The following is a 57131-nucleotide window of genomic DNA, read 5'->3' on the forward strand; positions in this document are numbered from 1 at the left end:
AACTTCGAAGACATACTTCGCCAGATCTAGACCTATCCGAACGACCTGCATGATATCCTCCTTCACTGCACTTGACGCTCGAGATTCCACCGCGGCAAGGGCTGGGTCCATACCATTGGCCCCCGACTTGCAAGAACGGCTCTGGCAGCATGCTCGGATCGCTTGCGCTCATATGTCCGACCTGTTTTCGGGTCTTGCGACCACCGGCCAAGATGGGCTTCGCGGACAGTGAGATCCAAACACGAGAGCGGCATTTTCTGCCGGTAAACCGAGCGGAGCATTTCACTGACCGGCTTGCGCCGAACGTACCACCTCTTCCTGTCCTGCAAGTTCCGCCCTCAGCGTCAAACCTGCCGGTCTGGCGCCAAGCTCTGCATTTCGTTCAAGTCTATGTCGGCATCTGCGCGACGTTGCTTGCGGGCCGATACCGCTCGCCGCTGACCATCAGTTTCCAGGCAATCCGCGCCAGCTTGTTTGCCAAGGCTATGGCCACGAGCTTCGGCGGCTTGCGTGCGATGATGTCTTTCAGCCAGGGCCAGGAGCGTGTCTCCCGTCGGCGCATATCTGCGATCACAGCCGTCGCGCCAGCCACCAAAACGGTTCGCAACATGCCGTCGCCGGCGCGTGTAATCACGCCCAGCCTGTTCTTTCCGGCCGTCGAGTGATTCTTTGGTGTCAGGCCGAGCCAGGCGGCGAAGTTTCTTGCCGACTTGAACCCGCGTGTATCCACGACCTTGATCGAAAGCAGCGTCGCACCGATCGGACCGACGCCCGGGATAGCCGCCAGCCGTCGGCTCATCTCGTTACTTCGGTGGAGTTGCATGAGCTTCTTGTCGAGCTTGGCGATCTGGTCGTCGACGCGCGCCAGTTCTGCTGCCAAGGCGTCCACCAACTCCTTCGCCAAGTCGGGGACTGTTGCATCGGCCTTGATATCGATCAGCAATTGTTGAAGCCGCGAAAGCCCCTTGGGCGCGGTAAAGCCGAATTCCGCGGCGTAGCCGCGGATTGAGTTGGCGAGTTGGGTCCGCCTGCCGATGAACTGGTTGCGCACACGCGCCAACATTTGTCGCCCTGTTGCTCAGGACTTTTGATAGGTACAAAGTTCTTGCGCAGTTTCGGCCGGCTTGCCGCCTCGCAAATCGCTTCCGCGTCCGCAGCGTCGGATTTCCCGCGCTGCACATAGGGTTTGACATATTGCGGTGGGATCATCGCCACTTCATGCCCGAGCGATTGCAGCTCCCGCGCCCAATAGTGCGATGCCCCGCAGGCCTCCAGAGCCACAAGCGCAGGCGGCAAACGCCTGAAGAACTCCAAAACCTGCCCGCGCCTCAATTTACGCCGCAAAACCGGCTGCTCGGTGCCATCAACGCCATGCAGCTGAAATACACTCTTTGACGTATCCAAACCGATGCGAACAATCGTTTCCACGGGAGGCTCCTTCGTGCGAGGTCAGCGACGACCTCATCTTGCCACGCAGTATGGCGGAAGGGGGCCGTCCACCCCAACACGAGAGCCTCCCGGTGCGGCCCCGCCGCACGCGCCCTAAAAGCAGCGAGTTGACCGTTGGCCTGAAAGCGAAGACAAAATTGATAACTGAAGAGGAGGTCCTGATTCCAGGATAGGTCCATGCCGAAGATCGAAAGCGCAAAGCCTCTGCACTGTGTCGAGCTTGTTACCGGCGAGAGGCTCACCGGAACGGTCCTCGTTTCAGACGACGAGCTCCGCGCCCATATCTATAGCTATACCGATCACTTCCATATCGAAGGTGAAGAGCCTGTCTTCTTGCAAACCGCGACGAACGAAATCGTCTCGCTGCATTCGAACGTCACAACCATCGCCGGAACGTCTACGCGGAACATGCCGCCGCAGCGGCGCACCTACCACCAAGAGATCCTCTCCAATGTCGCGGTTGTCGGCCACGACGCGTGGACGGCGGAAGACGGGGTCAGGCAGGCCTCATTCAACGTGAAGCACACGAACCAGTTGATGCGCCACAACGGCAAGGTCAAGACGATTGGCCGCACGCGGTTTCCCGGGGAAGATGAGCTAACGATCTTCAACGATGCGGCACAAGGCATGACGGTGCGGGCTTGGTATGGCGCGACCTACGGCATGGAGCTGGAGGGGCCGAAGGAGATTTGGCCGACCTTCGGGCTCGAATTCGAGCAACCGCAGAACATCCGGGACTACATAGGGTTCGTGTCGGATTACGTGAATTTCCTGTCGTTCTGCTTCGGCGTGCAGCTCACGCCATCGGCGATCCGGATCGACCGCCTTTCCTTCGCAGAGATGATGGAAGCCATCGAAAAGCACGAATATCCTGGCGACCATAAGGTCCACTACGTTTGGCCGGAAGCCGAGGTCGACAATCGCGATCTCTGGGTCGGCGGTTCGCCGGTACGATGTTGGGACGATCAGGAACTTGGCACCTTCCGCGCATGCCTTGTGGCGTGGATGAACCGGGCATCGTCGTGGCGGCGGCCTAGCGCGCTTATGATGACCGCATTCGGCTTGAAGAACGTCGTTTCCTCGGAACGGCTTCTGAACGCGTGCCGATGGTTTGAAGACATCCCGATCGGCAAGGCGCAGCCGGTGCTCTCCGCTTCGGATGTCGACGCGATCGCCGCCGTTGCCGCAGCGAAAGCCCAGGAGCTCGGTCACGATCCAACAATCGGCGAGCGCGTCGCGGGCGCGATCCGGTGGATCAGGGCGGAAACCGCCGAGCAGCAATTCAAGCGTCTTATCGGCACCGTCGAAGCCAGGTTCGGCAAAGGCGTCATCCCCGAGGAGGCCGTCGAGCATCTCAAGCGCGCAATCAGTTTTCGCGGCAAGAGCGCGCACGGCCACTTCAATCCGGAGAGCGACGCGCAATTCCGCGCCTTCTCAAAATCGACGCGAGCGATGGAATCGCTCTGCTATCTCTTGACCGCCCTAGAGCTGCCAATCCCTGAACAAGGCCGCTCGCGCGTTGGGTCAAATCCTGTGCTCCGGGACTATCGCATGGCCTACGATTGAACGTTTGCGGTAAGGCATGGCTCGGATCGACCGGGGCGATTCGCCAGTCGCACGATGCGCGGGCTGCTCCGCTAACCGACGAGGCGCGTGATAGCTTCCGGCGCGTCGATGAACGCATAGGGATTGAAGAACTGGCGGCGCCACAGGAAATTCCGGTCAACCTCGCTGAGCGTGGCCTCGTCGCATACCTGCGTCCAGCGTTCCTTGATGGTCTTGATTTGCACGGTCGCGATAAGGATCGCCTCCCCCTCATTAAGCAGGAACAAGGGCGCGGCTTTCAGGCAAAGTGCGATCTGGCTCGCACGCTCCTGCCCCATGATGAGCATGGCCTGCGATGCCTCCCCACCCGTGCGGTTCTGCGGACAGATATCGTAGGCGGGCGCGAGCGTAAGCTCCGTACCATTCCAGAACGCAGCATGGTTTCGCGCGTGGTCGTCAGTGTTGCCGGACAGGATGTTGAACACGAGCCTGCCAAAGAGTTCTTTCAAGGCCTCTTTGGGCGACGTGAAGCGGTGACGAATGACGGTCGCAAGCTGCTCGTAACTCGCGTAGCGGACCATCATTTCGTCGAGCTCCAGCAGCGTGAGCGCCGACACCATGGCCTTGCGGCGCCAGCCTTCCGGGGCTTTTTCACGGTCGAAGCGCTCGATCAGCAGCACGTCCTTTCCGGCGGCGCGCTTGAGGGCAACGGGCGCGGCGGTAAGACCGACGAGGGATGCGAGGCGCATGGCGATGAATTCGGCTTTCACCACGCCGAAGAGGTCGTTCTGGGACGAGAACTTCGCCACGAATTTCTTGTTGCCGGACGTAATCATGGCTTTTGGCCGCGCTCCGCCGATGGAGCTGCCATGGAGCAGCGCGCGATGGAGTTCAGCCGTCAGCGGTACGCCTTTTTCAACCAGCGTGGCGGCGTTCAAAAGTTCATCAAGCGACACTTCCGCGCTCTCGCGCGGCACGTAGTTTGACGCCGACGCCTGAAAATCGAGCGCGCCGATGCGGTCCGACCCGGACTCCATAAGATAGGTTAGTTCGTCAAGGGTGCCGGGATCGACATCTTTTCCGCCCGATCCGAATTTGCGGTTGATGATGATGCGGCGGCCCCACGCGTCGGGCGCGGCGTCGCGAATACAGTTGGGCATGTTGAGCCCGTTCAGGAGCGGAAGGACGCCGCTCTTGAGCGGCAATTCCGGCTCATAAAGCGGGATGGCATTGTTGCGGCGGAGATAGCTCTGCCCGTAATTGTAGACGAGTTGCTTGCCGCTCGCGGACAAAAGACCCGCGACGACAGGTTGCGTGCTGTCCGGCAACCAAACCCATACATAGGCTTGAGTATGTTTTTGCTCAGAAGTCATCGTCAGGCTCGGTTCGGTGGCGGCGGATTGCTTTGGGAAGTAAGGCCATCACTTCGCGGGTGGACTCGACGTCGCGCGACATCGTTACCTGGCCCGCATCGAACAGGCGCACGCCGACAATCGCAGCGGCCTCGAACACGGCGCCAATGGTGCAACCGGGGTCACCCGCCTCGATGCGTTGCATGAGGCCACGCGAGACCCCTGCCCGTTCCGCCAAGGCAGCCACGGTCATGCGGCGGTCAATGCGTCCTCGACGGATAAGCTGCCCCAGCCGGATCGCGGCATTCGCAGCATAGGGCGAGACAGGGCGGTTGGTCTTGGGCACGTCTGATCCATAAATAGGCCATAAGCAGCCTTATGATCTATTTATAGACCAAAATAGGCCCGATGTCAAGTATATGATCTATAAATAGATCATTCCGGCCTTTGTGATCTATTTATAGATCACCCAGCACGCCTATCCTCTCACAAAGGGGCGCTTCAAGTGTAAAAAGCCAATTGATCGAGGGTAAGCAGGGCCTGAAGTGCCCGTACCATCGTATAGGTTTCAGGTGCTGCCGCACCGTGACCGACGGCATGGCGCGAGCTGGCATTGCCGGTCCGAGCCGCGGGATCGAAGTCAGCAAAGGTATGCGATCTCAAATAATGAGCGAAAGCGGCCGGGAACAAGAGTGTATCCGGGTGCCCCGCCTTTGCCTCCGCCGACGCGACCGCGAATTCCAGCAGCTTCTTGATCCGCGCGCCCTTCCCATAAACCTTGCGATAGGCGTCACCCAAAATTCCTTCGATCTCAGTCAAGGCAATTTTCAGCACGGGCACGGCGTCGCCTTCCGCGAAGGATTTCAGCGCCGAGCGCAAAAGCCGTTCCTTGCCGGCAAAATGCGCCTTCGCCATCCACCGGCTGAACATCCGCTCGATCCGCTCAGAGTCGAACTTCGCAAGGATCTTCGCTTCCACTTCATCGAGCTCAAATCCGGCTTCGCTGAACTTTAGGAGCTCCCCAAATTCGGGACCGAGAATTTCTACGAATGGAAACCAGCCAGCGGCGATAAGCCGTGAAAACACGGCCTGGTCGGCGATCGCATCGTAAAGGTCTCGGTACTTCAGCCTGCGATGCAGCGTGCCAAGGTCGCGCTGCATTTCCTCTACGGAAAAATCGGCATCAGGGTTGAAATCGAAGAACAAGCCAAAGCGCCAGCCTTCGCGAAACATGCAGACGACACGATCTTCTTTGCCGATCGGGACAAGAGGGAAACCCATGCCGATAACGTCGGCAATATCCTGCTCGAACACCACCGCCCCGGCGACCATGTCTCGCTTGGTCATGATCTGAAGCGCAACCGCTGCCGTGTCGAGCCACAAGTCGCCCGTGTCATCCGGATGCACAACGAGGAGCACGACATCGGCGCGCTTAAGGTTGACGGCGCCTCCGGACTGCCGCGCGATGTGCTCGATGTGATTACTCAGGCCCTCCGCTACGCGGTGAAAGAACTTGTCATCCGAAGTGAGGCTCAGCCTTGTGTAGACCTTGATGGTATCCCCTCCGCGGGCTGTTTCCGCGGACACGCCGTGCAGCTGGAGGCCGGACAGCTTTATAGGATCGGCGATGTTTCGTGCCATGATCCCGGGTGGGCGAGGCTGGTCCTGTTCGGGCGGGGATTCGATCATCGCGCCACTGTACCATGAACCGCATCGACCCTTGAGCCTATGGCTCAAAGATAGAGATTTCCGGCACGGCCACATACCCATCGTGGATAAAAGCGACGCTCTGATAGGCACGGGTAATACCGACATAAACCTCATCTGCCGACCCGGCAACGTGCTCCGGCTTGCCCGTGCGGAGCCATTGGTGATCCCTCCGTAAGGAATGATCAGGACGCGCTCGAAACCTAGGCCTTTGACCATGCCAAAGTTCTCGGCCGGGAGACCGGCGCCAAATCGCCGGTCGAGCCGAAGTACCTGTGGCTGGTACGGCCTCCGGTATTCCTCGACGTGGATCGTCCGCACCACGAAGACCCCGTCGTGTGCGGTTTGGCTCTCATTCTTCGATTGAGCTTTGGGGAGATCGGGAAAAATGAGGTCCGCCACATCACAGATCGGTTGGATGCAACGGCGGCTTTGCGCCATGTAAGTAACTTCACACAGCCCAGCTTTCTTCCAGGCTTCGGCCTTCAGAATGAAGCCGCGTCCGCAAAACTTCTTATTCTTTGTCGCGTAGCTGGTGCGGTAGGTCGACTGGCGAATATCGCCGACAAGCGACATGGCGATGGGAGAGCGGAGCAGTAGCTCCAAGACATCGATGTCAAATCCGGCAAGGTCCTGCACCTCATCAACGAAGATGCGGGCAAACATATCGTTCAACCGGCGAATGACCTTCCCATCGCTCGCCTCGTTACACAGCAAGGCAAAATCGCCAAGGCGATCGGAGTAGGCCTGGTTCTCCCGGTCGCAATAATACCGGGTTACGTCTGCCTTCGGGACATAGGTGCGGGTGGCGCCCTTGGCGAAGTGAACGCCCACGACCCTCTCTTGATGAACGCAGCCTTGATAAGGGCGCACCATCTCGTGAAGGACGAAGGTGTACCACGGATAGATCGTAATCTCCGGAGGCACATATCCGTTTAGCTCGATCAGCTTGCGCCTGATCTCCTCCACGTTCTTTAGCGTGAACGTGGTAATCGCGACTTTCCGCGGACGCATCGAAAGCGCCTGCGTCACGATTTCCGTTGTTTTGCCCGCGCCGGCAGACGCAAAGACGATCTTATTCGACGGCGGCATTGATATAGCCGGGGAAAGCTATCGCCTCCGTCGTGTCGAAAATCTTGAGGGCAACGTCGGTTTTGTTGGCGGGCTTGGTCATGTATTCGATCAGTTCGCCTGAATCGGCGTAGTCGGTGCCGAGCACGATGTTCAGGCGCTCAAGGCTGTTAGCCTTGAGCATTTGGGGCTCAAGCCTGGCTCTGCCTCGCACCGGGCAACAAGATCTCCGGCGGCAAGGTGCTGTCTTCGCGTACGCGACGATCGTCCAGTCGGGCAGCTGCGCTGTTGCGGCTGGCGGCCACAACGGTCGGTCGAAGTGATACAGCGCTAGGAGCATTCTATCGTCGGCTGTCCTCACGGGCGGGTAAGTCGAAGGCCGTGACGGCGACCGCCCGCAAGATTGCGGTTTTATTCTACAACACGCTCCGGCACGGCATGAGCTACAGGGATCCGGGTGCCGACCAATATGAGCAACAATATCGCAGCCGCGTCGTCGCCAACCTTCAGCGGAGAGCCAAATCGCTAGGCTTCGTGTTGCAGGCCATTCCGGGGGACGCCAATCCGGCTGTTTCTTAGGAAGTCCATTGCGATCTTTGCTGGAGTTCAGAAATGAGATTTCGCTTCATCGAAGATCGCCGCGCCGACTATCCAGTAACGATCATGTGCGACGTGCTTGGCGTCTCGCCTGCTGGCTATTATGCCTGGCGCTCGCGCCTGGAGAGCCAGCGATCCGCCGCCAATCGTGAGCTCGTCGACGACATCAGGCGGGTTCACCGCGACACCAATGGCCGCTATGGCAGCCCGCGCGGTGATGCAGTCCGCCGGTTTTCGGGCCTCGATGAGCCGCAAGGCCGATTGTTACGATAACGCGCCGATGGAGAGTTTCTTCCACACGCTCAAAACAGAACTCGTCCATCAGCAGCATTATGAAACACGTGAGGAAGCCAGACGTGATATCTTTGCTTACATCGAGGGCTTCTACAATCGAAAGCGTCGTCACTCCGCCATCTGCTATATCAGCCCGATCGAGATGGAGCTAAAAGCAGCTTAACCCTGTCCATTTTTTCGGGGGAAGATCAAGTTCGCCTGCAGCTGAATTCGGAATAACGGAGTGCGGGTACCTGACTTTGTAAAGCGCCGAGATGCGAAGCATCCCCGCCGATACTGCGTCCATACTTGGTCGGCCGGTCTCCGGCTCGACGCAATTCCAGCTAAGTGATTGGAAAGATGGCGCTCCCTAGGGGAATCGAACCCCTGTTTCAGCCTTGAGAGGACGACGCCAAGGTGAGATTGGTGGGCCAATCACCTCGGAACCGCGAACTGGCAACCGCACCAGTTTCGCACCAGAAACGACCTCATCGAAACGCAACAAACGCGATCGAACGGAGGCGAATCCGCAGCAAAATCAACGAAGGTGATCGACAGTCTGCCGCTCATAACGGTCTGGTTGCAGGTTCGAGTCCTGCCGGGCCCACCAGCCTTCGCTCGTTGTGCGGACACCGAAAGAGTGACTCGATTCCGGAATAAGAGTGACTCGATTTCCCGACTTTATCCGAGCCGTAGTGCGACCAAAATCAGTCGATTCGTTAGGCCTTGCCCGCCATCGCCCGCAGCGCCGACAAGGTGCCGCCGGGCTTGAGGAATGCCTCGACTTGCGCCTCGAAGTCGGCACGCGGCATCCGCGCCAGGTCACGCCAGCGTCTGGTGGTGTGCAGTTCATGTAGCTCGTTGTCGAAGACCAGCATGAACTAGGTCTGCACCACCTCGTTCTCGCGAAGGCGGTCGCGCAACGGAGGCACGGCGCCGGCGGCTTCGCCGTCTGCCGCGATCCTGGAGCTTTCGTCAGCGAGGGCTCCCGTAGCCGGGGCTCGCGGCCGGAAGGTCAGTCCAGCGCCAGTCGCGTCTTGAGGCGCGGCGTCATCCAATTCAGAAATGCTCGTAGCTTCATCGGTACGGGCTTTCGCGGAGAATAGACGATATGGACGGGAAGCGGCTCAGGTTCGAAGTCGTCGAGCACGATGGCAAGCGCTCCAGCCTGCTTTGCCGCGTCCATCTTGTACGACATCACCCGTGTCAATCCGGCGCCAGCGATCGCGGCCATCACGCCTGCTTCCGAGGTGTTGACGCACAGCCGCGACTTGATCGGAGCTATCTTGGCCCGACTGCCTCGCACGAAGCGCCAGCCAGACGGCGCAACGCGATCGGCGATGGTGACGCAATCGTGGTCGGCCAGATCGGCGAGCTGCCGCGGGCGGCCCCGAGCCTCGAGGTATGAAGGGCTTGCGCAAACGACGATGCGGATCGAACCGATCCGGGTCGCGATCATGTTGCTGTCGGGCAGTGCCCCGATCCTTATCGCGATATCGATATCCTCCTCGGTCGTATTCACCATGCGGTCGGTCAACATCAGCCGCAGCGAGATCTCAGGGTAGGCCTGGAGAAACTCGATGGCCAACGGCACCAGATGCGTATGGCCGAGACCCCATGGCGCCGTCACGGCCAAGCCCCCCTTAGGAATTCGGTACTCCCCCGACACCTCCCGCTCGGCGTCGTCGACCTGCTCGATTATACGCTTGCAGGCGTCGATATAAGACCGTCCGGCATCGGTCAGCGTCATCCGACGGGAGGTACGTTGAAATAATTGGGCTTTCAGCCGGGCTTCCAGCTCGGCGACCTTGCGGCTGACCGTCGCCACCGGGGTTTTAAGGCGACGCGAAGCGGCCGAGATGCTGCCCGTCTCGGTCACAGCGATGATCACCGACATCGCTTCAAGGCGGTCCACGGAACGCTCACCTTTCCGAGCTTTGAGAAGTTCCTTCTCGATCTTAGGGGCTGCGCGACCGCGCTGCAACGCGGTACCCGTGAAGAAGTCCGGTCCGATCGGCCGCAGAAAACGGGAGTTCAACGATGAGCACCGTCACGACCAAAGATGGCGTCGAGATCTTCTATAAGGATTGGGGCAAGGGACAGCCGATCGTCTTCAGTCACGGCTGGCCGCTATCGGCCGACGACTGGGACGCGCAACTGCTCTTCTTCCTCGGCAAGGGCTATCGCGTCATCGCTCACGACAGGCGCGGCCACGGCCGCTCCTCCCAGGTCGGCGATGGTCACGACATGGACCACTATGCAGACGACCTCGCGGCGGTCACGGGTCAGCTCGAACTGCAGAACGCGATCCATGTCGGTCATTCGACGGGCGGCGGCGAAGTGGTGCGCTACCTCGCGCGTCACGGCGAGAACCGCGTCGCCAAGGCAGCCATCATCAGCGCGGTGCCGCCGCTGATGGTGAGGACCGACGCCAATCCGGGCGGCCTTCCCAAGGAAGTGTTCGACGACTTCCAGGCGCAGCTCGCCACGAACCGCTCGGAGTTTTACCGCGCCGTGGCGGCGGGACCCTTCTACAACTACAACCGACCGGGCGCGAAGCCCTCGGAGGCGATCATCCAGAACTGGTGGCGCCAGGGCATGATGGGCGGCGCCAAGGCCCACTACGACGGCATCGTTGCATTCTCGCAGACCGATTTCACCGCCGACCTGGGGAAGATCACCATCCCGGTACTGGTGATGCACAGCGAGGACGATCAGATCGTTCCTTACGCCGATGCCGGACCGCTGTCCGCCAAGCTTCTGAAGAACGGCACGCTCAAGACGTACAAGGGCTTCCCTCACGGCATGCCGACCACGCAGGCCGAGACCATCAGCGCCGATCTTCTCGCGTTCATCGAGAGCTGAGGCCGCCATGATCTCGAGACAGCATTCCATATCGCGGCGCGGCTTCTGTCTGTGCTGCATCGGAGGCGCGGCCTCCGCAGCCGCGGGACCCTGGCTGACGCCGCGACAGGCCTTCGCTGAGGCGCGCGGCATCGTAAGCCTAATCAAGGACAGCGCCGCCTCGGCGCCGATCGTCACGCACAAGCTGCGCGGCAGCATCTGTGCGCTCGAAGGCTCCGGTGGGACAGTAGCCGTGCTGACGGGCCCCGATGGCAAGGTGCTGATCGACGCCGGCATCGCCGTCTCCCGCCCGCAAATGACGAAGGCCCTTGCTGAACTCGGCGCCGAACCGATCACACACCTGATCAACACCCATTGGCATTTCGACCATACCGACGGCAACGCCTGGCTCAACGCGGCCGGCGCGAAGATCATCGCCCAGGACAACACGCGAAAATACCTGTCCCAGGTGCAGCGCGTGGAGGAATGGGACTACAATTTTCTCGCGCTGCCGCCGGCCGGACTTCCCACCGAGACGTTCGCCGGCGAGCGCAGCCTCAAGCTCAATGGCTCGACGATCGCCCTCAAATACTACGGTCCCGCGCATACCGACAGCGACATCTCCGTGACGTTTCCCGAAGCGAATGTCGCGCATCTAGCCGATACGTTCTGGAACGGCATCTATCCATTCATCGACTACTCCACCGGCGGCAGCATCGACGGGATGATCGCAGCCTCCGATGCCAATCTCGCGGCGACCAACGAGGAGACCATCATCATCGCCGGCCACGGCAAGGCGCTCGGCACGAGGGCCGAGCTCCGCGAATTCCGCGACATGCTGGCGGGCATCCGCGACAACGTCGCCGCACTCAAGAAGCAGGGACGCTCGCGGGACGAAACGGTCGCGGCCAAACCGACGGCGGCCTTCGACGCCAAGTTCGGCAACTTCGTCATCGATCCCGCCTTCTTCACCCGACTGGTCTACGAAGGGGTGTGACCGCAAGCGTCATCGGATTCACCAATCACTCCGAAATCGGAGGCGGACATGGATCGATTGTCAGGGAAGATCGCACTGATAACCGGAGGTAGCAGCGGCATCGGGTTGGAAACTGCCAAGCTGTTCGCGAAGGAAGGTGCGTTTGTCTTCATTACAGGAAGGCGACAGGCAGAACTCGAGAAAGCTGTCGCAGCGATCGGATCGAACGCCAAGGGCATTAGGGGCGATATTGCCAATCTCGGCGACCTTGATCGCCTCTTCGAGGAGATCAAGGAGGACAAAGGACGATTGGATATTCTCTTCGCAAATGCTGGCCTCGGCGAATTCGCCCCTTTAGGGACGATAACCGAGGCCCACTTCGACAAGGCTTTTGGCGTTAACGTGCGTGGAACCCTGTTCACCGTACAGAAGGCCCTGCCCCTCATGGGCGAGGGATCTGCGATCGTGCTAAACGCTTCGATCGCGGCCATAAAGGGAACTCCAGCGTTCAGCGTGTACGCAGCGACCAAGGCCGCGATCAGGTCGTTTGCGCGCGGCTGGAGCGTCGATCTGAGAAATAGAAAAATTCGCGTAAACGTCGTGAGCCCAGGTACGGTGCCGACGCCGGCCTACGACGGTTTCGGCATGACCGAAGACCAGATGGCTGGCTTCTTGAAAGGTCACAGCGATGTCGCGCCGGTCGGAAGGGTAGGGCTGCCGAGCGAGATCGCCGAGGCAGTTCTATTCCTGGCATCCGACCAGAGCTCCTTCGTGAATGGCGCCGAGCTGTTCGTTGACGGTGGCTTCGCACAGGTCTGACCTCTTCAAGCAAGTTCCAAGCTGTCCGATGCAATAAACCTTGCCGACGACTCCCAGGGCGTCGTGCCGCTCGCCCGGGCATGTCGGCACCATCAAAGGTTTGCGGCGGAAGACCGGCTTGGCCCCTCGGCTGATCCGAAAATCGCAGTCACGGACTCGTGAGGCGCCTCCCGCCCCATCCGGCTCCTTAGTGTACGCAGGGGTTTCGGGACCCGAAGCTAGTTCCTCGCGTTAACGTCCCATGGGAACAAAGGCACCGGGTATCGGACATCGATGGGGCGACACCCGCTGCCGCGCTGACTTGGCCAAGCTGGACCTGCCCAGGAGAGAGAAACTGACCATGAACAGGCTCCGAAGTTCCGCGTTTGAGGCTGGGATCAGCAATATGGCAACCGAAGACGTCGATCCCAGATTTGCCGACCTTGATGCATGGCCGCTGGCGTCGGCGATGGAAGCGATGTGGGAGGGGCAGCTTGCGGCGATTGCCGCAATCGGCCATGCCCTTCCCGCAATCACCGCGGCGACCGAAGCGGCCAAGACCGCGCTGGGCGACCACGGTCGCCTTGTTTATGTCGGCGCCGGCACCTCGGGGCGCGTCGCGGTCCAGGACGGCGCCGAACTGACGCCGACCTTCGCCTGGCCCAAAGAGCGCGTCCGCTTCATCGTCGCCGGCGGAGACAGTGCCTTCGTCACCAGCATCGAGGGCGCGGAGGATGACATCGACGATGCGGTCGCGCAGATCAACGCCGCGCGGCTCACGCCGCATGATGTGGTGATCGCGGTCGCGGCCAGCGGCACGACGCCGTTCACCGTCGCGGCGCTGCAGCAGGCAGGCTCCTGCGGTGCAGTGACGATCGGTGTCGCCAACAATCCCGGCACTGTGCTGCTGGCATCGGCCAAGTTTCCGATCCTGATCGAGACCGGCCGGGAGCTGATCGCCGGCTCCACGCGGATGAAGGCGGGCACCGCGCAGAAGGTCGTGCTCAACCTGATCTCCTCGGGGATCATGCTGCGTCTTGGCCGGGTGTATCGCGGCATGATGGTGAACATGCAGCCGACCAATGCCAAGCTGAAGCGGCGCGCCGAGGCCATGGTGGCGCAAATCGCCGAGCGCGATCCATCGCACGCGGCACGCGCGCTGGAGCAGGCCGAAGGCAACGTCAAGATGGCGGTGCTTCTGGCGCTCGGTGTCACCAGGGCCGAAGCGGAGACCATTCTGAAGGATGGCGACGGCAATCTCCGGCGGGTGTTTGCCGAGCTCGCCAGGGATCGGGATCAAGCGCGATAAGATTGGGCTGAATCAAGCCGCCGCGGGCTCGGTGCACCTCTCCCGCTTGCGGGAGAGCCTAGGCCGCCTTCGGCGGCCGTACTTAAAGAACGCCGAGGCATAGCCTCGGCTATGCGCGTCCCGGGCGATGCGAAGCATCGTCCCGCGCGCCGGGTGAGGGCTTTCTCCTCTTGGGGATTGTCCCGTTGCGGAGAAACCTTCTCCCCAGCCTCTCAGCGCGAGCGAAGCTCATCGCGGCCCGCATCCGCCTTCGCCAAGGCTTCGGCGGACAAGGGCGGGGGAGGAAGCGCACCTCCGTTGCCGCGGCGAAGAAACCTAATCTCATGATGGCCTAGGCCCCGACCTTGGCCAGCACGTCGGCGCGCAGGAAGCGCTCGATGAAGAGCATGAACAGCACCGATGGCACGAGCAGGATCAGCGCCGTGATCGAGGCAACCTGATAGTTACCGCCCATCGCCGCATTGTAGAGCAGCAGCGGCAGGGTCCTGACCTGCGGCACGCCGACGAAGAAGGTGCCGGTGAACTCGTCGAGCGATTCCAGGAAGACAAAGATGCCGCTGGCGACGATGCCGGGCGCGGCCAGCGGCAGCGTCACCGAGACAAACGTCTTGAGCGGCGAGGCGCCGATATTGCGCGCCGCCAGCTCCAGATCCTTGTCGACCGCGCCGAAGGCGGCGGCCGCGATCCAGACCGAATAGACCAGCCCGTGCGCGGCATGGACGAGCACCACGCCGAGGATCGTGCCGTTGATGCCGAGCTGGTAGAAGACGCGGGCGACGTTGATGTAGATCGCGACCGACGGAAAGGCCTGCGGCAGCAGGAACACAACCATGAACAAGGCGCGCGCCGGCAGCCTCAAGCGCGCCAGCGCGTAGCCGGCCGGGATCGAGAGCGCGAGCGCGACGACGACCGTCAGCACCGCGATAAAGACCGATGTGCCAAGCGAGGCCATGGCGTCGCCCGTCGGACGGAAGACCTGCTCCCAATAGCGCGTGCCGTAGCTCACCGGCAGCTTATAGGGCGTGTACCAGCGCTCGGCCACGGACCACAACGCAAGGTTGGCGAGCGGCCCGATCAGCACGAAGGCAAAGGCCGCGAGCAGGAACGCAGCCAGCACCGTGCGCATCGAAGATGCCAGGCGCATCATGGCATGCTCTCCTTCGCCATGCCGCGCTTCAGATAGATGATCGCAGCGCCCGCCGAGAGCAGATAGGTGATGACGCCGAGCGCATTCGCCGTGGCGTAATCGCCATAGGCGTTGATGCGGAAGGCCATGTCGACGGTCAGCAAGGTGGGCTGCGATCCCGCCACCATCATCGGTACCGACAGCACCGAGAGCATCGTCACGAACGACAGCACCAGCGCCACGAGCAGCTGCGGCATCACCTGAGGCAAGGCGAGCTCGAGCAGCACGCGCAAGCGAGAGGCACCAAGATTGCGGCCCGCTTCCAGCGTCGCGCGGTCGATCGCGGCGAGCGCGCCCGCGAGCAGCAGGGCAACGAAGGGTGTCTGCTTCCAGACGAAGGTGGCGATGATGCCGCGCCAGTCGAGGAAGCTGACCGCCTGGAGCGGCTCCATGAGCCCCATGGCGACGAAGGAATTGTTCATCAGCCCGTTCTTGGCGAGGAAGGTGCGCATGCACTGTGCCGCGACGATGAACGGGATGAAGAGCGGCCAGCGATAGAGCGCTTTCAGCGTGCCGACGATCAGGCGATTCTCGCCGAGCGTCAACGTACCGGCGATGACGATGGCGGCGAGCCCCGTGAACGAGCAGGAGACGAGCACGATCACGACGGTAAAGAGGATGTCGCCGGAATAGAGCTCCCAGGCCTTTCGAAAGGCATCCAGCGAGACTCCGCCTTTCGGCCCCGTGAAGGCCGAAATCAGCGAGAAGCTCAGCGGATAGAGAAACAGCGCCGCCACCAGCGCGAGGCCAGGCGCGATGAGCAGCAGAGCGAGCTGGCGTTGGGAGATCGACATCGAACCTGCCGACAGCGGCGCGCCGCAACCAACCTCAATTCGCGACCTTTTTCTCGTAGCCCTCGAGGATGTCATTGAAGTAGGGGGCTATCGGAAAGGGCTTGCCGTTGCTGGCGAGCTCGGCCGGCGTCACGTCGCTGAAGAGCTTGTCCCAGGCGGCCTTGTCGAGCTTGCCTTCAAGGTTCCTGGCGTCGATGCCGGGATACCAGTTGAACTTCTTGACGATGCCGTCGGCCTGGACTTGCGGCGAGGTTGCCAGCGCAATGAAGGCCTCGGCCAGCTTCTTCTGTGCCGATTTCTCGGGAATCGAATAATACATCGGCTGACCGGGCATGCCGGGCGAGATCAGCTTCAGCTTCATGTTCGGCGGCAGCTTGCCGTCGGCCTGCCACGAATAGAACATGTCGACCCAGACCGGGCCGATCGCGATCTCGCCGCGGTTCAACATGTCAAGCGTGCCGGCGTTGCCGGGGGTAATGGTCGCAACGGCGTTGAAGGCCTTCAGATCCGCGAAGGCCTTGTCCCAATTGGCCTTGGTGGCGGCGTCGTAGGGACCTTTCATCAGTCTGTCGGCATCGCCGCCGAATGCGTAGACCCAGCCGGCGACGAAGGCTACGCCCGACATGCCACCCTTGATGCCGTTATAGCCGAACTGCTTCGGATTCTTTTTGGCCCAATCGGCGAGCTCGGCGAAGGTTGCCGGCGGTGTCTTGACCATGTCGGCATTGTAGGCGAGCGCGGTCTGCGACTGGAACATCGGGATGACGTAGCCGCTCACGTCGGTGCCGAGCGCGTTCCTCGACGAATCGCCCGTCGCGAGCCTGGCGGTATCGACATTGGCCGAATATTTGTCGAGCAGGCCTTCCCTGACCATCTGGCCGGCGGCCTTCTGGTGGATCACCACCACATCGAAATCGGATGCGGTCGCGCCTTTCTGGGCGTTGAGCTTCTCGTAAATCTTCTGCGAGCCGGCATCGCCCGGCCCGGTGCCAACAGCGACGATCTTGACGCCCGGATGAGCCTTCTCGAACATCGGGGCCAGGTAATCCTTGACATAGTCGACCATGTTCTGGTCGCCCGCGGAGGCGACGTTGAGCGTTTGCGCTGCGAGCGGCGAAGCCGCGATCAGCGCGGCGAGCGAGGTGGCGATCGTGAGAAGGCGCATGGTCTGGCTCCGTGTCGGATCGTTGCAAGGGCTCAGGCAGGGATGGAGGCCTGTATGGACGCCTGTGCGGCCGGGAAGATGTGAAGGCGTGAAAGCGGGATGCGCAGGCCGACCGCCGCGCCGGGTTCATGCCTGATGGTGTGATCCACGGTCAGCTGGCGGCCGGCGGCCTCGACCCTGTAGCGGTAGAGCCCACCCGGATAGCTGCGCGCCGCAATGCGACCCGGCACCACCAGATCCCCGCCCGGTTCGGCATCGGGGGCATCCAGACTGGCTGCGTCGTCGCGGAAATAGGCGAGTGCTTCGCCCGCCGGCAGAGCCAAGTCGCGTTCACGGGGGAGCACGTGGCGCGCCTCGCCAGCCGTGATCGTGGTCCGGCCCGCACCGGTGACGACATGGACGGGCAGGACGTTCTCGGCGCCCATGAAATTGGCGACGAAGGCGCTGTTCGGCCGGTCATAGACCTCCTCGGGCGTGCCGATCTGCGCGATGCGGCCGGCATTCATGATGACCAGCCTGTCGGCCATCGTCATCGCCTCCTCGCGGTCATGCGTGACATGGATCGTGGTGACGCCGAGCCGCTGCTGGATGGCACGGATCTCGTGACGCATCGTCATGCGGATCTTGGCGTCGAGGTTCGAGAGAGGCTCGTCCAGCAGCAGGATGCCGGGGTCGACCGCAAGCGCGCGTCCCAGCGCCACACGCTGGCGCTGCCCGCCCGACATCGCCGTGACCTTGCGATCTTCGTAGCCGGCGAGCCCCAGCATCGCCAGCAGCGAGGACACCTTGGCGGCGATGTCGCGCTTGGACGCCCCGCGCAGCTTCAGGCCGTAGCCTATGTTCTGGAGCACCGTCATATGCGGCCAGAGCGCATAGGACTGGAACACCATCGCCATGCCGCGCTTCTCTGGCGGCAGACCCGCGACGTCCTTGCCACCGACAGCGATCGAGCCGGACAAGACCGGCACAAAGCCGGAGAGCGCGCGCAGAAGCGTGGTCTTGCCGCAGCCGGAGGAGCCCAGCAATGCCGTGAAAGACCCCGGCGCGAAATCGAGATCGACGCCGTGAAGCACCTTGGTGCCGCCATAGGCAACGTGCAGGCCGCGCACCTCGATTGCCGCGCCGACACCCGACATAGCCTGCGAGCCCGCCCGCACGTTCCGCTCCTCCACGCTGCCCTATTTGTCCAGATGGAATTGTTCTTCCATTCTGCGATCAGCGTGGAATAAACATAACGACCCCTAGCTCGCTCGTGCAACAGATTTATGACTTTCGATGGCTCTCGAGATCCGATCGCTCTGGCTGATGCCGTGCCCCGAGGACGAAGCGTTTCTCGCTTCGCTGATCGGTGAGCTTGCGGCGCGCTTCGGCACGCCGAATTTTGCGCCGCATCTGACGCTGCGCGGCGACACGAATGCAGCGTTCGAGCAGCTCCACGACGACGCCCGGGCAGCAGCCGCAGCAATGCAGCCCTTCACCGAGCCGATCACCGGGATCGAGACGACGCAGGCGTTCTTCCGCGCCTTCTACCTGCGCTTCGCCGCCTCAGTGCCGCTCTTCGGGCTGAAGCGACGCCTCGATCCGCAGGAAACCGAACGCTTCATGCCGCATGTCTCGCTGCTCTATGGCAACCTCCCGGAAAGGGTGAAGGCGCCGGCATCAGTCGAATTCGGGCAGCGTCTCGCGGGACGCAGAATTAGCTTCGACAGGATTTGCGTCGTCCGTTCAGGACAGGACATTCCCATCGCCGATTGGACGATCCAGGCGTCGGTGGCGCTCGGGCGCTGAGGCCGAGGACCCTGAGCAAGAACCAAATCGACAACCCGGCGTTATCCTTCGCTATGGAGCGCGGAGGTCTGACGATGGACCCGAATGATCGAGCAGCCTTAGCCCTATCCACGATCGCCCTTGCCATCGCCATTGTCGCCGCATCGGCAATTACGTTGGAGCGCGTCAATACTCGTCCGTCCAGCAATGACACGCCTCCCGGGACGGTCGGGCTGGCGCGGCCACACCCACCCCTCGACCGCGCTCCCGGTGAACCGATACAGACCGTAGGCACGCCCTCTGGCGCAAATATTCGGCAGCACCCCTGACGGACACCGACCGGCCCATCGGAAGACCTCAAGATCTTGAGTGTCGCCTTTGCAAGGCTGGGCCTTTGTAGAGCGGTCGCCCAGCGCGGCGACGCGGGCTCATCCAGTATGGGTTTACAGATTCGCACGAATTCCACCGTCGGCCCGATCATGATGCCGCGGATGTGACCCGTCGCGAGGCGGTGACGGATTGCGTGGACATCGACCGAGGCTCACTTGATGGTTCACCGCAAGTCCGCCGGAGCAACGACCATGCGATCAGGCCTGATCCTCAGTCTTTTGATTTTCCTGTGTGCACCTGTCGGCGCCGCCATGGCAGCCCAGGGCCACGGGCATCATGCAACTGCTCACTCGACCCGCGCCTTGACGACAGGGCCCGCTGGGGCATGGGCCTATTCACCAGCAGGGCCGGCCCGCCCTCAGCCGCTCCCGCATTACGATGATCAGCCAGAACCAGGTCACAATCCGTATGCGCGATGGGGCGGCTAGCATCGGACGCCGTTGCAGCGGCGCGGTCGCTGCTGGCGGCAGCCATGGTCACGGCGACAGTGCACTCGATGACCGACTGACTGAAACCTGCGAAACCAGCGTCAACGTTGTGACGAGACCGGGCATCGGATCATCGCTCCAGACCGATACCCCGCATTAACCATCTCTTCCTTCTGCTTGCGGAACCTCGATTGCACAATCGAATTTCACTCTACCTTAGATTATTCGCCGCTAGGCTGTGAGGGAATGGGCGACAACCGACGGCGGACCGTCGACGCACGTCTGACCTATGTTTTGGAATGAACGATCGGAATGTCCGGATGCTGCAGAATCTTGCTGAACCATCCGGAGCAACGCCGTCATCGACGCTCGGAACGTACGTCTTCCTGATCTCGCTCTTGAGCGTATTCTACCTGTCCAACGCCTCACTCATCTTGAGTCACTACGACCTCGGCTGGCACCTGGCCGCCGGTGAGTTGATCAGAAGCGAAGCGCACGTTCCGTTCCAGGATCCCTGGTCGTTCACGCTCGGAACCAAGCAATGGTTCAACCTCTCCTGGTTGTGGGATGTTATCGCCAGCTTGATTTTCAAGTATGCCGGCTACGCCGGTCTTGTCGGCCTGGTCGTCGTGTGCGGCGCGCTGATCATTTGGTATCTGTCGTCCGCCTGCCTGGAGACCGGGGCTTCGGCACTCGCCGTCTGCGTCGCGACTTTCGCAACAGGCCTTTTGTACCCGGCCTATGAGGCTGCTCCCAATACATACCTGGCAGCATCTCCGAACGTTTCGACGATGCTGTTCAGCGTCGTTTTCTACCGGGAATGCCTGCGGTCGACCAAGCTGTGGCTGTTGCCCTTGATGATGTTGTTGTGGGTCAACCTGCACGGAGGGTTCGTGCTGGGCTTCATGATCCCAGCGGTCTTTGGCGCAGGGGCCCTATGGCGCCACGACTTGAGAAGGTTCAAAGCCATCATGCTGGCGGGGCTGGGTTGCTTTGCCGTGACCTTCGTCAATCCGTTGGGCTGGCAAATCTATGAGGGCGTGACCGCGACCTTGGGACACTTCGTCCAAGGCAATATCGGCGAGTGGCTTCCGTATTCTCACAACATCGAAATCCCGGGCAGCATTCCCGGAATGGTCTACATTGTCGCGTTTATTGCGCTCGAATTGCGCTACGGAGCGTCGACGGAAATCCGTGCGGAGGCCCGCATTCTGTCCTGGGTCTTCCTGGCCCTCGGACTCCATCAATTTCGATACATGTCCTTTTTCTTCATCTTCTCGACCATCCCGATGGCTCTGCACCTCGATCGCTTGATCCCCAGCAAGTTGCCTCAGCTGCAAATTCAGCGGGCGCTCGTGACCGCCGCGATTCTTGGCGCATGTGTGCTCCCTCTGACATTCATTCAGATCAGGCCCGCTCTGGCGTTACCCGAGATGATGTCGGAGCAGGACGCCGAATATCTGCAAACGCATCTTTCGCATGCGCGGGTGCTCAATCACTGGAACGTCGGAGGATATTTGATCCTCCTGACTCATGGAACGGTCCCCCTGTTTGTGGACGGACGAGCTGCCACCGCCTATCCTGATGAACTGTTGCGAGATTACTTCCGGCTGGTTCACTGGGAGATCGACGAAAACACCTGGGACGACGTGCTCGAAAAATATCACATCGACGCCGTGCTATGGCTCAGGGGACATGAAGAATTAAGGCAGTTTCTCGTGGCAAAGCGAGGGTGGAAGGAGGCCCACACCGGCGTCTACGAAAGCGTCTATGTCAGACCAGGCATGGCACGTTAGTAGACGCGCAAGACTATCGCTTCGTCGTCCGAGCCGACCTGCGGGTAGGTTCGCAGATAGTCGTCAACACTGCCGTCAGTCTCGTTCCAGACGAAGGAGCGGCCCTTGGAGCGGCGCAGCACGATATATTTGACATGAGCTGCCGTGAGTTGACGCTGCTGGAGCGCAAGATTGCCAGTTTCGAGCTGGTCGGCCAGCGTGACACCCAATTTGCGTGATGTTTCGCCAGCAACGATAGGATGACCATGGCAGGCTGACAGTGCCATGGCGATGTTCCCCGCAATGTAGCCGCGCGGCAGATCCAGGACGCCGAACCTATCGGAATCGCCGGCGATCGCAGCGAGCGCGGGCGAGCAGCGTATCGGTGTCGCGGTGAGGTTCGTCGGAAAGAAGTCGAACAGGATCGCAATCGCGGCAAACGCCATGCAAGCGCGTTGCCTGATGCCGATCCGGCGGGCGGCAATCACGCAGGCTTGTGCCAGGCCGAGCCCCAGGAACATATAGACCATGACAATGGCACGGGCAGGCGTGCGCACATTCCCGAAGAAAGGCAGCTTGGCCAGGACGAAATAGGGCAGAGGCAGCCCGGAAGGATGCCCTCCGATGTGCAGCGTCTCCCCAGCGGCAAGCACGAGAAAGAACAGCATCCCGACCAGCGCGTAGTGCATCACCCGCTTGTCGGTCTCGGTTTTGCAGGCGAACGCCCAGGCCAGCGCCGCGAGATTGGCGAGGCCCAGATAGACCGTGGCCTCCCAGGGATTGCCGGTCAGGCGGGCATAGATGCTCTCCCCGAGCCGAGCCAGAAAATGGCTGGGTGGAAACACGACCAGGGCAAAAAGATCGGCGACGAACGCGTTGGTGCCTGCATTGGCGGGACCACGGGCCATGATCATCGGTATCAGCCACGGCGAAAGCAAGAGAATGCTGCCGATCACGCAAAGCATCGGCGCAGCGAGCTGCCATTTTTCCGGCCATTTCCGATCTCGGCTGCATCGAAACACAAGATCAAAAGCCATGAAGTAGAACGCGTAGAACAGATAATACCAGCATGACAGCGCGCTGAGTGCCATCATCGCGCTTGCCGCGGCGAGATGGAGATAATTCCGCTCTTCGAGGGCCTTAAGATAAAACAGCACAAATAGCGGCAGGAATTCGATCGTCGCGACATGAGCGTGGTGCATCACTTGCGCCACGTGCCAGGGGTTGAAGGCAAAGACGAAGCCGGCCAACGCCGCCCCCGCGTTGTATCCCGTGCGCTCGCCCAGGAGATGACGTGCCAGCAGGAACATCGCCGCAGCAGAGAGCGGAAAAGAGGCCAGCAATGTCAAATTTTGGAAGAGGATCAGATCGGTGAGGCTGGTGCCGAATATGTGGCCAAGCAGCATCACGGCTGCGACCTGCGGCCAGGCAAACGAATGGTAGCTGAGCGATGTGCCCTCGGGATAGCGGATCTGGTTCGTGAACAGAAAGTCGCGCCAGCCGTGGGCTGTTGCCGCGTGCCAACTGTTCCAGAAATCCTGCATATTGTCTTCTTCCGGGCCGATCAGCGCCGATGACAGGTGCCCGAGCCATGGCCAGAACAGCAGGATGGTCAGGACGACAAAGCCGCCGACAACCAACGGCATCGTTGCCGTGATGATCGGCCGGCGCGTGACCGCGCCCGCGCTTGTGTCCAGCGCAACCATCACGAGGACCGCCTTGAGCCCGACGGCGGATGCGGCCCACCGGCTCGTTCTCTGGCGGAGAATTCCCTGTCTGAAACAGCGGCGCGACTGGAGGGCATGACAAATACGGGCATGCCACCCAGATAGCCTGTCGGCCATTTACAACAACTTAAGGTAAGAGAGCGCAGGTCACGCGCGCTTGGTGCTGCGCTTTGCATCGTCGACCGCCGATCGACGGTCCGCTCTTCCGCTCCGACAATCCTATCCGACGGGTATTCTGATTTCGCCCAGCCCCTCGATTCCTCCAGTCATCACCTGGCCTCGCCGCACGGGGCCGACGCCTTCCGGCGTTCCCGTCATGATGAGGTCACCGGGCTTGAGCGCCATCGACTGCGAGCAGATCGCGATGATATCAGGCACGGGCCAGATCAGCTTTGAGATGTCGGAATCCTGCTTGAGCGTGCCGTCGACGGCAAGCCAGATGCGCCCGGCGTTGGGATGGCCGACTTCCGAGACCGGTCGCAGCGGCGCGATTGGCGCCGAGAGATCGAAACCCTCGCCCCAGTCCCAGGGACGGCCCTGCTCGCGGGCCTGTAGCTGGAGATCGCGACGGGTCAGATCGATGCCGACGCCATAGCCCCAGACATGATCGAGCGCGCGCTCGTTACGGATGTCCGTCCCGCCCTGCCCGATCGCGACGATCAGCTCGATCTCGTAGTGGAAGTTGTTGGTCTGCGGCGGATAAGGAACCGTCGTGCCGTCGTCGACGACCGTGTCGGCGGGCTTCATGAAGAAGAACGGCGGCTCGCGGTCGGGATCGCGCCCCATCTCGCGGGCGTGCGCCGCGTAGTTGCGACCGACGCAGATGATCCGGCGCACCGGAAAGCGCGCCGAGGAATGATGGACGGCGACGGAGGCTTGCGGCGGCACAGGCAGAACGAAGTCGGGGTAAGAGATGGCGTCAGGCATTGCCACGGTCCTCTCGGAACAGATGCAGAGCTTCCTGAATGGGTCGGTCGGAATAGGAGAAGATCACGGCATCGCCGCCGATCGCCTCGTGACGCACACGATGCCAGGACGGAACGACGAAGATGTCGCGCCTGCTCCAGTCGACCACGATGTCCTCGCCTGTCCGAGACGAGATGATGCTGCGGCCCTGGCCCTCGATCGGCACGAACACGGCGGCATCCGTCGAGCGGTAGGCGGTGGTGGAAAAGCCCTTCGGCAGCAGCTGGATGAAAGTCGCCATGGTGGCCATGGCGTGATTGCCCGTGATCGGATTGGTGTAGCGCATCTTGAGGCCGTGGCAGGGATCCCAGGCGGCGGCGCGCCGCAAGCGTTCGAGCTGTTCGCGCGTGCGTGCATAGGGATAGTTGAACACCGGCGAGGTGCCGCCACCTCCCCTGTGATCGACCGGCAGCAGGTTGTGGCCATAGCGGGCGTCGCTGTCGCCGACGGGCCTCGTGATCGGCTGCTCGTCGACGTCGAGATGCTCGGCGAAGGATGCATCCAGCATCTGAATGACGGGGATGTCGAGACCATCCAGCCAGAACACCGGCTTCGAGCTGGGGTTGCCGTGATCGTGCCAGGCCCAGGGTGGGGTGATGATGAAATCGCCCTCATGCATGATGGTGCGTTCGCCGTTGACCGCCGTGTAGGCGCCCTCACCCTCGAGGATGAACCGTAGCGCGGATTGCGTATGGCGGTGCGCCGGCGCAACCTCGCCCGGCATCACCAGCTGTACGCCGGCGTAGAGATCCGTCGTGATCTTCGATTGGCCGCGAAGACCGGGATTTTCGAGCACGAGAACCCGCCGCTCCGCCTCCTTCGCGGTGATGAGACTTCCGGCCTCGAGCATGTAGGCGCGGATCTCGTCGAAGCGCCAGGATGCAGGGCGGCACGCGCTTCTCGGCTCCGGCGTGACGAGATCGGCCAGCGACAGCCACAAGGCCGTCAGGTTTCTCTTGTCGATCTTGTCGTAGAACGCTCGGCGCTCGGGCGTGTCGGCGGTTGGCGCCATGATGGCTTGATGGGACATGGTCTGTCTCGCTGTTAGTGATGGAGTGTCGCCGCCGACGGCACGAGCTTGAGTGACGGCTCGCGCCGGCGCAGGGCGATCACCGCAAGGCCCGCCAGCACCGCCGGCACCGCCGCGGTCAGGACGACGGACTGCGCGTCCCATCCGAAGCCGAGCAGCACGCCGCCCGCGACCGGGCCGATGATCGAGCCGATGCGGCCGACACCCAGCGCCCAGCCCACGCCGGTGGAGCGGATCTCGGTCGGGTAAAGGCCGGCGGCCAGCGCGTTCATGCCGATCTGCGCACCGACCACGCCGAACCCGGCGAGGAAGGTCGAGGTCATTAACGTCCAGACATTGGCCGACCCGAAGGCAATCCCCGCGATGAAGAGGGCCGAAGCCAGATAGGCGCCGCCGAGCACCAGATAGGGATCGAGCCGGTCGACGAAGCGGCCGAGGACGATCGCGCCGACGACGCCCCCGGCATTCAGCACCGCAGTCGAGAGGATCGCGATGTTGAGGGGCAGCCCGCTCGCCTTGAGCAGCGAAGGCATCCAGTTCACGAGGAAGTACATGACGAGCAGGTTCATGAAGAACGCGATCCAGAGCAGGACCGTCATCGATGCGCGGCCTTCGGCGAGGAGCTTCGTCGCCGGGAAGCCAGATCCTTGGAAGCCAGATCCTCGCGAACCATGCACGACGTAGCGGCTCGCCGCGGTCGCGGAGATATCAGGATCAAGCCTTGCGAGCAATTTCGCGATCCTGACATCTGCGACCTCGCGTGTCAGGAGATAGCGGATCGACTCGGGCAGCCAGGCGAACAGCACGATCAGGGTGAAAAGCGGAAGCACGCCGCCGACAACGAAGACCGCCTGCCAGCCGAACGCTCCGATCAGAGGCGCGCTGATCAGGCCGCCGATCGTCGAGCCCAGCGGAAAGCCGCAGAACATGATGGCGATGAGCAGCGCGCGCATCCGCTTAGGCGCGTATTCGCTGGTCAGAGCGACGATGTTGGGCATGGCGCCGCCGAGGCCAAGGCCGGTCAGGAAACGGTAGACCAAGAGCTCGTTCAGCGTGGTCGCACGCGCCGTGACGAGTGCGAACATCCCGAACAGCAGCACGGACAGCAGGATCACGCTCCTGCGGCCGAACCGGTCGGCCGCCGGGCTGAGGACGAATGCACCGACGGCGAGTCCAGCGAGGCCGGCGCCGAAGATCGGACCGAAGCCGGCCATGGCGATCCCCCATTTCTCGGCGATCACAGGTGCGACATAGGCGATCGCCTGTGTGTCGAAACCGTCGAGCAGCGCGATCCATGCGCAAAGAACCAGGATCAGAAGCTGGAGGCGTCCAAACCGCGCCTCTTCGATGACCTCGGTCACGTCTACATCTTCAGCAGCGGACATCACGAACTCCAGTGAGCGTGGGTTTCTAAAGCGCGATGAGATTGGGTTGAATCGTCATCGCGCTTTAGCTCTTTGTTTGAGCATGATCTCCGCGCAACGCGTTCCGCGTTTGTCGCGAGGGAAAACCGCTTCACACTTTTCCGGATCATGCTCTAGGCTGTGACTTCCAAGAGACTTTGAGAGAAGGAGGAGGCCCGATCAGGCCACCAACGGGGCGCTGCGCAGCTTCTGCCGGTCGATCTTGCCCGTTCCCGTCTTCGGCAGTTCGGACCGGTATTCGATCAGGCGCGGATATTTGTAGGGAAGCAGCTTCGACTTGACGTGATCCTGCAGCTCCCGCGTCAACGTCTCGCTCGCCGCATGACCGTCCCGAAGGATCACGAATGCTTTCGTGGTCATGCGGCGGTCGGGAAGCTCCAGGCCAAGGACCGCGCATTCCCGGACCGCGGGATGATCCGACAGGCAGAGCTCGATCTCGACCGGGTAGATCCACTGGCCGCTCACCTTGATGAGATCGTCGACGCGGCCGACGAAGGTGAAGAAGCCGTCGGCATCCTCGACGAGCCTGTCGCCGGTCCAGATCCATCCCGCCTCGCGCATGGTCTGCGCGGTCTTGTCGGGCCTGTTCCAGTAACACGGCGCGTTGGAGTGACCGCGGACCCACATCACGCCTTCTTCGCCTTGCGCGACGGGCTGCCCTTCGGGCGTGGTCAGCCTGAGCTCATAGCCGGGAACGCGCTTGCCCGCGGTCCCGGTCTTCCTCCGCTCGCGCGTGTTCGACAGATAGATGTGCAGCACTTCGGTCGATCCGAGCCCTTCGACGATTTCGAGCCCGAAGCGTCGCTTCCAGTCGTTGAAGATGTCCTGCGACAGCACTTCGGCGGCCGACAGGCTGAGGCGCACGCTCGACAGATCGGCAGTTTCGATGCGCGGATGATGCAGCAGCGCATTGTAGAGCGTCGGCAGGCCGAAGAAGAGCGTCGGCTTGAACCGCTCGATCAGGTCCAGGACGGCGCCAGGCTCGGGCCGCCCGGCCAGCAGGATCGTGCTGGCGCCGACCGAGAACGGGAACGTGATCGAATTGCCGAAGCCGTAGGCGAAGAAGATCTTCGGCACCGAGAAGCAAATGTCGCTCTCCTCGATTCCCAGGATGTGACGGCCGAAGCTGTCGGCCGTGTACGCCATGTCGTGCTGCAGATGCACGATGCCCTTCGGCCGGCCGGTGCTGCCCGAGGAGTACATCCAGAACGCCATGTCGTCGCGGGACGTCGGCGCAGCATCCAATTCGCAAGGAAACTGGGCGAACCATTGGTCACCACCCAGAACCTTGACCGGGGACTCGACCGCGACCTCGCCGTTGAGCATCACCAACGTATGCAGCTGCGTTGCTGCGACCGTCTCCCGGTCGAACAGGGCGGCATATTCGGCGTCGACGACCGCGACCGGCGCGGCCGAATCCTGCAGGTAGAAGCCGATGAGGTCCTTGGGCGACAACGTGTTGATCAGCATCGGCACGAAGCCGGCACGAACCGCGCCGAAGAATGTCGCGGGATAGGACGCCGTGTCGTTCAGCAGGAGCAGCACGCGGTCGCCGCGGCGAAGCCCGAGCGAGCGAAGCGCGTTGCCGCATTGGGCGGCCCTGGCACACAACTCGCCATAGCTGGTGTTGCCGGCCGCGGCGTAGATCGCGACCTTGTCGGCGCGGCCGGCGCCGAGATTGCCGAACAGGATTTCGCTGGCGTTGTAGCGCTCTGGCATATCGAAGCCGATCTCCTGCGCGCAGGGCGCATCATCAGGCACATGGTCCACGATCGCATTCGAGAGCGTTTGGTCGATTCCGTCCGTCATGGCAGCGCTCCTCATCATCGCTACGTGCTGGGGACCAATGAACCGGCGTCGTAACGCGCCATGAAGCGCGGCGACATCGCGCGGAGCTGGCTGTCGTCGATCCGGCCGGAACGGGTGATGTAGCTGTAGCCGAAATCCAGCGGAGCCAGCTTCATGTGGTCGGCAAAGCGCTGGTACCAGGCCGCGCTGGTCCTTGCGGCCTTGACCAGCTTCTCCACCACCGGGCGGCGCGTGGCTTCGTAATGCTCCAGCGCATGGCGGAGATTGCGCGGTTCGCCGTCCAGGGCGTTGACGAGGGCGATGACGTCCTCGAGGGCGAGGCGCGTGCCCGATCCGATCGAGAAATGCGCAGTGTGGAGCGCGTCGCCGACGAGGACCATGTTGCGGTGTGACCAGCGATCGTTCCACAGCCAGGGAAAATTGCGCCAGACCGATTTGTTGCCGACGAGAGGATGCCCTTCGAGCGTGTCGGCGAACACCTTCTGGCAAAGCGCCCTGCTCTCTTCCTCGGTCTTCTCGGCAAGGCCGGCGCGGAGCCAGGTTGCACGATCGCACTCCACGATGAAGGTGCTCATCGTCGGCGAATAGCGATAGTGATGGGCGTTGAAACAGCCGAACTCGGTTTCGACGAAGGTCTGGGTCAGCGTTTCGAAGCGCTTGGTGGTGCCGTACCAGGCGAACTTGTTGTCGTCATAGGAAAGAGACGTGTTGAAGTCGCCTTCGTAGCTCCGTCGCACCAGCGAGTTGACGCCGTCGGCGGCGACGATCAGATCGTATCCTGCGAGCTCGTCGACGGAACGCACGAGCTTGCCGAAATGCAGATTTGCGCCGGCGGATCGCGCGCGCTCGGTCAATTGCGTGATGAAATCGAGCCGCCCGACCGCGGAGAAGCCGACGCCGTCGAGCACGACGCGTTCGCCGCGATGAACAAGCGTGATGTCGCGCCACGTCTCCATGCGGGCCGAAACGGCATCGGCCGTGTCAGAATCATCGGCGCGAAGGAAGTCGAGCGCCTTGTCGGAGAAGACGACACCAAATCCCCAGGTTGCTCCTTCCGGATTCTGCTCGAAGACATCGACATGGGCCTCGGGATGCCGACGCTTCCAGAGAGCGGCGAAATACAGGCCCGCAGGACCTCCTCCCATCACCGCAATGCGACTGAGCCGCATGACCTTCCCTTCCCTGTTGCGTTTATTATCCGCTTCTGGTTTCCTATTATGCAATAGATTTCACCTGATGCAATATCTTTCTTGCGCACTGAGGAATCATTTTTCTTATGAGGAATGGACGCGACGCGTTTAGGCTTCGCGCCGACAGGCTTGCCGGGAGGGTTTTCGGATGTTCGAGACAGCTTTCACGATCGAATGGGGCGATTGCGACGAAGCCGGAATCGTCTTTTATCCCAACTACTTCTACTGGTTTGACTGCACCTGGCAGCGCTGGCTGCGTCACCGCGGATTGAGTCAGCGGGAGCTCAAGCGGCGCTTTGGCAGCGTCACGCCGCTGGTCAATGTCGGGGCCCAGTTCATGGGGCCTGCCCGCTACGACGATGAGCTGGTGATCCGTGCAGAGGTGGCCGAGTGGCAAGAGCGGCGGTTTCGAATCGACTACAAGCTGTCGAGCGGAAACGTGCAGATTGCGAGCGGCTTCGAACAGCGCGCCTGGGCCGCTGTCACTGATACGGGCGAACTCCGCGGTGCGAGCGTGCCGCAGGAGTTCAAGGACATGTTGAGATGAAACGGACGCGGGCGAAAGAGACTGACGACGAGAGCGGCGGGACGGCCCCTGGCGGTATCCAGGCTCTCGACGCCGCACTTTCGGTCCTGCGAGTCCTCAGGTCCTTCGATGGGCCGGCGACGCTATCGGATATCGCAAGGGAAGCCGGCATGCCGCCGAGCAAGGTGCATCGCTATTTGGCGAGCTTCATTCATGCCGGCCTTGCCGTGCAGAAGGAGCGGTCCGGCCGCTATGACCTCGGCCGCGAAGCCGCCGAACTGGGGGTCGCGGCCATCAGCCGGAACAATTTCGTCGTCCGCGCCTCCGATGAACTCGAGGAATTGGCCGCGACCACAGGGCATGCCGCGCTGCTCGCTGTCTGGAGTCACAACGGCCCGACCGTGGTCAGACTGGAGCGGGGCCCCCATCTGACGACCACGTCGATTGGTCTGGGCAGCACGTTTCCGTTGCTGGACTCCGCGACCGGACGCGTCTTCCTCTCCTATCTGCCGCCCCCGCAACTGGCCGTGCGGCTGCAAAGCGAACTCGAGCGTGCCGCCTCCGTAGGCGTCAGCTGGCCGGATCTCAATCCCGACATGGCAAGTGTCGAGGCCGTGACGATGAAGATCCGGCGCGAACGCATTGCCTATGTCGACGGACGCTACATTCCGGGCCTGGTCGCGATCTCGTCCGCGATCACGAACTGGCAAGGCGAGATCGAAGTGGCCGTGACCTTGTTCGGCACGCACAGGGGCTTGCTGCAGCCCGACAGTCCCGCGCGCGGCGCCCTGATCGATTTTGCCGCCCGTCATTCGATCGTTCCACCGGCTCAACTCGGCAATTCGCGCCGCGTGCCAAGCGATCGATGACGCGCATTGCGAATAATGAAACGGCGTTCTATAAATTTTCCGACCAATTGGAGAACCATTCATGCCCGTCGGATTCAGAATCTTGAAGCGCACCAGGAAGATCGGCACTGAGGTGGTCGAGCGTTTCGCGCAGCTACCGGTCGCCAATGTCAGCGACAGCATGTCGCGCCTGACGGCCGGCGGTGCGCGGCTTCGCCCGATGTATAGGAGCGGCGGGCTCGCGGGTCCCGCGCTGACGGTCAAGACGGCGCCCGGCGACAATCTGATGGTGCATAAGGCGATCGCGCTGGCCGAGCCCGGCGACGTCATCGTCGTCGATGCCGGCGGCGATCTCACCAATGCCATTACCGGCGAGATGATGTTGATGCAGATGGTCAAGCGCGGTGTGGCCGGCCTCGTCATCAACGGCGCGATCCGCGATGCCGGCTTCATCCGCGGCCAGACCTTTCCGGTTTTCGCGGCCGGCGTGACGCATCGCGGCCCCTACAAGAACGGCCCCGGCGAGATCAACGTTGCGATCGCGATCGACGGCATGGTGATCGAGCCCGGCGACCTCATCATCGGCGACGATGACGGCCTGCTGTGCGTGCCGTTCGATCAGACCGAGGCGGTATTCAAGGCGGCCACGGCGAAGTTCGAGGCCGAGCAGAAGCAGATGGCCAATATCGAGGCCGGCACCCACGACGCCTCCTGGGTGGACAAGCAATTGCGCGAGCTGAAGTGCGAAGGCATCGACTGAGATGCTTTCGCTTCAGCGGCTGGATTAGAAGCCGAACAGCTCGGCGGGATTGTCCACCAGGATGCGCCGGCGCGTCTTTTCGTCCGGTGCCCAGTCGGCGAGAAGATCGAGCAACAAAGAATCGTCAGGCTTGGTGCCGCGCTGGGTCGGATGCGGCCAGTCCGTGCCCCACAGGATGCGCTCTGGCGTGGCCTGAACGTAGGCACGCGCCACCTCGCTGGAATCGGCATAGGGCGGACCGAGCTTGCTGTCCTCGTAGGGCTCGGTGACCTTCACCCAGGTGCGGCCCTCATCGAGCATGCGGCGGACAGCGGCGAACGCAGGATGCTTGAGGCCATCGGGCTGGGGAATACGCCCGAGATGGTCGATCACCACCTTGGTGGGGAGCGACCGGATGACTTTCTCATGCGTGACGATCTGATCGCCGGTCATCAGGATCTGCACGTGCCAGCCCAGCGGGGCGACTCGTCTGGCAAGCGCGGCAAGCATCTGCGGCGTTGTCGTGCCCCAGCTCTGCGGAGAGACGAAATTGACGCGGATGGCGCGGACGCCGGCCTCGGCCAGCGCGCGCAGCTCTGCTTCCTCGACATCGGTATCGACGACGGCAACGCCGCGTGACGAGGCGCCGAGCTGGCCCAGCGCGTCCGCGAGACACCGGTTGTCGACCCCGTAGGTCGACGGCTGCACCACCACACTCCTGGTGATGCCGAGCCGGCGCCGGAGATTTCGATAGTCGGCGACGGTCGCACCAGGCGGAAAGCCCTGGTGCCAATGCGGCGAAACAGGAAACCGTTCGTCGTAAATATGGTGATGGCAATCGCACGCATTCGCAGGCGCGTTCAAGCGCGGCGGCGCCGACCCCGTGCTGTTGGGCACCGCCTGCTCGACCCCGCCGGCCCAGGCGCCCGTACTCACAGCCAGCATGCTTGCAAGAACGCCGCGCCGGGTGATGGTGCGCTGGGATGACTTGCCGTGCTCGCTCATGATTTCACCGCCACCATGTCGGCCGCGCGCGCGACGTTGCGACCCAGCACGAGGACCAAGGTCGCGGCCACGGCGCACAGCAGCGCCAGCGGCAGCATCCCGAGCACGAAGCTGCCCGTCCGCTCCTTGACGAGGCCGACTACGTTCACCATCAGGCCGCCGCCGATCAGATTGGAGATCGCGTTGATGCCGGCGAGGCCGGCCGCGAGCGTGCTGGTCGAAAGCCAGCTCGCCGACAGCGCCCAGAACGGCCCCTTGAAGGCATAGGCGCCGACCAGGCAGAACGTCACCATGACGATGGTCGGCGCGACTGCCGTTCCGGTCAGGCTCAATGCCGTGAAGCCGCCGGCGGCGAACAGCAGCGGAATCGCGGTGTGCCAGCGCCGTTCGGCCGTGCTGTCCGAATGCCGTCCCCACAGCACCATGAGCACGGTCGCGATGCCGTAGGGGATCGCGTTGACGAAGCCGGTTTGCAGATTCGACAGGCCGAACGATTTCAGCAGCTGCGGTTGCCAGACCGACAGCACGCTGCCGGTGGCGGACGCGCCGGAGCAGACCAGGGCCATGACCAGGAAATATTTATTGGTGGCAAGCTGCCAGAGCGAGAGATGTCCGACCGGCTTGCGCGCGGCTGCATCCGCCGCCATGCGGGCCGTCAGCCAACCGCGCTGCTCATTGGTCAGCCAGGCCGCGCCTTCGGGCCTGTCGGTCAGGACGAACAGGCAGGCGAGCCCGAGCAAAACGGTCGGCAATCCCTCCAGGATGAACAGCCACTGCCAGCCGCGCAGGCCAAGCACGCCGTCAAGCTCGAGCAGGCCGACGGATAGCGGCGACCCCAGGAAGGTCGCAAGCGGGATCGAGACCGTGAAGGTCGCCAGGATGCGCGCGCGATATTCGGATGGCAGCCAGTAGGTCAGATAAAGGATAGCGCCGGGAAAGAAGCCGGCCTCCGCCGCGCCCAGGATGAAGCGCATCGCGTACAGCGAATACGGCCCCACCACGAGCGCCATGCACGCCGTCACCAGGCCCCAGGTGATCATGATCCGGGCGATCCAGCGCCGCGCGCCGACTTTCTGCAGCGCCAGGTTGCTGGGGACTTCCACCAGGAAATAGGAGACGAAGAACAGGCTGGCGCCAAAGCCGAACGTCGCCGGCGTGAGGCCGAGATCCTTGTTCATCTGCAACGCCGCAAAGCCGACATTGACGCGATCGAGCAGTGCGAAGAAGTAGCAGATCATCAGGAACGGCACGAGGCGCAGGATCACCCTGCGCATCGTCGCCTTCTCTATCGGGTCGATGTCCGTCCGAGCAGCCGTCACGTTCCTCTCCCTTTTTGCTTTTTGTTGTTGGCTCATTCGGCTGCTTTCGCGCTGGCCTGCATTTTGGTCGCGATCGCATCGATCGCGATCCTGTAATTCTCGGGAACGACGCCCCTGAAATGCTCCTTCAGGCCGAGGCTGTCCTTCCAGCGCAGCCGCGCCGCGGTCGCGCGCGCCATCAGCGGCTCGATGCCAGCATCCTCGACCGCCTCGGCCGCCATCTCGACCTCTTCGGTACGTCGCTTGGCATGGATGACGCCTGACGGTGTCAGGCTCTCGACCGTGTCCATGAACGGACGCGTCAGCGTCTTCGAGGCCGAGGCCAATACCGTCTCATCGAGGCCGTAGGACCGGGCCGCCAGCAGCGTCTCGTCGATCAGCGCCTCGATGCCCTTGATCAGGACGGAGCGCAGGATCTTGATGCCGGAGGCCGTGCCGAGTTTCTCGCCGACGAATTCGATGCTCATGCCCCAGGGCACCAGCAGGTCGACCACGCGCTGCCCCGCAGAACCGCTCGACATCATGTGCATCGCATAGCCGTGCTTGGGCGTGCCCATGATGGAGCCGTCACCGAGCGTGGCGCCGGTGCCGGCGAGCCGCTCGGCGACGCCGTATTTCACCTTCGGCGTGGCCGAGGCGAAGTCGAGGAAGGTGTGGCGGCCATCGAGAACAGGCGCGAAGGCATCAGCGCTTTCGAGCGACCTCGAGCCCGGCGTGACGCTGAAGATCAGCTCCGCCGCATCGGCCAATTCCCGGTTGGACCTGACCAGTGTCACGCCCGCGGCCCTGGCTCGGCCCTGGATCAGATCGGCATACGGACCGTCGAAGGCGTATTTGTCGTAGCAGAAGATCTGCTGCAGGCCGGCCTCTCGCAGCCCTTTGCCCAGCGTGCTGCCGATCTCGCCATAACCGACCAGACCGAGACGGAACTGCTGTCGTTCGCTCATTTTCAAATTCCTTTCGAGAGGGATGCGATGGGGCCGGTGCGGCCGTCAGCCGTTCCGGCCTGTCGCCGCAGACTGGCGCCAACCAGGCGGATCAGGATGGCGGCCAGGGCAAGAAACGCAGCCACCGAGATCAGCGCCCAGGAGAAGCTGTCGGTCGACTGCTTGATCACGCCGATGAGATAAGGACCGACGAAGCCGCCGAGATTGCCGATCGAGACGATGATGGCGAGGCCACCGGCGGCGGCGCTGCCGGTGAGGAAGCTCGACGGGATCGGCCAGAACGTCGACTGGTAGCACATGATGCCGATCACGGCGCCGCAGAGCGCGACGATCGAAACCAGCGCGGACGATGTCGCGTAGCCGCAGACGATCAGCGAGGCCGCGCCGACGAGCAGCCCTGATGCCACGAACCAACTGCGCTCGCCGCCATGGTCCGACAGTCGCGCCCACAGCATCATGGTGATGGCGCCGCAGATATAGGGAATGGCGGCGATGAAGCCGACGGCGACGACGCCGAAGCCGAGGCCCTTGATGATCTGCGGCATCCACAGCCCGAGACCGACCGAGCCGATGATGGCGCAGAAATTGACGGCGGCGCAGACGAGGACCCGCCAATTGATGAAGGCGTCCCTGAGTCGCGAGGGATGTTTTGTGGCAATGGCCTCGCGCTCTGCTGCCAGCACCTCAACGAGCCAACGCCGCTCGTCAGGGCTCAACCACTTGGCCTGCTCCGGCTTGTCCGTGAGCGTGAAGAAGCACACGATTCCCAGGAGGGTCGCCGGCAGGCCCTCGAGGATCAAGAGCCACTGCCAGCCATGCAGGCCGCCGAGGCCATCGAGGGTGAGCAGCGAGCTCGAGATCGGTGCGCCGATGATGTTCGCGATCGGGATGCCGAGCAGAAATGCCGCCGTCGCCGTGCCGCGGATGCGCGCCGGAAACCAGTAGGTGAAATAGAGGAACACGCCGGGCGTGAAGCCGGCCTCGCCAAGCCCGAGCAGGAAGCGCATCACGCCGAAGCTGACGGGGCCGACCACGAACGCCGTTGCTGCCGAGATCAGGCCCCAGGTGATCAGGATGCGGGCGATCCATTTGCGGGCGCCGACGGCCTGCAAGGCCAGGTTGCTCGGCACTTCCGCCAGGAAATAGCCGAAGAAGAACAGTCCGGCGCTCCAGCCGAATGCGGACGGCGAGATGCCGAGATCGCCGTTCATCGTCAGGCTGGCGATGCCGACGTTGACCCGGTCGAGATAGGCGACGATGTAGCAGAGCAGCAGAAAGGGCACGATCCGCCACAGCACCTTCGCGAGGATCTTCTCCTCCTCGGCTGTGAAGCCCTGTTGGACTGAAGCGGCAGCGACGCTTGCCATGGGTTCCCTCCCGGGGCGCCGGTGTTGTCCCGGCCATGGGAAGCGCCTTAGCAAAAACAGAACGCCGTTGCAATTTGTTTTGCAACGGCGTTTCATTTTGTGGGGCGCTCGATGGGGGTTCCCAAAAAAGTGGAGCTCCGCCCGTCGGTTGGCGCGTCGTCGCCGCCCCAATCTCTACTGTCATGGCCCGGCTCGACCGGGCCATCCAGTACGCCGCAGCTTCTCGGCTCAATCACAACCGGCTCGGAGTACTGGATCGCCCGGTCCTAGTGCGCGATTGCGCACTGGCCGGGCGATGACACCGTGTGTGTGGGTGAGCGACTAATCGGCGTGCGAGAACATCGCCAGGCCCGGCGTTTCGAGCTCGGCACGCAGGAGCGTTCCAGTACGGCTCTCGGTGATGAAGAGGCTCTTTCGCTCTGGGCCGCCAAAGGCAAGATTGGTGGTCCCGACGCCCGCGCAGGAGACGATGCGGTCGAGCGGTTCGGCCAGCGGCGACAACCGCCAGACCGAGCCGAAACCGGTGTGGCAGACCAGAAGGTTGCCGCCGTCATCCAGCGCCAGTCCGTCGGGACCACCCGGGCCGCCGTGCAGATGCGAGAAGATGCCGACCTTGGTGGTCAGGCCGCTCGCCGGCAGCGGCACGCGCCAGATCTGGTTGGCGCGCGTCACCGCGACCAGCAGAAAGCTTTCCTCGGGATCAACGACGATGCCGTTCGGGCTCGGGATCGTGTTGATGAGGCAGGTGAGCCGGCCGTCCGGCGTGAGCTTCCAGACCCGGCCCGTCGGATCATGCATGCCGGTCTGGCCCTGGTCGGTGAAATAGAGATTGCCTGAAGGTGCGAAGACGAGGTCATTGACGCCCTTGAAGCTCTCGCTCGCCGCCGTTTCCAGGAACGGCGTGACGTTGCCGCTGGCGGGATCGAGCAGCATGATCCCGCGCTTGTAATCGGTGATGAACACGCGGCCGTCGCGGTGGATCTTCAGGCCGTTCGGCCAGCCATCATATTCGGACACGAGCTCCCACACCCCGTCAGCGCTGACGCGGAAGATGCGGCCATGGGGAATGTCGGTGACGTAGAGCCGCCCCTGCCGATCGAAGGACGGCCCTTCGAGGAAGGAGTCGATCTCGCGTCCGGCCTGATTGGCATCGGCCCAGGCAGTGCGGCGCGGTTTGCGAAGATGATCAGGCAGTCGCGTGAAGATGCTGGTCTCGATCCGGCGCGGCGGGCTGAAGAATGTCATGGGCTGGCCTTTGTGACGCGCTTGGCAGAACATAGAGTTGGGCAGGATTGTCGCCCGCCGAAGCCAACGTCGCAAGCTAAAACGAAACCGCGTTTCGTTTTAAGCAGAACCGGCTCGCCTGCGTCCGCTTTTCGCCGTGCCGGAGGACGGAGTTCCGCCGCAGGCCAGGGTCAGCTTGCTTGCGGCCTCGACCAGCGCCGGCTTGATCTGCTCCGCCCGCGCGCTCGTGAGCCGGCTGACCGGCCCTGAGATCGCGAGCGCCCCGATCAGGGAGTCGCCGATGCCGAAGACGGGCATGGCGAGAGCGGCCGCATGAGGATCCGTCATGCCGGAGGTGAACAGCGGCAGCTCGTCATCCGGCCCGGGCGGCCCGGCCTCATATCGTCGCAGCGTTTGCGCGATGGCAGACTTGTCCATCGGACGCGTATCGCCCGGCTGCACGGTCATCCGGATACGATTGCTGCTCTCCACCCGGAACAGACACAGCCGCTCCTCGCCATCGCGGACATAGAAGGACGTGGTCTCGCCGGTTTTTGCCGCGAGCTGCTCGAGCACGGGCATGACGTGGTCGGCCAGACGAAACGCCTGCTGATAGGCCGTGCCGAGGCGCAAGGTCTCCGCATCGAGCCGGTACGAGCCGTCAGGCAGGCGCGCGAGCAGCCGGTATTGCTGCAGCGACAAGGCCAGCCGCAGGATCGTGCTCTTGACGAGGCCAGTGCGCTCCGCGAGCTCGGCCAGGCTCAAGGCGCCGTCTCCGCGGCGGAACGCGGTCAATACCGCGAGCGCCCGTTCGGCCGCCGATACGCCCTTGAGTGCGGGCGGCTTCTTCACGGTCTGCTTTGCCATCTCACCCCTCGTCCTCGTCACGTCCTAAGGCATTCTGACCATGAGGAGAAGGGGCTACCCCATCGTAACCCCTCGCGTTCAGCTCCGCTCCTCGCGCGCGACCTTGTTGCCTATTGTTCCCGAATTCGCTCTTGAGGCTTGCATTGATCAATCGTGGCTCAAGACGTTCAAGCACCCTCGATTGAAGCCTCCTAGAATCGCACCTTATCTGTTTGCTTTGTTGTCTCTGGGGCATTTGATGTATTTCACACTGATCAAGCCGGAGGTCGCAACCGCGTCGATGCAGAGCAATCTGTCCTTGCTCGAGGCTCTCGCCGGCGTTGCGCGGACGCAATTCACGACGCTATTGGACCAACTCGCCGATTTGCAAAGCCAATCCGTGGCGGCCTCCGCTATCGAGCGCGACGGCCATGGCGGCCTCATCGGTGCCAGGCGGGATATGATTGCCATCATCAAGGTGATGCAGCGAATGGCGGACGAGCTGTTGCAGGAGTCGAAACAGTCATGGGAGTCGGTCGGATATATTTCCGGCAACGTCCACAAGATCGCCTTTGGGCGGCGGCGACTGCTCGGCGGGCGAACGCCGAACGATCTCCATGCGGCCGCCGTCGAAGAAAAGCTTCGGCGAACGCCCCGGCTGATGATTTCGCTGCTGGAGGTGGCCACGATTTTGGAAGAGGCATTTGCTGACCTGAGACCGGTCAAGAAAGAGCGCATAAGCGGCAACAGCGAGGGCTGCTCGGTCGACGTTGCCCCGGTCCAGTAGTTTCATATCGTCGACGGCTCAGATCCGGCCTTTCGTTGCGGCCCGTGTCACCCGGGATCGGTTCTCCACGAGCCGGCGACGGGAATAAGATACCTTCGTGCAACTTGTGACTGCGAACCAACGCCAATCCGAGATAAAGCGATCCGGCACATCAAGACCCGCAATGGCGCGGGCAAAGGGAGTATACGCCGACGGCAATGACTGGGGGTCGTTGCCGGCGGAGCGTCGAACGTAGAGCATGGACGATTGCGGACTCTATGGCGAGCGGCTCGCCACATTATTCCCGATGATCCGGCAGCCCAGCACGGGCCTCGTCAAGTCACTCCAGAAGGGAACGTTCGCCGCGGTGCGGATGACCCATTTCGGGCCGTCCAGCGATCCAACTTTGCCGTCACCGCCCGATGCAGCGTTCGCGCTGTGTCTGCGGCTGCGACGTCAAAGGGCCGAGGCATGGGTTGATGGACGCCATGCCCGCAAAGGCGCCGCGAAGGACGAGACGAGCATCTACGACCTGCGATGCGAGACGATCGTTCGCTTCCAGGATCCGTTCGATTTTCTTTATCTGTATCTGCCGCACAGCGCGTTGAGTGGTCTTGCGAGCGAGCTTGAGGCTGCGCACGTTCGGTTCGACATTGCGGCGGGTACGAACATCCGCGATCCTGTCGTGGCGCATCTCGGCAAGTGCCTGTTGCCCGCGCTTGAGCGGCCGCACGAGGCCAACGAGCTGTTCGTTGGCTCTGTTGCGATGGCGCTCAACACGCATTTCCTTCACACCTACACCAGCATTCTTCCCGTCGATCGCCTGCAACGCAGCGGATTGACACCCTGGCAGCTTCGCATCGCAAAGGACCTCATACGCGCTCATCTCGACGGGGAGGTTTCCCTGGCACACATCGCGACCGAATGCGGCTTGTCGACGGCCCATTTTGCCCGGGCCTTCAAGATCAGCACCGGCACTCCGCCGCATCGCTGGTTGATGGATCAGCGCATCGAGGAAAGCAAGCGCCTGCTCGTCGGCTCCTCGTTGCCGCTCATAGACATTGCGATCAAATGCGGCTTCTCCGATCAAAGCCACTTCACGAGAGCTTTCTCGGCGAGGGTGGGGACCACTCCCGGTCGCTGGCGGTTGATCAGAAAGAGCTGACCTCCGCTGACCCGCGCTTGCCTAACAAGAATGGTTACTCAATCATTGACGCTCTGCGGTTCATTAACGACGCAGGGCGAATTGGCTTCTGCCGAGGATCATGTTTGATAAATTGCGGATAGAAGCACGGAAAGGTGCAAATCCAGGCCGATCCGCTGAGGCCGCCTCCCTCGAACAGCTGATTCAGACGCGGGCTGCTCTTGGACGTGACCGGCCCGTTCACCGGCAAGGAGAGATGAGATGCAGGTCAGATCCGCGCTTCAGATCAATTTGCATCCGCTGGACGTGCGCCATGCGGTCCACATACTTCCGCATCAGCTCGAGGTGTGGGGCGATCAGGTCGATCGTATCGTCTTCACCGTCGACACCAGGCAGAGCAAGAGCGGCCGCTATGCCGGCGGCGCCTACGAGGAGAGCCGCCGGCGCCTGTTCGCATTGCTGGAGGCCATCGCGCGGAAGTCGCCAAAGGCGGAGATCGCCGAGGTCGACTATTCGCCGGCGGCGCTCGCGGCCGTGCGGCAGCGCTATTTCTCCACGTCCAGCGCCTATCCGGAAAAGGCCTTCGATGGCGGGCCGTTCCATGCCTATTTCTACGGTCTGTCGAAGGCGAATGCGGACTATGTGGTGCATATGGACAGCGATATGCTGTTCGGCGGCGGCAGCCAGGTCTGGCTGGAGGAAGCGATCGGCTGGCTGACGGCAACGCCGGGTGCACTGTTCGCCGGACCGCTTCCCGGTCCGCCCCGCTCTGACGGCACGCTCGGCGATCTGCATGGCGGGTTTCCCGGACTGACCGGGATCCAGCCGCCCGAGCGGCTCGCCGCCGCCTACCCGGCCTACCGCTTTCGCACCGTGAGCACGCGGATCTTCGTGCTTGATCAGAACAAGTTCGATGCGTCGGTCGGGGCGCTGGAGCTGGTGCGTCCGAATCTCAAGCGCCGGATCCGGGCAAGACTGTTTCACCAGTCGCCACTGACGATGCCGGCGGAGGAGATCATCTCCGCGGCCATGATGCGCAACGGGCTTTCCCGCATCGACTTTCTCGGTTCGGGCGCCGGGCTCTACTCGCTGCATCCGCCGTATCGCACCGAGGCTTTCTATCGAGAATTGCCGCAACTGATCGCACGTATCGTGGCCGGTGCGATCCCGGACGCCCAGCGCGGCGACTATGATGTCAATTCAAGCATGTTCGACTGGACGGAGGCGCTGCGGCAGAAGACCGTCAGCCGCCGCCTAGCCCGCGCCGCGCGCGCGCTGATGTCGAGCTGAGCAAGCCACCGAGACCCTGTTCATCTATGATCCAAGCTCCGTGATCATTCGCCGCAACAGCTCGGCGCGGCGTGGAAGCGCGGAGACCACGACATATTCGTTCGGCGAGTGCCACTCATTGCCGATCGCACCGAGACCATCCAGAGTCGGGGTGCCGACAGCCGAGGTGAAATTGCCGTCGCTGCCACCGCCGCTCGAGGTTTCGACGAGGTCGATATCCTGCTTGCGCGCGATGGATTTCGCGAGCGAGAACAGCTCCAATCCACCTGCAGTCCGTTCGAGGCACGGCTTTTCAATTTCCCCACTGGCCGTGACCGTGACGTCGCTGCCGATCGGCCCGGTGGACAAGATCGTCTCATCAACCAATCGGCCAGCCTCGGCGGAGGAGAAGCGGACATCGATGGTGCAGAAGGCGCGGCCCGCGACGACATTCCGCGCCGTGCCGCCCCCGACTTCCCCGACATTGACCGTCGTTCCCGTCGAATAGTCGGTCAATTTGTCAAGCTCCACGACCTGGCGAGCAAGCTCCGAGATGGCGCTGCGGCCGCTCGCGTGAGCCGAGCCAGCATGCGCTTCCCGGCCCTCGACGTCGAGACGGTATTTCGCACGGCCCTTGCGGAAGGTGATGACCTCGTCCTTGCGGGCCGGCTCGGCGATCAGCGCGTAGCGGGATTCCCGCGCCAGCCGCTCGATGATGCGGCGCGAGGTCGGAGAACCGATCTCCTCGTCCGAGGTGTAGAGAAGCGTCAGCGGAAGGTGCGGCTGATGGACCAGACCGGCAATATGCTGAGCGGCTTTGAAGGCCAGAAAGCCGCCCCCCTTCATGTCTGCGATGCCCGGACCATGAAAGCGGTCGCCATCGCGGCGCATGGCGACCGACCCCGGCGGGCATACCGTATCGAGATGCGAAACGGAGAGGATGCCCGGCCCGCGCCCCCACGGCAGCCGGACCAGCAGATGGTCGCCCATTCCATCGGTCCCCGGAATTCGCTCCAGGCTGGCGCCGAGTTGTACAAAGTCTGTGGCAACGACGTCGAGCAGTCGCGCCATGTTGTCGACGTCACCGGTTGGCGTTTCGATCTCGACCCAGCGACGCAGGCCGGCGAGAAGCGATTCCGCTTCGGTTGACTGTGTTTGGTTCGGCATCATGCTCCCGCAAAATAATTGCAACGCCCCGCATCAATATTCGCGAGGAGTTAGCTCAGGCTGCCCTCATAGTCCTGCCAGATCGAAGCGGACAGGCGAAGATGGGTGTCCGCGGGATAGGTCGCGGACCAGTAATCCGCGCATTCCGCTCCCGTAGCATTCCATAGGCCAGGAAAATTCGCGATGTATGCAAGCACCTCTTCGAGCGCCTCGGCGTGGTGTCCCCAGCCGCTCCCTTTCGGATGCAGCGTCAGCGAGAAGTACCGACCGCGTCGATACTGGGCCTCGAACTCGCGAAGCCAATTTCGCTTCAGCGCATTGACCCGATCAAGGCCTGTGCCTTCGGTCGGAAACATCAGGAAAAACTGATCGTCGCAGCTGTAATGGTATGGAAGCGTCAAGAAAGCCTTGCGCTGCACGAAGTCCGCGACCCAATAGTGCGGAGCATCGTCCGCGAGCCCGTTGCCCATATAGCCGTAACCGGCATCGACCAGCAGGCCTATCGTCGCACCGCTCACGCTGCCGACGGCGAACGCGTCCTGCTGCCGGGGCAGGGAAAACCATCCCTTCGGCCGGCGTCCGACAATCCGCTCCAGCGTCGATGTCGTCAGCGCGATCCGTTCTCTCTCCTCTTCCACGCTCAACGCGCTGACATCCTCGTGCTTCCATCCTCCGGCGGCGATCTCGTGCCCGTCGTCGCGGATGGACTTGATGCGGTCGGGATGGATCTCCGCCATCACGGCGGGGACGACGAAGGTCGCGCGCAGACCATATCGCCGCAGCAGCCGCATGATGTTCTGCAGCCCGACCGTGATACCGAACAGCGAGGTCGGATGCGTGATATCGGGCGCGGTAATCCCTGAAGGTGTCGAGGCAGGACTGAGATCGACGACCACGCTGAAGCAACAACGCTTGCCGTCCGGCCAGCGGACTTCCGAATCCTTCATCCCGATTTCGTCCGATATCGTGTAGTTCTGCTTCCAGGGCATTGAGCTGGTCCTGACGGGCTGTCGTCGATTTTCAGGCGGGATGCCGGGCGAGCACGTGCCGCGCCAGATCCTCGCAGGTCGGGAACCACACGCCTGGAAGCTTCTTCATCTCGACGATCAGGCGCTCCAGCATATCGACTCTGGAGGCACGGCCCGACACGAAGGGGTGCAGCATGAAGTTGAGATAACCGCCTAGCCTGTACTGGTGCCAGAAGGCACTTCGCCACATCTCGAACACTTCATCCGGATCGAGCAGCCTTTGCGCGGCGGTCTTGCTGCCACCCCAATTCGCGCTGAAATACATCGCGTCATCGATAGCAAAGTGCACCGGCAGCTGCACCATCCTGTTCATCCCGTTCTCGTCGTCCTGATAGAGCGGTGTGTAGGTGCAGGAGGTCGAGGAATTGTAGATGAAGCCCTGCCGCCGCAGCAGCGCGGGGCTGTGCTCGCTGCGGGTTCCAACGGGACGGCGACCGGCGACGCGTTCAAGCGCGGCGATGGTCTTGAGCAGATGGTCCTCCTCGAGCGCCTTGTCCTTGGGAACGTGATGCTCCCACATGTGATCGGCGATTTCATGCCCGGCTCTGGCCGCGCGGCGCAGGGCCTCCGGATAGAGCTCGCAAATGCGCCCCGGCGTGAAGATCGTGACCTTGATGTCGTGAGCTTCGTACATTTCCAGCAGGCGCCAAATCCCGATGCGGCCGCCGAACTCCCCTTTCGCGAGCTGCATCGGCGGCTCATTCGCAAGCCGGCGGGCCAGCATGGCATCGAAATCCAGCGTGAAGTTCACCGCCATCCGCACGCCGGGCGGAAGCACGAAGTCCGGAATCGGAAAATGCCGCGCCTCATAGGCAAGCGCCGCGGCCTTCAACTGTTCGACCTCATCGGCGAGCGCGGCGCTGGTCATCGGTTGCTCCCGGAGACTTTGGCAGGGCGAAGATTCATGCCGACGGCTGCTTCAGCGATCTTGAGACCGGCAAGCACGGAATTGACGACGGGTACGCCGACGCGATCCTGCAGACGTTCCGTCAGCTGCGGCGTGAACCCCATCCCCATGCAGCCCATGACCAGAATGTCTGCGCCATCGTCGACACAGGCGCGTGCTGCTGCCAAAATTCCATTGAAGGCTTCATCCGGTCTCCGGACGAGATCGAGCACCGAACAGCCGACCATGCGTTCAGAGACGAAGACGTCGGCGAGCCCAAGAGAACGAAGGCGCGCGAGCAGCCCTTTGGGCGTGGGATCGGACGACAGCACCGAGAAGCGTTCGCCGAACTGAGCCGCCAGGTGCATCGCGCTGCCGCCCGGCCCGATGACGGGAATATCGGTGAGGTCGCGAATGGCGGCAACACCGGGGTCGCTGAAGCAGCCGATGACGACGGCGTCGAAGCTCTCCGCGATCCATTTCGGAACAGCACGGAGAAGCTCGGGCACGACCCGGGCCGCGTCGGCGTTGGACTCGACGGCCGACGGCCCATCGGCGAGCGGCCAGACGTCGATGACGACATCGGACGCGGCCGCCTCCGACAAATATGCGCGGCGCCGCTCGATCTCCTCGACCCCGAGGGTACGGTGCATGGGACTGGTCAACTGATAGAGAATCCTGGGCTTCATGTCACCGTTGCTCCCGGGCAAGACGCAGGACGACGACCGCCGGATTGCGTCGTACCTTCCTGCTACTCGCGGCGAACATTCCAGAACACCGGGAAGCTGAAAGGGATCATGCCCTTGAGATCCGAACGGTAGGCCGGAGGTGTCGCAAATTGTCCGGCGAGAACGTAGTTGACGTTGTTGTGGAAGGCAGCCTGGATCTCGTCGCGATATTTCTTGCTCTCGGCAGGGCTCGACGCTTGGGAATACGCCTTCAGCAGCTTGCTCATCGCCGGATCGCAATACCAGCCGGGATTGTTCTCCAGGCAGTTCAACGACACCATCTGCTGCGCGAGTGGATTGACCAGATCGATACCCGCCATCACCAGCGGAGTCACGCTCCAGCCGCCCTCCGCCACCGGCGCCTTCTTCAGGCGACGCGCCGCAACCGTCGCGTAGTCCGATGTCCGCAGATCGACGTTGAAGCCCGCCTGCTTCAACTGGTCGGCCAGCACGGAGCCCACCGGATTGAGAATGGCGGATGTTCCCGCATGCAGAAACACCACGGGCTCGCCCTTGTAGCCGCCCTCTTTCAGGAGCTTCTGAGCGGCCTCCGGCCCGATGTCGCGGGAATATTCGGTGCCGGCGTCCGAACTTCCGTCGTTGCCGCACATGTAGATCGAATAGCAGGTGCGGTACATGTCGGCCGGTAGTCCCAGACCAGCCATGACGTCTTTCTGTTCGACCGCAGCCTGCAACGCCCGGCGTACAAGCGGATTGTCAAAAGGCGCGTGGGTGTGATCGACATTGATCGCAATCATGTTCTGGGCGATCGCCGGCTGCTTGCCGATCGTCACCTTGGGATTTTTGCGCAGCACGTCGATGTAATCGTAGGGCACGACCTCCAGAAGATCGACCTCTCCCTTCTGCAGGGCCGCGGCGCGGGTCGATTGATCGGGAATACTCAAGAGCTCGATGCGGTCAAAGTTCGCGACTTTCCCGCCGGCAAGACCATCTGCCGGCTCGGAGCGCGGGACATAGTCCGGGTTGCGGGCGAACACCGCCTTGGCGCCGGGGCGCCACTCGTCTTTCAGGAAAATGAACGGCCCTGAGCCGACAACCTCCGGCACCGCGGTGTTCGCGTCCAGGCGGGCCAAGCGTGCCGGCATCATGACGGGTATCTGATGGCCGGGCTTGCCGAGTGCCTCGATGACGAAGGCGAAAGGCCGCTTGAGCTTTAATTCGAACGTCTTGGAATCGACCACCGTGAATCGGTCCGCGGCAGTCATCATTTGGGCACCGAAGCCCTCGCGCTTGGCCCAGCGCTCGATCGAGGCGACACAATCCTCCGACGTCACGGGCGCGCCGTCGCTGAACTTCAGCCCGTCGCGGAGATGGAAGGTGTAAGTCAGGCGGTCGGAGCTGACCTCCCAGCCGGAGAGCATCTGCGGCTTGTAGTGGCCTTCGCTGTCGATCGCCACGAGCTCGTCAAAAACGAGGTACGCGAACACGCGGGTCGCATTGATTGTGGTGATGATCGGATCGAGAACCTGAAGCTCGGTCTGCAACGAGACTTTCAGCACCCTGTCTTCGGCGTGCGCGGCCTCAGAAGCGCCGGCGAGACCGACAAGTGAAAGCGCGGCTGACAGCACAAAATGGCGCAATCCCACGGAGGACCTCTTTTGTTGCCAGATACTTCGCCGCAGCTTTGGAGCGAAGCATCATCGATCACAGGACTGATCAGTGTTCGGTCGCCTCCCGGCCGATTTGCATCGTTGGCCCATGATGCAAGCTCATTGAGCCGCATCATCGACCCGATGAACCTACCGTCCCCGGCGTTTTTTCAGCAAACCACTTGTTTTGCGGCTGAGCATGATAAAAACTAAGCCTCATGGACACCGCTTCGAAACGGCACCGAGGCGGGTGAAAGGGCAGGTCAGCCGGTGTCACGTCTGTCGAAACGCGAGCGTCCGGCCCGTCGCCGTCTGCCGCCGCTCAACGCGGTGCGCGCTTTCGAGGCGGCTGCTCGTCACGTCAACTTTGCGCTTGCCGCCGATGAGCTGGCTGTGACGCCGGGAGCAGTCAGCCGGCATGTCAAGGCGCTGGAGGTCCAAATCGGCCGCAAGCTGTTCGATCGCTACCCGCAGTCGCTCGAGCTGACGGAGTTTGGCCGGACCTGGCTGCCCGTCGTGTCCGAGGCGTTTGATACGCTCGAAAGCGGGACTGCCCGGCTGCTGTCGGAGCGGCCGCGCGCGACATTCGCATTGAATGCGCCGACGGCTTTCGCCACCGGCTGGCTGCTGCCGCGCTTTGCCCGCTTCCATCGTGAGCAGCCGGAATTGACCATCAGGTTGCTCACCCAACCCGATCTGCCGGATCTTTTGCGTGAGGGTGCTCCTGATGCGGCGATTGCCCACGGCCGAGGCGAATGGCCGCGACTGAACGCCCATTTCCTGTTCGCCGACCGGCTGATACCGATGTGCAGTCCGGCCTACCTCGCTGCACAACGACGGCTTATCGAACCGGCCCATTTGCTCACCGAGACCCTGATCTCCACCGACGACACGGCGCAGGATTGGGCCGCCTGGTTTGCGATGGTCGGACTGCATGGCGAACAACCGCAACGCATGCTGCATTTCGCCAGCAGCGTGTTGCCCGCACATGCCGCCATGAACGGTCTCGGGTTTGCACTGATCGATCCCAGTCTGGTGACGTCGGAACTCGACCTCGGCCGGCTGATTGCTCCGCTGTCTTTCCCCCCGTTGATGCGAGGGACGGGGTGGTACCTTCTGCATTCGCGCGTTCGCCGCAAGGATCCCGTGATGATGACTGTCCGAAACTGGCTGCAACGCGAAGCCGGCTCCAGCGTCCGCCATATGTTTCCGAAACCGGGAGGCGCCTCTCGTTAGGCTTTCCGTTGAATCGGACTCCCGCGAATTGATCGAGGACATCAGATGAACCCCAGCGATTTACCCGGCCAACCCGGTGTCGTTCCTCCCGGAGCGATCGGCCATAATCGCGGCGTTGTCGGCCGCAACTTCGCGTTCATCCCTCCGGAGGGTGTGTTGGTCAGCAGGCTTCCGGCGTGGAGATCGACAGTCGTGCGCTTTCTGGCAGCACCATCGCTCGGCGCCGGCTTTGTCCAGTTCGTGCTGGAAATCGAACCGGCCGGAGGTACGGCCCGGCCGATCTGTGTGGATCTGCAGCACTTCTTCTATGTCGTGGCAGGCGAAGTGGACGTGACCATCGGCTCCGACTCCACAGTGCCGCTCGGAGCGGGGGCGTTTGTCTATGTACCGCCCGGCCTGTCATTTGCGATGACGTGTCGCCCCACCGCGCCAGCGCGCATCATCGCCGTCAAGAAACGCTATGAGGAAGCCGAAGGCATTGCCGCTCCAACGGCGATCGTCGGCCAGCAGCAATCCATGCCGATGACGAACCATACCGGATTGCAGGGCCGCGGGTTCAAGCACCTGCTGCCGCTGGGCGATCTGAGGTTCGACTTCGAGATGAACCTGATGTTTTTCCAGCCCGGCGTCTGCTTCCCGGCGGTGGAAACGCACATCATGGAGCACGGATTGTTCATGCTGGAGGGGCAAGGCCTCTATTATCTTGGCGGCAGCTGGCACGAAATCTGGGTTGATGATTTCATTTGGATGGGATCGTTCTGTCCCCAGCAATTCTATCCCACCGGGCTCAATCACGCGGTCTATCTGCTCTACAAGAACGTCAACCGCGACGTCGTCCTCTGACGCCGCGCCCGCGCCTCAAGCTCCGGCGACAGCGATCGCGGGCGGCTCGCCGCGCAACTGCGCCATCAGAATCGTCCGCGAGGCGACAAGATGGGCACGCATTGCGGCTTCTGCCGCATCGGCGTCGCGGCGTTCGATCGCGACGATGATTGCTTCGTGTTCGCGACGCACGGCCTCGATTCGCTGCGGGGTTCGTAGGGTCACCGTCGTGCTCTGAAACCTGCAGATCTGCAGCAACGGATAGAGCTCGTTGCAGATGATGTCGATGAGCCAGCGGTTGCGACTGCCGCGCACGATCAGCATGTGCAAATCGTCGCCGACGCTGCGGACACGGAACACGCCGCCCACGCCTTCGCGACGAAAGCTGTCCTCATCCGCGGCGAGACAGGCGCGCAGCTGCCGTGTCTCGTGCAGCGTCATGTTCTCGGCGGCCTGCCGGCTCGCCATGCCCTCGAGCGCTTCGCGCGTCGAGAGCAGCTGCTCCAGATCGTCGAGCGACAATTGCACGACGCGGACGCCGGAGAACGGCGTGCGTTCGAGGAGCTGGCGCCCCTCGAGGGTGCGGATCGCCTCTCTGAGCGGACCTCGGCTGACGCCGAACCGGTCGGACAGGGCCTGCTCCGAAAGCTTCTGCCCCTGCGCCAGCTCACCGGTGAGGATCGCCTGTTCAAGGCGGGCGACGATCTGGTCAACGAGGGCGCCGCTGGCTGGCTGTAACGTCATGAGTCTGATCCGGAATTGTCTCCTGCAAAGACTACCAGAATTACGGTCGTGGGCCAACGAATTGTTGCCAATATGAGATATTGTTGACAATCCTGTTTATTGTATTCGATATGCTGAGGTAGAAACGTCAACTCTGCAGGGGTGTCCAAGTGAGCATCACGGCTATCGCCGATCGGCCAGCCGAGCCGCTGGCGCATGCGCACGCCGCGGCGATTACCGCGCGCATCGATCGGCTGCCGGAGAACAGGCACATATGGCGCCTCGCAGCCCTGATCTCGTTGGCGGGAATGTTCGAAGTCTACGACCTCTATCAGACCGCCTACGTCCCAACCGGTCTGGTGCGATCAGGCATCTTCTCGGAAGGCGCCAAAGGATTGTTCGGCCTGCCGGACCAGGCCGCGTTTGCGTCTTCAACCTTCCTTGGATTGTTCATCGGCGCGATCGCGTTTGCCTCGGTCGCCGATCGCTTCGGCCGCAAGACGATCTTCCTGTGGGCGCTGGTCGGCTACAGCATCGCGACGCTGGTGATGGCGCTGCAATCGACCGCAAACGGCATCCTCGCGTGCCGCCTGCTCGCCGGAATTGGATTGGGCGTCGAGCTGGTCACCATCGATGCCTACCTCGTCGAAATCGTGCCGAAGCATATGCGCGGCAAGGCGGCGGCGATCATGCACGCGATCGCCTATCTTGCGATCCCGCTGGTTGCGTTCGTTTCCTATTTGCTGATTCCGCTCGATCCCCTTGGCGTTGCGGGCTGGCGCTGGGTTGTCCTGATCGGCGCAGGTGGCGCTGCCTTCGTGTGGTGGTTGCGCGTCAATCTGCCGGAGTCACCGCGGTGGCTTGCGCAGCACGGCAACATCGAGGCCGCCGATCGGATCGTCAGCGAAATCGAACGGCAGCTCGAGCAGGACCTTGGCCATGCGCTGCCGGCGCCTGCGCCTGAAATTGTCGGCGTCTCGCGTCGCGCAAGCTTTGCGGAAATCTGGCAGCCGCCTTATCGGCAGCGCACCATCATGCTGATGGCGTTCAATTTCTTTCAGACGATCGGCTTCTTCGGCTTCACCAACTGGCTGCCGACATTGCTCGCCGCGCAAGGCCACTCGATCACCAAGAGCCTGTTCTACTCCGCCGTGATTGCGGTGGCCTTTCCGCTCTGGGCTGTGCTGTGGGGCTTTACCGTCGCCGAACGCTACGAGCGCAAATGGCAGATCGTCGTCGCTTCAGGCGCCACCGCCGTGCTCGGCCTGATCTTTGCCATGCTGACGGTTCCCTCGCTCCTGATCCTGTGCGGTACGCTGATCGTCGGCGCCAACACACTGATGTCGTATGCCTACCATCCCTACCAGGCCGAGCTCTATCCAACCGAGGTGCGAGCCCGCGCGGTCGGCTTCGTCTATTCATTCAGTCGCCTGTCGACGGTGTTCACGAGCTTCATCATCGCATTTCTGCTCAGGGACTTCGGTGCACAATGGGTGTTCGTGTTCATCTCGCTCAGCATGTTCGTGGTGATGGGTTCGATTGGCATCTACGGTCCGCTGACACGCGGACGTTCGCTTGAAGACATTGCGCGCTAGCGCAACTCCATTTGTCGCAAGAGGTGATCAGGTACATGACCGAGAGTGTAAAGCTGTCCGACCCGGTGAGCGTCATCGTCCCGACGGGAATGCTGGGCGCCGGCGTCAATCGCACGCAAATCCAGTATGGCCTCCGCCGCGGCGCCAGCGCCATCGCGGTGGACTCCGGATCGACCGATAGCGCGAATCCATCAAACGCGACCTGCAGATCCTGATGGCGGAAGCGTATACGGCGAAAATTCCATTGCTGGTCGGAAGCTGCGGCACCAGCGGCACCGACAGCGGCGTCGATTGGACCCGAGACATTGCGCTCGAAGTGGCCGCCGAGCTCGGCATCGCCCCGAAGATCGTCTGTCTCTACAGCGAGCAGAAGGCGGACGATCTCGTCAGGAAGAACGGCAAAGGAGAGATCACGCCGTTGCCGCCGCTAGGCCCGGTCAGCGACGCCGACCTGAAATCCTGCGAGCATATCGTCGCATTGATGGGGCCCGAGCCGTACATCGCAGCGTTGGAAGCCGGTGCAGACATCGTGCTCGGCGGACGCACGACCGACACGGCGGTGCTCGCCGCGGTTCCCCTGATGCGCGGCGCCGGCATCGCGCAAGCCTGGCACGCTGCCAAGATCGCCGAATGCGGCGGTCAATGTACGGTCAATCCCGGGCTCGGCGGCGTGCTGATGCGGGTCGGCCGCGACGCGTTCGAGATCGAGCCGCTCGATATCGACAACCAGTGCTCGCCGGAGACCGTGTCCGCGCACCTGTTGTACGAAAACAGCGACCCGTTCACGCTGACCGAGCCCGGCGGCGTGCTTGATGCCCGGGATGCAGACTATCGCTGGGTCGATAACCGCATCACCCGCGTCACCGGCTCGCGCTGGACGCCGAAGCCCTACACCATGAAGCTCGAAGGCGCCCGCGGCGGTGATTTCCAGACGATCATGTTGATCGGCATCGAAGATCCGGAGGTGCTCGCCAATCTCGACGAATTCCACGATCTCATGCTGGAGACCCTGACAGGGCGCATCAGAAAGACCTTTGGTGACGAAGCTGTTCGCTTCGATGTGTCGCTGCGCATCTATGGGTGGAACGGCACGTCCGGCCGGCCGGTGCCGCGGGACACGGTCCCGCCGCGCGATGTCGGCGTGATGTTCGTGGTCACGGCGCCGACGCAGGACCTCGCCAACCGGATGGCGAAGGCGTGCAACCCCTATTTCTTCCACACGCCGCTGCGCCCGGGCATTGAGATGCCGAGCTATGCATTCCCGTTTACGCCAGCCGAAATTCCGCGCGGCCAGGTGTATGAGTTCGTTCTCAACCACGTCGTGCAAACGAGCGACGCCTTCGAGCTCGTGCGCAGCGTGAGCATCGACCCGGCGGATGCGAACAAGGGGGCACTCCATGCCTAAGCTCAGCGACATCTGCCGCCACGTCCGCTCCAAGAATGCCGGGCCATTTTGGGTGACGGTCGACCTTTTCTTCGATGGCGAGGAGAATTTCAGGCGCTATCGCAATACGCCGGCGCTGTCACCGCAGACATTTGCGCGCTTGTTCGGCACCAATCCCGACCTGGTCAAACGCATCCCGGTCGACAATCTGCACGTGATCAAGATTTCCTATCCGCGCCCGCATCCGCAAGGCTGGATGCAGGAACGCGACATGCATGCCGGGCAGCAATTCGCGCGCTTGCTGGACCTTGAGATTGATTGACCGCATCACGTGGCGGCAGCGGCCTGGTAGAGGCGATCGCGCAACCAGGCGTGCCCTGCGTCCTCCTGGTTGCGCGGATGCCAGAGCGCGACGATGCGGGCGGGCGGCAGTTCGAGCGGCGGCGGCGCCAGATCGAGCTCGTGGGCGAAGCGCATCAGGAATCGCCGCGGCAGGGTGCAGATGCAATCGCTGTGCGCGAGGATGACGGGGGCAAGCGCATAAGTCTGGATCGAGACCGCGACACGTCTGCTGCGGCCGAGCGCTGATAGCGCGTCGTCGACCAGGCCCGCAAAGCCGCCGCCATCTGCGGAGATCAGCAGATGATCGCATGCGCAAAACGTGTCGAGATCGAGCGCGTCTGTGCCGCGCGGATGGCCCTTGCGCTGCGCGGTCAGGAAGCTGTCCTCGAACAGCGGACGCTGCATCAGCTCGCCGCTGGTCCCGCCGGGTCCCGTGACCAGGATATCGATCTCGCCACGTTCAAGGCGATCGACGATGTCGGGCGTGGGATGAACGAGAGCGAGCCGCGTGCGGGGCGCCATCGCGGTCAATTGAGCGACGAAACCTGGCGCCAGTGTCACCGCCGGATTCTCGTGAATGGCAACGACGAAGGTGCGCTGATCCCGCGCCGGGTCGAAAGCGGCCGGCCCCTCCACCATGCGGCGCAACCTGCCGAGCACTTCGGCGAGTTCCGTCTGTAGCTCCAGGGCTCGCGTTGTCGGCACCACGCCCCGTCCCGCCGCTGCCGGCACGAACAGCGGATCGTCGAACACCTGCCGCAACCGGTTCAGCCGGGCCGACAGCGCCGGCTGCCCGATGTTCAGCCGCAATGCCGCACGGGTGACGTTGCGCTCGCGCAGCAGTGCCTCCAGCGCAAGCAACAGGCCGAGGTCGATCTCGGCGAGGTCGGCATCGTCGGCCGACCGGCCCGGACCGCGTTCGACATCCGCCATCGCGGCACCTCCGTTCAAGGCAAGAAGATCGCGGCCGCATGAGCCGCACCGAGAGAGGTTAAGGCCTTCACGCGGGCATGAAAAGCAGCCCGCCGCAAGGCCCTGATATCACCGGCATCGATGAGACGTATCGAGCCCACGGCCCTCCCGGACGCGGAGTCAGGCGCGTACCTCACCGCCCACGGCGGCAGGTCCGGGATCTCGGCAATCTCGCCGGATCCGGCGCCGACGGAAGCGGAGGACGCTCAGTGACGAAGGAGACGAAGATTTATCGCGTCGGCGATGCCACCATCACCCGGATCGACGAGCTGTCGCTCGCGGCCTTTCAGTTCGACATGCTCTATCCGGGCGCGGACCCGGAGGCGCTGCAGCGCCAGCGCGCGCGGCTCGAGGCGGGCTCGTTCGATGCCACGACCGGCACGTTGATCCAGAGCATCCACAGCTGGCTGGTCAAGACACCGCGCCACACCATCCTGATCGATACGGCGACCGGCAACGACAAGAACAGGCCCGACATTCCGCCGCTGCACCGGCTCAACGAGCCCTTCCTCGCGCGGCTGCAAGCTGCCGGCGTCAGGCCCGAGGAGGTCGACTATGTGCTCCTCACCCATGTCCATGCTGATCACGTCGGCTGGAACACGCGCCTTATCGACGGCCGCTGGCTGCCGACGTTTCCCAACGCGATCTACATCTTCTCTCGCATCGAGCAGGCTTATGGCGAGAGCCTGGCCAATGGTGAGGAACCAGCGACGAATCCGGCCCTGGGCCCTGCCCTGCGCAAGCCCGCCGACCGCGTCTATGACGATAGCGTACGCCCGGTGATCGATGCCGGCCTGGCACGGCTCGTCACCGTCGACGGCGGCGAGGTCCTGGAGGGAATTTCGTTGATCCCGACGCCAGGCCACAGTGTCGACCACGCCTCCATCCGCCTCGTCTCTCGCGGCGAGCAAGCCCTGTTCGCGGGCGACGTGATGCATCACCCGCTCCAGGTCTACGAGCCCTCGCTCAATTCCTGCTTCTGCGAATTTCCCGACGCAGCACTTCGCTCGCGCAAATTCGTGCTGGAGGACGCGGCCGAGAGCGGCGCAACCGTCTTCACCACCCATTTCGCGCAGTCCTCCACTGGGCGCATCACGCGCAGCGGCGAGCGCTTCGCCTGGCAATTCCTCTGACGGAAGGAGAATGACGATGGACCAGACCATTCCTGCACATGGATACAGGCCCGACCTCGTGGTCGAGGATTTCACCGTCCCGAGCGACACGCCGGGGATTTCGCTTCACCTGCGCAACAAGCGCGCCAGTGCGCAAAAGACTTTCTCCGCCGAGCGGACCATTTTGATGGTCCCTGGCGCGACCTATTCGTCGGCCAGTCTGTTCGACGTGCCGCTCGGTGGCCGCTCCTTCATGGATCATCTCGCCACGCAGGGCTTTGATGTGTTCGCACTCGACGTGCGCGGCTATGGCGGATCGACCCGGCCGGCTGAAATGGACGCGCCGGCGCAGGACTCCGCGCCGCTCGTTCGCACCGATGTCGCGGTGCGCGACCTCGCCAGCGCGGTCGACTATGTCCTCGCGCACCGCGGCATCCCGCGCCTCAATCTCGTCGCCATGTCCTGGGGCGGCTCGGTGGCGGGGACCTATACCGCCGGCAACAACGACAAGGTCGCGCGGCTGGCGCTGGTCGCGCCGCTGTGGCTGCTGAACACCCCTGCCCCGATTGATTCCGGTGGCGCACTCGGTGGCTACCGCAGGGTCGCCGTGCTCGATTTCAGGGAGCGCTGGCTCACCGCGGCGCCGGAAGCGGCACGCGCGAGCCTGATCCCGGAAGGCTGGTTCGAGCGCTGGGCGGAAGCCTCGCTCGCAACAGATCCGCTGGGGAACGCTGAGCGCCCCCGCGTGATGCGCGCGGTGAATGGTCCGATCCAGGATATCCGCGATTACTGGGGCGCCGGCAAAGCCTACTATGATCCGAACGACATCCGCGTCCCCGTGCTTCTCGTTCATGCCGAATGGGACCGCGATGTGCCCATGGCCACGATGCAGGATCTGTTCAGTTCGCTCAAACGGGCGCCGTACAAGCGATGGGTGGAAATCGGCGAAGGCACCCATATGGTGCTGCTCGAAAAGAACCGCATGCAGGCCTTTGACGCCATCAGCCAGTTCCTGGCCGAACGCGATCCGTACGGAACCCCACCAGGCTGACGTCGCGCAGGATTTTGCACAGAGCTGGAACCGCCCGGTTGCGAAGACGGAGGCTCCGATGTTCCGCATCCCTCGCATCGGCGCATCGCAGGGAACGTCGGCAGCTACGCGTCGTTGATCCCTCTCGAAACTGGAGGACAGACATGAAGATCGTTCCAAGCATTGGCGTGATTGCCGCGACCATCGCGGTGACTGCGATGGCGACCCCGAGCTTCGCGCAAGGCCCGGGTCCCTGCACAAGCTCAGGCAACAACGCGGTCGGCGCCGAAGGCCCCGCCATGAGTGGTGGTCAGTTGATGGCCGGCGTTGGAAATTGTCGTCACCGCCACGCAAGGTGGCGCGATAGCTACGGCTACTATCAGGCACCGGCCCGCACCTATTATGATCGCGGCTATTATGACCGCGGCTATTACGACGGCGGATATGACGGGCCTGGCGTCACGATCGGCGTCGGTCCCGGTCGATGGTAACAACAGAACTGAGGCCGCCGCGAAGGCGGCCTCTTTCATTGCGGGAGCCTTTCAGGCTGCGCCAGCCTCGCACCAGCCTGGCACCAGAAAATAGCGCGACGGGACGTCGTCTCCATTTCTGGTCAGCTCATGAACCGCCAAGAGCGCCGGGCCGCGGCCAGGCAATCCCCACAAGTCGCGTCGCAGCATCTGGTGACCGCTAAGAGCCTGGAGGCCGCGAAGCAGGGCCAATCGCTGTTCAAGCTCGGCCGGTATGCCGAAGCCCTGGAATGCTTCGACGCATTCGAAAAGTTCAATCCCGATGTTGCACCTCTGTATCAGACGCGCGGGCTTTGCCTGCAGCGGCTGGGCCGGTTTGCGGAGGCGCAGGCCGACTTCGAGCGGTCGATCGCGCTCAACCCTGGCGAAGCCGAGACGCACAAGAATCTCGGCA

53 protein-coding genes and 3 pseudogenes (1 of these 56 running past the window's edge) are annotated in these 57131 nt (G+C 62.7%); 26 read left to right on the forward strand and 30 right to left on the reverse strand.

What is annotated here, in order from left to right:
• Positions 1-388: 388 nt before the first annotated feature.
• Positions 389-1428: pseudogene (locus XH80_RS10420) on the reverse strand (IS110 family transposase).
• A 198-nt stretch (positions 1429-1626) separates the two neighbouring features.
• Between XH80_RS10420 and XH80_RS10425 the strand changes: the two are divergent.
• On the forward strand, positions 1627-3015 hold the full coding sequence (locus XH80_RS10425) for a hypothetical protein (protein ID WP_271598518.1): 1389 nt from the start codon (positions 1627-1629) through the stop codon (positions 3013-3015).
• A 71-nt stretch (positions 3016-3086) separates the two neighbouring features.
• Here XH80_RS10425 and XH80_RS10430 read toward each other — a convergent pair whose 3' ends face one another.
• The 4 genes from XH80_RS10430 to XH80_RS10445 form a co-directional block, all read right to left on the reverse strand.
• On the reverse strand, positions 3087-4367 hold the full coding sequence (locus tag XH80_RS10430) for a type II toxin-antitoxin system HipA family toxin (RefSeq protein ID WP_271598519.1): 1281 nt from the start codon (positions 4365-4367) through the stop codon (positions 3087-3089).
• Complete coding sequence (locus XH80_RS10435) at positions 4357-4692, reverse strand: helix-turn-helix transcriptional regulator (RefSeq protein WP_271598520.1); 336 nt, start codon at positions 4690-4692, stop codon at positions 4357-4359. The genes XH80_RS10430 and XH80_RS10435 overlap by 11 nt, the downstream gene beginning before the upstream one ends.
• Positions 4693-4847: 155 nt before the next feature.
• The gene (locus XH80_RS10440) at positions 4848-7145 is read right to left on the reverse strand and encodes a UvrD-helicase domain-containing protein (protein WP_271598521.1); all 2298 of its coding nucleotides are present in this window, start codon (positions 7143-7145) and stop codon (positions 4848-4850) included.
• Positions 7129-7308, reverse strand: a complete 180-nt coding sequence (locus tag XH80_RS10445; protein ID WP_271598522.1) for a hypothetical protein — start codon at positions 7306-7308, stop codon at positions 7129-7131. The genes XH80_RS10440 and XH80_RS10445 overlap by 17 nt, the downstream gene beginning before the upstream one ends.
• Positions 7309-7319: 11 nt before the next feature.
• On the opposite strand from XH80_RS10445, the pseudogene XH80_RS10450 reads away from it, so the two are divergent.
• The 3 genes and pseudogenes from XH80_RS10450 to XH80_RS10460 all read left to right on the forward strand — a co-directional run.
• A pseudogene (locus tag XH80_RS10450) lies at positions 7320-7703 on the forward strand (IS110 family transposase); the annotation flags it as partial.
• A 33-nt stretch (positions 7704-7736) separates the two neighbouring features.
• Positions 7737-7994, forward strand: coding sequence for a hypothetical protein (locus XH80_RS10455; RefSeq protein WP_271598523.1), 258 nt, complete (start codon positions 7737-7739; stop codon positions 7992-7994).
• Positions 7942-8178: pseudogene (locus XH80_RS10460) on the forward strand (IS3 family transposase); the annotation flags it as partial. The gene XH80_RS10455 and the pseudogene XH80_RS10460, both read left to right, overlap by 53 nt.
• Positions 8179-8713: 535 nt before the next feature.
• Here XH80_RS10460 and XH80_RS10465 read toward each other — a convergent pair.
• On the reverse strand, positions 8714-8872 hold the full coding sequence (locus XH80_RS10465) for a hypothetical protein (protein ID WP_271598524.1): 159 nt from the start codon (positions 8870-8872) through the stop codon (positions 8714-8716).
• 137 nt (positions 8873-9009) lie between these two features.
• On the reverse strand, positions 9010-9909 hold the full coding sequence (locus XH80_RS10470) for a LysR family transcriptional regulator (RefSeq protein ID WP_271598618.1): 900 nt from the start codon (positions 9907-9909) through the stop codon (positions 9010-9012).
• Between the two features lie 125 nt (positions 9910-10034).
• Here XH80_RS10470 and XH80_RS10475 point away from each other — a divergent pair, with 125 nt between their 5' ends.
• The 4 genes from XH80_RS10475 to XH80_RS10490 all read left to right on the forward strand — a co-directional run bounded on the left by XH80_RS10475 (position 10035) and on the right by XH80_RS10490 (position 13921).
• Positions 10035-10859 (forward strand): alpha/beta fold hydrolase, encoded by an 825-nt coding sequence (locus XH80_RS10475; RefSeq protein WP_271598525.1) that lies wholly within the window; start codon positions 10035-10037, stop codon positions 10857-10859.
• A gap of 7 nt (positions 10860-10866) precedes the next feature.
• Positions 10867-11835, forward strand: a complete 969-nt coding sequence (locus XH80_RS10480) for an MBL fold metallo-hydrolase (protein ID WP_442868623.1) — start codon at positions 10867-10869, stop codon at positions 11833-11835.
• Positions 11836-11883: 48 nt separating this feature from the next.
• The gene (locus tag XH80_RS10485; RefSeq protein ID WP_271598526.1) at positions 11884-12633 is read left to right on the forward strand and encodes an SDR family oxidoreductase; all 750 of its coding nucleotides are present in this window, start codon (positions 11884-11886) and stop codon (positions 12631-12633) included.
• 340 nt (positions 12634-12973) lie between these two features.
• The gene (locus tag XH80_RS10490; RefSeq protein WP_271598527.1) at positions 12974-13921 is read left to right on the forward strand and encodes an N-acetylmuramic acid 6-phosphate etherase; all 948 of its coding nucleotides are present in this window, start codon (positions 12974-12976) and stop codon (positions 13919-13921) included.
• A 331-nt stretch (positions 13922-14252) separates the two neighbouring features.
• Here the strand turns inward: XH80_RS10490 and XH80_RS10495 are convergent, their stop codons facing one another.
• The 4 genes from XH80_RS10495 to XH80_RS10510 are packed head-to-tail and all read right to left on the reverse strand — an operon-like array spanning position 14253 to position 18223.
• Positions 14253-15065, reverse strand: coding sequence for an ABC transporter permease (locus XH80_RS10495; protein ID WP_271598620.1), 813 nt, complete (start codon positions 15063-15065; stop codon positions 14253-14255).
• Complete coding sequence (locus XH80_RS10500) at positions 15065-15895, reverse strand: ABC transporter permease (RefSeq protein ID WP_442869141.1); 831 nt, start codon at positions 15893-15895, stop codon at positions 15065-15067. The genes XH80_RS10495 and XH80_RS10500 overlap by 1 nt, the downstream gene beginning before the upstream one ends.
• Positions 15896-15935: 40 nt before the next feature.
• Positions 15936-17066, reverse strand: coding sequence for an ABC transporter substrate-binding protein (locus tag XH80_RS10505; protein ID WP_271598529.1), 1131 nt, complete (start codon positions 17064-17066; stop codon positions 15936-15938).
• Positions 17067-17098: 32 nt separating this feature from the next.
• A complete protein-coding gene (locus XH80_RS10510; RefSeq protein WP_333968722.1) occupies positions 17099-18223 on the reverse strand; it encodes an ABC transporter ATP-binding protein in 1125 nt (374 codons plus the stop codon).
• 118 nt (positions 18224-18341) lie between these two features.
• Between XH80_RS10510 and XH80_RS10515 the strand changes: the two genes are divergently transcribed.
• Together XH80_RS10515 and XH80_RS10520 are read left to right on the forward strand one after the other, a co-directional pair.
• Entirely contained in the window at positions 18342-18854 is a 513-nt protein-coding gene (locus XH80_RS10515) for a 2'-5' RNA ligase family protein (RefSeq protein WP_271598530.1), read from the forward strand.
• Between the two features lie 1117 nt (positions 18855-19971).
• Positions 19972-21447 (forward strand): hypothetical protein, encoded by a 1476-nt coding sequence (locus XH80_RS10520; protein ID WP_271598531.1) that lies wholly within the window; start codon positions 19972-19974, stop codon positions 21445-21447.
• Here the strand turns inward: XH80_RS10520 and XH80_RS10525 are convergent.
• The 6 genes from XH80_RS10525 to XH80_RS10550 all read right to left on the reverse strand — a co-directional run bounded on the left by XH80_RS10525 (position 21444) and on the right by XH80_RS10550 (position 29551).
• A complete protein-coding gene (locus XH80_RS10525) occupies positions 21444-23135 on the reverse strand; it encodes a hypothetical protein (protein ID WP_271598532.1) in 1692 nt (563 codons plus the stop codon). The genes XH80_RS10520 and XH80_RS10525 overlap by 4 nt on opposite strands.
• Before the next feature lie 237 nt (positions 23136-23372).
• Positions 23373-24080, reverse strand: coding sequence for a fumarylacetoacetate hydrolase family protein (locus tag XH80_RS10530; protein WP_271598533.1), 708 nt, complete (start codon positions 24078-24080; stop codon positions 23373-23375).
• Positions 24073-25149, reverse strand: coding sequence for a gentisate 1,2-dioxygenase (gtdA, locus tag XH80_RS10535; RefSeq protein WP_271598534.1), 1077 nt, complete (start codon positions 25147-25149; stop codon positions 24073-24075). Before gtdA ends, XH80_RS10530 begins: the two co-directional genes overlap by 8 nt.
• Before the next feature lie 14 nt (positions 25150-25163).
• Complete coding sequence (locus XH80_RS10540) at positions 25164-26534, reverse strand: MFS transporter (RefSeq protein ID WP_271598535.1); 1371 nt, start codon at positions 26532-26534, stop codon at positions 25164-25166.
• Between the two features lie 198 nt (positions 26535-26732).
• Positions 26733-28382, reverse strand: a complete 1650-nt coding sequence (locus XH80_RS10545; RefSeq protein WP_271598536.1) for a benzoate-CoA ligase family protein — start codon at positions 28380-28382, stop codon at positions 26733-26735.
• A 20-nt stretch (positions 28383-28402) separates the two neighbouring features.
• Complete coding sequence (locus XH80_RS10550) at positions 28403-29551, reverse strand: FAD-dependent monooxygenase (protein ID WP_271598537.1); 1149 nt, start codon at positions 29549-29551, stop codon at positions 28403-28405.
• A 169-nt stretch (positions 29552-29720) separates the two neighbouring features.
• On the opposite strand from XH80_RS10550, the gene XH80_RS10555 reads away from it, so the two are divergent.
• The 3 genes from XH80_RS10555 to XH80_RS10565 all read left to right on the forward strand — a co-directional run bounded on the left by XH80_RS10555 (position 29721) and on the right by XH80_RS10565 (position 31706).
• Positions 29721-30119, forward strand: coding sequence for an acyl-CoA thioesterase (locus tag XH80_RS10555; RefSeq protein ID WP_220001666.1), 399 nt, complete (start codon positions 29721-29723; stop codon positions 30117-30119).
• Positions 30116-30967 (forward strand): IclR family transcriptional regulator, encoded by an 852-nt coding sequence (locus XH80_RS10560; protein WP_271598538.1) that lies wholly within the window; start codon positions 30116-30118, stop codon positions 30965-30967. Before XH80_RS10555 ends, XH80_RS10560 begins: the two co-directional genes overlap by 4 nt.
• Positions 30968-31028: 61 nt before the next feature.
• Entirely contained in the window at positions 31029-31706 is a 678-nt protein-coding gene (locus tag XH80_RS10565; RefSeq protein ID WP_271598539.1) for an RraA family protein, read from the forward strand.
• A gap of 24 nt (positions 31707-31730) precedes the next feature.
• Here the strand turns inward: XH80_RS10565 and XH80_RS10570 are convergent, their stop codons facing one another.
• The 6 genes from XH80_RS10570 to XH80_RS10595 form a co-directional block, all read right to left on the reverse strand.
• Positions 31731-32690, reverse strand: coding sequence for an amidohydrolase family protein (locus tag XH80_RS10570; RefSeq protein WP_271598540.1), 960 nt, complete (start codon positions 32688-32690; stop codon positions 31731-31733).
• On the reverse strand, positions 32687-34009 hold the full coding sequence (locus XH80_RS10575) for an MFS transporter (RefSeq protein WP_271598541.1): 1323 nt from the start codon (positions 34007-34009) through the stop codon (positions 32687-32689). The genes XH80_RS10570 and XH80_RS10575 overlap by 4 nt, the downstream gene beginning before the upstream one ends.
• A gap of 32 nt (positions 34010-34041) precedes the next feature.
• Positions 34042-34956, reverse strand: a complete 915-nt coding sequence (locus tag XH80_RS10580; RefSeq protein ID WP_271598542.1) for a DUF1932 domain-containing protein — start codon at positions 34954-34956, stop codon at positions 34042-34044.
• A gap of 2 nt (positions 34957-34958) precedes the next feature.
• Positions 34959-36323, reverse strand: coding sequence for an MFS transporter (locus XH80_RS10585; RefSeq protein ID WP_271598543.1), 1365 nt, complete (start codon positions 36321-36323; stop codon positions 34959-34961).
• Between the two features lie 321 nt (positions 36324-36644).
• Positions 36645-37568: an SMP-30/gluconolactonase/LRE family protein gene (locus XH80_RS10590; protein ID WP_271598544.1), complete on the reverse strand. Its 924-nt coding sequence runs from the start codon at positions 37566-37568 to the stop codon at positions 36645-36647.
• 99 nt (positions 37569-37667) lie between these two features.
• A complete protein-coding gene (locus tag XH80_RS10595; RefSeq protein ID WP_271598545.1) occupies positions 37668-38414 on the reverse strand; it encodes an IclR family transcriptional regulator in 747 nt (248 codons plus the stop codon).
• A gap of 106 nt (positions 38415-38520) precedes the next feature.
• Here XH80_RS10595 and XH80_RS10600 point away from each other — a divergent pair, with 106 nt between their 5' ends.
• The 3 genes from XH80_RS10600 to XH80_RS10610 all read left to right on the forward strand — a co-directional run bounded on the left by XH80_RS10600 (position 38521) and on the right by XH80_RS10610 (position 41593).
• Positions 38521-39180 carry a hypothetical protein gene (locus tag XH80_RS10600; RefSeq protein ID WP_271598546.1) on the forward strand — a complete coding sequence of 220 codons (660 nt, stop codon included), beginning with the start codon at positions 38521-38523 and terminating at the stop codon, positions 39178-39180.
• Positions 39181-39466: 286 nt separating this feature from the next.
• Positions 39467-40324, forward strand: a complete 858-nt coding sequence (locus XH80_RS10605) for a helix-turn-helix domain-containing protein (RefSeq protein WP_271598547.1) — start codon at positions 39467-39469, stop codon at positions 40322-40324.
• Between the two features lie 240 nt (positions 40325-40564).
• Complete coding sequence (locus XH80_RS10610) at positions 40565-41593, forward strand: glycosyltransferase family 2 protein (protein ID WP_271598548.1); 1029 nt, start codon at positions 40565-40567, stop codon at positions 41591-41593.
• Positions 41594-41617: 24 nt separating this feature from the next.
• Here the strand turns inward: XH80_RS10610 and XH80_RS10615 are convergent, their stop codons facing one another.
• The 5 genes from XH80_RS10615 to XH80_RS10635 form a co-directional block, all read right to left on the reverse strand.
• Positions 41618-42739: a M20 family metallopeptidase gene (locus tag XH80_RS10615; RefSeq protein WP_271598549.1), complete on the reverse strand. Its 1122-nt coding sequence runs from the start codon at positions 42737-42739 to the stop codon at positions 41618-41620.
• Positions 42740-42789: 50 nt separating this feature from the next.
• Positions 42790-43728, reverse strand: a complete 939-nt coding sequence (locus XH80_RS10620) for a polysaccharide deacetylase family protein (protein WP_271598550.1) — start codon at positions 43726-43728, stop codon at positions 42790-42792.
• Between the two features lie 31 nt (positions 43729-43759).
• Positions 43760-44635, reverse strand: a complete 876-nt coding sequence (locus XH80_RS10625) for a polysaccharide deacetylase family protein (protein WP_271598551.1) — start codon at positions 44633-44635, stop codon at positions 43760-43762.
• A complete protein-coding gene (locus XH80_RS10630; RefSeq protein ID WP_271598552.1) occupies positions 44632-45342 on the reverse strand; it encodes an aspartate/glutamate racemase family protein in 711 nt (236 codons plus the stop codon). The genes XH80_RS10625 and XH80_RS10630 overlap by 4 nt, the downstream gene beginning before the upstream one ends.
• A gap of 62 nt (positions 45343-45404) precedes the next feature.
• Positions 45405-46988 (reverse strand): ABC transporter substrate-binding protein, encoded by a 1584-nt coding sequence (locus tag XH80_RS10635; RefSeq protein ID WP_271598553.1) that lies wholly within the window; start codon positions 46986-46988, stop codon positions 45405-45407.
• Between the two features lie 273 nt (positions 46989-47261).
• Between XH80_RS10635 and XH80_RS10640 the strand changes: the two genes are divergently transcribed.
• Both XH80_RS10640 and allE read left to right on the forward strand, forming a co-directional pair.
• Positions 47262-48227: a LysR substrate-binding domain-containing protein gene (locus XH80_RS10640; RefSeq protein WP_271598554.1), complete on the forward strand. Its 966-nt coding sequence runs from the start codon at positions 47262-47264 to the stop codon at positions 48225-48227.
• A gap of 45 nt (positions 48228-48272) precedes the next feature.
• On the forward strand, positions 48273-49070 hold the full coding sequence (gene allE / locus XH80_RS10645) for a (S)-ureidoglycine aminohydrolase (protein WP_271598555.1): 798 nt from the start codon (positions 48273-48275) through the stop codon (positions 49068-49070).
• 15 nt (positions 49071-49085) lie between these two features.
• Here the strand turns inward: allE and XH80_RS10650 are convergent, their stop codons facing one another.
• Complete coding sequence (locus XH80_RS10650; protein ID WP_271598556.1) at positions 49086-49793, reverse strand: GntR family transcriptional regulator; 708 nt, start codon at positions 49791-49793, stop codon at positions 49086-49088.
• 149 nt (positions 49794-49942) lie between these two features.
• On the opposite strand from XH80_RS10650, the gene XH80_RS10655 reads away from it, so the two are divergent.
• The 4 genes from XH80_RS10655 to XH80_RS10670 are packed head-to-tail and all read left to right on the forward strand — an operon-like array spanning position 49943 to position 53073.
• Positions 49943-51367, forward strand: a complete 1425-nt coding sequence (locus XH80_RS10655) for an MFS transporter (protein ID WP_271598557.1) — start codon at positions 49943-49945, stop codon at positions 51365-51367.
• 35 nt (positions 51368-51402) lie between these two features.
• Entirely contained in the window at positions 51403-51582 is a 180-nt protein-coding gene (locus tag XH80_RS10660) for a hypothetical protein (RefSeq protein ID WP_271598558.1), read from the forward strand.
• Entirely contained in the window at positions 51582-52772 is a 1191-nt protein-coding gene (locus XH80_RS10665; protein WP_271598559.1) for an acyclic terpene utilization AtuA family protein, read from the forward strand. The genes XH80_RS10660 and XH80_RS10665 overlap by 1 nt, the downstream gene beginning before the upstream one ends.
• Positions 52765-53073 carry a DUF4387 domain-containing protein gene (locus XH80_RS10670; RefSeq protein WP_271598560.1) on the forward strand — a complete coding sequence of 103 codons (309 nt, stop codon included), beginning with the start codon at positions 52765-52767 and terminating at the stop codon, positions 53071-53073. The genes XH80_RS10665 and XH80_RS10670 overlap by 8 nt, the downstream gene beginning before the upstream one ends.
• 5 nt (positions 53074-53078) lie before the next feature.
• Here XH80_RS10670 and XH80_RS10675 read toward each other — a convergent pair whose 3' ends face one another.
• Complete coding sequence (locus XH80_RS10675; protein ID WP_271598561.1) at positions 53079-54026, reverse strand: LysR family transcriptional regulator; 948 nt, start codon at positions 54024-54026, stop codon at positions 53079-53081.
• Positions 54027-54274: 248 nt separating this feature from the next.
• Here XH80_RS10675 and XH80_RS10680 point away from each other — a divergent pair, with 248 nt between their 5' ends.
• The 4 genes from XH80_RS10680 to XH80_RS10695 all read left to right on the forward strand — a co-directional run.
• Complete coding sequence (locus XH80_RS10680) at positions 54275-55198, forward strand: MBL fold metallo-hydrolase (protein ID WP_271598562.1); 924 nt, start codon at positions 54275-54277, stop codon at positions 55196-55198.
• A 16-nt stretch (positions 55199-55214) separates the two neighbouring features.
• Positions 55215-56228, forward strand: a complete 1014-nt coding sequence (locus XH80_RS10685) for an alpha/beta hydrolase (RefSeq protein WP_271598563.1) — start codon at positions 55215-55217, stop codon at positions 56226-56228.
• A 143-nt stretch (positions 56229-56371) separates the two neighbouring features.
• Positions 56372-56698 carry a hypothetical protein gene (locus XH80_RS10690; RefSeq protein WP_271598564.1) on the forward strand — a complete coding sequence of 109 codons (327 nt, stop codon included), beginning with the start codon at positions 56372-56374 and terminating at the stop codon, positions 56696-56698.
• Between the two features lie 192 nt (positions 56699-56890).
• Positions 56891-57131, forward strand: partial view of a tetratricopeptide repeat-containing glycosyltransferase family protein gene (locus XH80_RS10695; protein WP_271598565.1) — the 5' portion only. It continues 1160 nt past the right edge of the window; 241 of the gene's 1401 nt are visible here — the first part of the coding sequence; its start codon is at positions 56891-56893; the stop codon falls past the right edge of the window.

Source organism: Bradyrhizobium sp. CCBAU 45384, assembly GCF_028128665.1.
GTDB lineage: Bacteria > Pseudomonadota > Alphaproteobacteria > Rhizobiales > Xanthobacteraceae > Bradyrhizobium > Bradyrhizobium manausense.

Coding starts and splice junctions, on each gene's coding strand:
- XH80_RS10605 (WP_271598547.1), top strand. CDS start 39,467: ATGATCCGGCAGCCCAGCACGGGCCTCGTCAAGTCACTCCAGAAGGGA.
- XH80_RS10660 (WP_271598558.1), top strand. CDS start 51,403: ATGACCGAGAGTGTAAAGCTGTCCGACCCGGTGAGCGTCATCGTCCCG.
- XH80_RS10620 (WP_271598550.1), bottom strand. CDS start 43,728: ATGCCCTGGAAGCAGAACTACACGATATCGGACGAAATCGGGATGAAG.
- XH80_RS10475 (WP_271598525.1), top strand. CDS start 10,035: ATGAGCACCGTCACGACCAAAGATGGCGTCGAGATCTTCTATAAGGAT.
- XH80_RS10630 (WP_271598552.1), bottom strand. CDS start 45,342: ATGAAGCCCAGGATTCTCTATCAGTTGACCAGTCCCATGCACCGTACC.
- XH80_RS10490 (WP_271598527.1), top strand. CDS start 12,974: ATGAACAGGCTCCGAAGTTCCGCGTTTGAGGCTGGGATCAGCAATATG.
- gtdA (WP_271598534.1), bottom strand. CDS start 25,149: ATGTCCCATCAAGCCATCATGGCGCCAACCGCCGACACGCCCGAGCGC.
- allE (WP_271598555.1), top strand. CDS start 48,273: ATGAACCCCAGCGATTTACCCGGCCAACCCGGTGTCGTTCCTCCCGGA.
- XH80_RS10430 (WP_271598519.1), bottom strand. CDS start 4,367: ATGACTTCTGAGCAAAAACATACTCAAGCCTATGTATGGGTTTGGTTG.
- XH80_RS10425 (WP_271598518.1), top strand. CDS start 1,627: ATGCCGAAGATCGAAAGCGCAAAGCCTCTGCACTGTGTCGAGCTTGTT.
- XH80_RS10595 (WP_271598545.1), bottom strand. CDS start 38,414: ATGGCAAAGCAGACCGTGAAGAAGCCGCCCGCACTCAAGGGCGTATCG.
- XH80_RS10550 (WP_271598537.1), bottom strand. CDS start 29,551: ATGCGGCTCAGTCGCATTGCGGTGATGGGAGGAGGTCCTGCGGGCCTG.
- XH80_RS10515 (WP_271598530.1), top strand. CDS start 18,342: ATGGCTCTCGAGATCCGATCGCTCTGGCTGATGCCGTGCCCCGAGGAC.
- XH80_RS10590 (WP_271598544.1), bottom strand. CDS start 37,568: ATGACATTCTTCAGCCCGCCGCGCCGGATCGAGACCAGCATCTTCACG.
- XH80_RS10580 (WP_271598542.1), bottom strand. CDS start 34,956: ATGAGCGAACGACAGCAGTTCCGTCTCGGTCTGGTCGGTTATGGCGAG.
- XH80_RS10690 (WP_271598564.1), top strand. CDS start 56,372: ATGAAGATCGTTCCAAGCATTGGCGTGATTGCCGCGACCATCGCGGTG.
- XH80_RS10555 (WP_220001666.1), top strand. CDS start 29,721: ATGTTCGAGACAGCTTTCACGATCGAATGGGGCGATTGCGACGAAGCC.
- XH80_RS10625 (WP_271598551.1), bottom strand. CDS start 44,635: ATGACCAGCGCCGCGCTCGCCGATGAGGTCGAACAGTTGAAGGCCGCG.
- XH80_RS10485 (WP_271598526.1), top strand. CDS start 11,884: ATGGATCGATTGTCAGGGAAGATCGCACTGATAACCGGAGGTAGCAGC.
- XH80_RS10465 (WP_271598524.1), bottom strand. CDS start 8,872: ATGCTGGTCTTCGACAACGAGCTACATGAACTGCACACCACCAGACGC.
- XH80_RS10570 (WP_271598540.1), bottom strand. CDS start 32,690: ATGAGCGAGCACGGCAAGTCATCCCAGCGCACCATCACCCGGCGCGGC.
- XH80_RS10650 (WP_271598556.1), bottom strand. CDS start 49,793: ATGACGTTACAGCCAGCCAGCGGCGCCCTCGTTGACCAGATCGTCGCC.
- XH80_RS10495 (WP_271598620.1), bottom strand. CDS start 15,065: ATGCGCCTGGCATCTTCGATGCGCACGGTGCTGGCTGCGTTCCTGCTC.
- XH80_RS10505 (WP_271598529.1), bottom strand. CDS start 17,066: ATGCGCCTTCTCACGATCGCCACCTCGCTCGCCGCGCTGATCGCGGCT.
- XH80_RS10445 (WP_271598522.1), bottom strand. CDS start 7,308: ATGCTCAAGGCTAACAGCCTTGAGCGCCTGAACATCGTGCTCGGCACC.
- XH80_RS10545 (WP_271598536.1), bottom strand. CDS start 28,382: ATGACGGACGGAATCGACCAAACGCTCTCGAATGCGATCGTGGACCAT.
- XH80_RS10560 (WP_271598538.1), top strand. CDS start 30,116: ATGAAACGGACGCGGGCGAAAGAGACTGACGACGAGAGCGGCGGGACG.
- XH80_RS10585 (WP_271598543.1), bottom strand. CDS start 36,323: ATGGCAAGCGTCGCTGCCGCTTCAGTCCAACAGGGCTTCACAGCCGAG.
- XH80_RS10520 (WP_271598531.1), top strand. CDS start 19,972: ATGCTGCAGAATCTTGCTGAACCATCCGGAGCAACGCCGTCATCGACG.
- XH80_RS10565 (WP_271598539.1), top strand. CDS start 31,029: ATGCCCGTCGGATTCAGAATCTTGAAGCGCACCAGGAAGATCGGCACT.
- XH80_RS10440 (WP_271598521.1), bottom strand. CDS start 7,145: ATGCCGCCGTCGAATAAGATCGTCTTTGCGTCTGCCGGCGCGGGCAAA.
- XH80_RS10540 (WP_271598535.1), bottom strand. CDS start 26,534: ATGTCCGCTGCTGAAGATGTAGACGTGACCGAGGTCATCGAAGAGGCG.
- XH80_RS10670 (WP_271598560.1), top strand. CDS start 52,765: ATGCCTAAGCTCAGCGACATCTGCCGCCACGTCCGCTCCAAGAATGCC.
- XH80_RS10455 (WP_271598523.1), top strand. CDS start 7,737: ATGAGATTTCGCTTCATCGAAGATCGCCGCGCCGACTATCCAGTAACG.
- XH80_RS10480 (WP_442868623.1), top strand. CDS start 10,867: ATGATCTCGAGACAGCATTCCATATCGCGGCGCGGCTTCTGTCTGTGC.
- XH80_RS10610 (WP_271598548.1), top strand. CDS start 40,565: ATGCAGGTCAGATCCGCGCTTCAGATCAATTTGCATCCGCTGGACGTG.
- XH80_RS10530 (WP_271598533.1), bottom strand. CDS start 24,080: ATGCCTGACGCCATCTCTTACCCCGACTTCGTTCTGCCTGTGCCGCCG.
- XH80_RS10675 (WP_271598561.1), bottom strand. CDS start 54,026: ATGGCGGATGTCGAACGCGGTCCGGGCCGGTCGGCCGACGATGCCGAC.
- XH80_RS10685 (WP_271598563.1), top strand. CDS start 55,215: ATGGACCAGACCATTCCTGCACATGGATACAGGCCCGACCTCGTGGTC.
- XH80_RS10615 (WP_271598549.1), bottom strand. CDS start 42,739: ATGCCGAACCAAACACAGTCAACCGAAGCGGAATCGCTTCTCGCCGGC.
- XH80_RS10665 (WP_271598559.1), top strand. CDS start 51,582: ATGGCGGAAGCGTATACGGCGAAAATTCCATTGCTGGTCGGAAGCTGC.